A 41447-nucleotide genomic window follows, 5' to 3' on the forward strand; every position below is an offset into this window, starting at 1 on the left:
GCGATACCCGCGACCCGCCGTCATCCCGGCGAACGCCGGGATCTCGATACGCGCCCACCGCTGGTTAAGCCTGTCGGAACCACCCGGCCACCCGGGGTCTCGACAAGCTCGACCAACGCGAGCCACCGCTGGTTGAGCTTGTCGAAACCCTTTGTCGGCGCGATGGCGTTGGAGGTCTCGACAAGCTCGACCAACGATCGTCGGCATGGCCTTGGTGGGAGATCCCGGATCAAGTCCGGGATGACGGCGCAGATCGGCAGACGAAGCGGGGCCGGACGCCGTCCGGGTTGCCCCGCGGGCGACGATTGGGCTACCTTCGAGGCGAAGATTGATTCTTCGTCAGGGTTGTTAGTCCGTAAGGACGCAAGGCCTGAGGCGTAAGCGCGCCTCAGGCCTTTTTTGTTGCCCTGATCCGGATAGGAGAGGAACACATGGCAGTGGACTTCGCGACCTTGGGCGACGACATCGTCGACGCCGTCGGAGGTCTGGGGAACATCAAGACGGCCCGGCATTGCGCGACCCGGCTGCGGCTGGAGCTGCGCGACGAGGACAAGGCCGCCACCGACAAGGTGAAGGGGCTCAAAGGTGTCCTGGCCGTGGTGCAGGCCGGCGGCCAGTACCAGGTGGTGATCGGCAACGATGTGCCCTTCGTCTACGCACGCATCGCCGAGCGCCTGGAGGGCGGCGGCGCCGTCGAGGAGGTCGAGGACAACTCGAACAAGAGCATCCTCAACAAATTCATCGACCTGGTCACCGGGCTGTTCCACCCGATCCTGTGGCCGCTGGCCGGCGCCGGCCTGTTCAAGGCGTTCGTCAGCATGTTCGCCACCTTCGGCTGGCTGAACACCGAGAGCACCGAGTACGTCGTTCTCAACGCTGCCTCGGACGCGCTGATCTACTTCCTGCCGCTGCTGCTGGCCATCTCGGCCGCGAAGCGGTTCAAGACCAACCAGTTCACCTCGATGGCGATCGCCGGTGCGCTGGTCTACCCGACCATCGTCGCGCTCACCTCAGCAGAGGGATCGTTGACCTTCTTCGGCATTCCGCTGGTGATCATGAGCTACACCAGCTCGGTCATCCCGATCATCGTCGGCGTCTGGGTGCAGGGCTACCTGGAGCGCTTCCTGCTGCGCACCCTGCCCGGCGCGATCCGCAACTTCACCACGCCACTGCTGTGCATGCTGATCATGGTGCCGCTGATCCTGCTGACCATCGGTCCGGCCACCACCATCCTCGCCAACGCCATCGCGGACGGCATCACCTGGCTGTTCCACGTCGCGCCCTGGCTGGCCGGCGCCCTGATGGGCGGCCTGTGGCAGGTCTTCGTGATCTTCGGCCTGCACTGGGGCTTCGTGCCGATCATGGTGCAGCAGTTGTCCACCGGCTACGCGATCATCACCGGTCCGCTGGCCGGCGCGGTACTGGCCCAGGCCGCCGCCACCTTCGCCGTCTGGATCCGCACCAAGGACCACGACACCAGGGAACTCGCCGGGCCGTCCGCCTTCTCGGGCTTCCTGTCCGGCATCACCGAGCCGGGCATCTACGGCGTGAACCTGCCCCGCAAGCTGCCGTTCTACTTCGGCATCGCGGGCGGTGCGATCGGTGGCGTCTTCGCCGGTATCGCGGGCGCCGGCACCACCACGTTCGTGTTCCCGTCGCTGATCGCACTTCCCGCCTATCTGTCCACGCCGAACCTGCCGCTGTTCTTCATCGGCCTGGCGCTGTCGATGGCGATCGGCTTCCTCGGCACGCTGTTCTGGGGTGTGAAGGATCCCGCTCCGGTGGCGGCGTCCGAGGCTGCTGAGGTTCCCGCCGAGGCCGCTGCGGCGTCCGCGCCGGCCACCGTCGGCACGGAGGTGATCGTCCGTTCACCGATGGACGGCACCCTGGTCGCCATCGGCGACGTCCCCGACCCGGTCTTCGCCAGTGGCGCGATGGGCGCGGGCATCGGTGTCGAGCCGACGTCCGGCACCGTCTATTCGCCGGTCACCGGCACCATCATCGTGACCATGGGTTCCGGCCATGCCTACGGCATCCGGACCGATGAGGGCGTCGAGGTGCTCGTCCACGTCGGTATCGACACCGTCAACATGAAGGGCGAGGGTTTCGAGCCGAAGGTGGCCCAGGGTGACCGGGTCAACGCCGGCGACGTGCTGGTCGAGGTCGACCTGGGCAAGATCACCCAGGCCGGATACTCGACCACCACGGTGGTGATCATCACCAACACCGCCACGCAGAAGGGTGTCGCCCCGGGTTCGATGGGCGCCGTCACCCACGACGACACCGCGCTGATCGTCACGGTCTGACCGCAAGCGACAAAGGACAGGAGAGAATCAAACCATGAGCACGACGTTTCCGGACGGCTTCCTCTGGGGTGGCGGCACCGCCGCCAACCAGCTGGAGGGCGCGTACGACGCCGACGGCAAGGGTCCCTCGATCCAGGACGTGATGCCGCGCGGCATCGCGGCCCCGCCGACCGACGAACCCACCCCTGACAACCTCAAACTGGTCGGCATCGACCACTACCACCGCTACGCCGAGGACATCGCGCTGTTCGCCGAGATGGGCTTCACGGTGTACCGGTTCTCGATCGCCTGGAGCCGGATCTTCCCCAACGGCGACGAGGAGACCCCGAACGAGGAGGGCCTGGCCTTCTACGACCGGCTGCTCGACGAGCTGGAGAAGCACGGCATCGAGCCGCTGGTGACGATCAGCCACTACGAGACCCCGCTGCACCTGGCCAAGACCTACAACGGCTGGGTCGATCGCCGGATGATCGGGTTCTACGAGCGCTACGCCCGCACCCTGTTCGAACGGTTCGGCAGCCGGGTGAAGTACTGGCTGACCTTCAACGAGATCAACTCGGTGCTGCACGCCCCGCTGATGTCCGGCGGCATCTGGACGCCGAAGGACCAGCTCAGCGAGGCCGACCTGTACCAGGCCATCCACCACGAACTGGTCGCGTCGGCGTCCGCGACGAAGATCGCCAAGGAGATCAACCCGGCCATCCAGGTCGGCTGCATGATCCTGGCCATGCCGATCTACCCGCTGACGCCCGACCCGGCCGATGTGCTGACGGTGATGCAGGCCGACCATGGCAACCTGGCGTTCAGCGACGTCCATGTTCGTGGGGCGTACCCGGGCTACTTCCTGCGCGCCCTGCGGGACAAGGGCATCGAGCTCGACATCACCGATGCCGACCGAGAGACCCTGACCAATACCGTCGACTTCGTCTCGTTCAGCTACTACATGAGCATCTGCGAGGCGGCGTCCGGCGGCGAGGTCGGCCAGGGCAACATCATGGGCGGCATCAAGAACCCGAAGCTGCCGGCGTCCGAATGGGGGTGGCAGATCGACCCGGTCGGCCTGCGGATCGTCCTCAACCAGTTCTGGGACCGGTGGGGCAAGCCGCTGTTCATCGTGGAGAACGGGCTCGGCGCGAAGGACGAACTGGTCGAGGTGGACGGCGTGCTGACCGTCGAGGACGACTACCGGATCGCCTATCTCAACGATCACCTGGTGCAGGTGCGTGAGGCGATCGCCGACGGCGTCGAGCTGATGGGCTACACCTGGTGGGGTCCGATCGACGTGGTCAGCGCGTCCACCGCGCAGATGTCGAAGCGCTACGGATTCGTCTATGTGGACCGCAACGACGACGGCAGCGGAACGCTGACGCGGTACCGCAAGAAGTCGTTCGGCTGGTACCGCGAGCTGATCGCCAGCAACGGTGCAACCCTGTCCTGACCAGGGCTGATACGAGGATTCGAAGGAGGTGGGCGCGATGAAGGTACTGCGGGTGTTCAACAACAACGTCGTGCTCACCCGTGACGAACTCGGACGCGAAGTGGTCGTCACCGGGCGGGGCGTGGGGTACCAGGCCCGGCCCGGTGACGCCATCGACGAGGCGCTGATCGCCCGCCGGTTCGTGCCGGCCGACAATCCCGATTCGGTGGCGAAGGTGATCGCCGACATCCCGATCGAACGGCTGGCACTGGTGGAGCGGCTGTTCACCGAGGCACTGCGCGAGCTGAACGCGGTGCTGCCGCCGCTGGCGATCGTCGCGGTGGCCGACCACATCCATCAGGCGATCGAACGGGTGCGGCGCGGTGAGGTGATGGAATACCCGCTGCGCGCCGAGGTGGCCCACCTGCACCCGGAGGAGCTTGAGGTCGCCGAGCACCTGCTGGCGAAGCTGAACCGTCAGATCGAGACTCCGCTGCCCAAGGGCGAGGCGATCGCGCTGGCGATGCACCTGTTCCACGCGGTGACCGGCAGCCCGAGCATGGAGCAGACCTTTCTGCAGTCCCGGTTGATCCGGCAGATCTTCGACATCATCGGGCAGGCCTACGGCGACGAGTTCGACCCCGATTCGATCGACGCCGCGCGTTTCGCCACCCACCTGCGGTACTTCTTCGCCCGTGCCCGGGCGGGCAAGCAGCTTTCCGGTGGCGCGCCGGCGGTCGCCGTCGTGGTCTCGGACAGCAACAGCCGGGCCTATCAACTGGCGCTGCGGATCAAAGCGGTGCTGGAACTGCGGCTGCAGCATCCGGTCACCACCGACGAGGTGGTCTACCTCACCATGCATGTGGCACGGCTCGAGACGGGCATGCGCACCCGGGCCTGAATTCTGTCGGCCGGTCTCGTCGACACCCTCGGTTGCCTCCGCTGATTGAGCTTGTCGAAATCCCTTGTCCCGTATGGGTCTCGACAGGCTCGACCGACGAGCGTTTTGATCCTGGACGTGCGGAGAGCCGGGTCGTGGACGCTCCTCCTGCGTCCTGACCCGGCTCGATCCGTCTTCACCGCTGTGAGCAGTTTCCCCCCGCCGTTTCCGCGTCCCCCCGAACGCGGTCCCGGTAGCTGCTGTGGCGGCTGGCCCCCCGACCTGAGAAGAACTCTGCCGGATCGTCCTCAACGGTTTGTAAAAGCAACCTCAAGGTGAGCCCAAGGTCCGGTCGGGATCGGGTCCACCCTCGGATACCGGTGGTCCCGGGCTTACCCGGGATCTCGTCCGGAGCGCTTGCTGGCTGTGGACCCCCCGGGAGATCCCGGCGTTCGCCGGGACGACGACAGCCATCTCGCCGGTCTCGCACGTCCGGTTCGCACGTCGGGGGACGGTTCTTCCGCGTTCGAGAATCGCACGCCGAAGAACCGTCCCCGGACATGCGAACCGAAAGGAACCGTCCCTGAACTGGAAGGGCACTGTTCCCGAGGCGGACGGGCTTGGCGGCGGCCGGCTGGATTGGAGCCGATGGGCGGTTTGCCGGGCGGCAGTGGCACGGGAGGGTGCCAGGCAGTTGAGGCGTGCGCCACGAGCGGGCGTCCGGACGTGCGGAGAGCCGGGTCGTGGACGCTCCTCCTGCGTCCTGACCCGGCTCGATCCGTCTTCACCGCTGTGAGCAGTTTCCCCCCGCCGTTTCCGCGTCCCCCCGAACGCGGTCCCGGTAGCTGCTGTGGCGGCTGGCCCCCCGACCTGAGAAGAACTCTGCCGGATCGTCCTCAACGGTTTGTAAAAGCAACCTCAAGGTGAGCCCAAGGTCCGGTCGGGATCGGCCCTGCCACCCGGCACAGGTCGTTCCAGGCTTGACCCCGGGATCTTCGTCCAGCGTGGTCAGTGAGTGCTGAGATCCCGGCGTTCGCCGGGATGACGACAACCCGTCAGCCGATCTCGCATGTCCGGGGACGGTTCTTCGGCGTGCGATTTTCGAATGTGGAAGAACCGTCCCCCGGCGTGCGATTTTCGAATCTGGAAGAACCGTCCCCGGGTGTGCGAGACCCCGGTCAGGGGGTGCCGAGTTCGAACTCGTCGGCATAGATCAGACGGTTTTCCCTTGTCGGGGTGCTGTTGGGATCGCCCAGGTTCTCGGGGTCGCCGACGAAGGTCTCCCATTCCTCGATCCGGACGCGGTGCGTGCCGGGGGTGGTAGGCCGGGTGAACGGCAGGCCCTCGGGGACGTCGAGCTCACCCGTCCAGACCAGGTTGGCCAGGGTGCCGGCGTAGCCGCGGACCACCAGATCGGTCTGGTCGACCGTCGTCCAGGCCAGGTCGGAGGTCTGGCCGGCGTCCCGGGTCTGCAGCTTGGCCCGCAGGACCCGGTTGGCGCCCACCAGCAGCGGGCTGTTCGCACCGCGCACCCCGCCGACCGCGGCCAAGCCGATCGGTGCGGTACCGACACCGGTGTCGTGCAGACCCACCGGTCCGCTGACCAGCACTCGCACCCGGCCCTCGGCCGTCCGGCTCACCGACGCCGTCCGCTCCGGCGGCACCTGGACGAAATCGCAGCGCACCGGCTTGGAGATGTGCCGTCCGGTCACGCTGTAGGGCTGGTAGCGCACCAGCGACAGCTGCACGAACGGCCAGAACCGGGCCGGAAAGCCGATGTCGGCGAACCACTTGTGCCGCTCCAGGCTGTACTGCGGCCGGTAGGGGATCACCATCACCTTGATGTTCGGATCGTCCGCGGACGGATAGATCTCCGGCTTCCCGGACGGCCCCGCGACCGAGTCGTAGTCGTCCAACCCGATCGCGCTGAGCAGATCGGTGACCTGGACGGCCTCCCGGTCGGCGACGTTGCTGCCGAACCAGAACGGATCGCCGCCCCACTGGCTGGTGAACGTGGTCGTCGGACGCTCGCCGACGGCCAGCACCACACCCAGCTGCTCGTCGGCACCGGTGGTGAACCAGGGCCGCTCCAGGTAGACCCGCACCCCGCTGCGGCGGACCCGGCGCCGGGCCATCGGCTGGTCAGGCTCGGCGCCCTCCTCCCAGCGGAACAGCGGGATCACCGAATGCACCAGCGGCGGGGCCGGCAGCGAGGTGTTCGGCACATGCAGCTCGATCTCGGCGCTGACCGTCGAGCGGCCGTCGTCGACCGGCAGCGCCGGATCGTCCGACGGCGCACTCGGTGCCAGTTCCTCGGGTGCGAAGTACTCCCGGAACCGGGTGGTCGCCCGGAGCCGGTAGCGCACCAGCCGATGCTTGGTGTCGCCGAACTCGTGCACCGCCCTGTGCGAGCGCACATGCCCGACCAGCTGGTCGTCGTAGGTCTGGTCCGGGTGCCCGCCGGCCAGGATCGCGATGTCCTCCCAGGGTTCGATCGCGGTGGTGGCAGCCACCTGCCGCTGGTTCGGCAACGTCTTCCACTGCGGGTCGGACAGGTCGTCGAGCACCTCGTCCCAGCGGGCGTCCACGATCAGCGAATCGGTGCTCGGGCCGTCCAGTTCGACACCGCCGAGCAGCATCACGTTGGTGGCGCTGGCCGCGCGGTAGATCCGGAAACCGATCGGTTCCGGCGCCCGGATCGGACGCGGCACCGCGTGCACCAGGGTGAGCGAGGTCGACGGGGTGAGCGCCCACAGCCAGCCGTTGACAGCCGCCTCGACGACGCCGGGCAGTTGGCGGACCGACTCGGGCAGCTGCAGCCAGGGGCCCAGCACGCCCAGGTCATCGGGGGTCAGCGTGGAGGAGACCCGGGTGCGCAATGCCGTGCCACGCGGCAGCGACAGGGTGATCAGGTGCGGCTCGACCCGCCCGGTCAGGTCGGCGGCGCCGTCCAGCACCAACCGGTAGCCGTCGGTCGACGGCCACGCGGACGGCGTATCCGCCGTGGCCAGGGCGCCCGGGTAGCGGGCGGTGAAGCCCTCCACGCCGAACGGCGGCACGATGGTGAACTCCTTGCCGGCGTCCGGGAACACGAAACCCAGCCCGCGCGCCAGCACGTCCGGCAGGTACGGGGTGTGCACCAGGTCGGTGTCGTGCACCACGTACTGTCCCGGCCCGGGCGCCTCACCGGCCGGCAGCGGCAGGGTTCTCAGCTCGGCGGGGGACGCCCCCGGCCCGTGCACGAGCTCCACGCCGTCCTGCGGGTCACGGATCGACGGATCGTCCAGCCGGGGCAGTTCCTGGTCGAACAGGGTGCCCGACTCACGGATCGCGGCGTGCAGCCACAGCGCGCGGACGCCGGCGTCGGCCGACCCGATCGCGGCGTCGAAGGCGCCGTGCTGCTCCGCCTCCAGTTGGCTGGTCTTGGGCGGCACCAGGTGTCTTTCGCAGGTCGCCCAGCGGCCCGGGTTGGCGTCCGCGTACTCCTGCGGGGTGCCCGTGCTCATCTTCAGGGTGGCCGGATCCTGGCTGACCCAGGAGCGGACCACCAACACCGCGTTGGACTCGCCCTCGGAGTACGGGCGGCGCGGCACCACCGCCGGCGGCGGCACCGGCTGCCAGCGCACGAACGGCAGTTCCGCCGAGATGGCGGCGGCTTCGGCGGTGGCGATCGGGTCGTTCAGCAGGTCGCGGTCGAGCGCCAGCCCCGAACGGATGACAGATGGGTTCAGCACGGCCGTCCCGGCCGGCGCCAACTCGTCGTCGGCGAGACCGGTGGCGAGCGCGCCGCGGACCTCGGCCAGTGGCGAGGCGACGGCGGCCTCGACCCGCTCGCCGCGAACCTCCTGCAGCCGTCCGACGATCTGCGGCAGCACCTCGGCCAGCCGTTGTCCCGCCGCCCCTTGTCCGGCTGTGATCGGCGGGGCGACCACAGCACCCTCGATCGGACGTTCCCGCAGCCGGCGCAGCGCTCCGCTGCGGAAGTCGCGCAGTCCGCTGAGATCGGCGCTGACTCGGACGGTAGGCTGAGCGTCGCCGTCACCGGGCGCACCCTCGTCCGGCAGGTCGGGGTCCGGCCGGGCCGGCCGCGCCCCGAACCGGTGCGGACGCGAGTTGCAGGCCAGGTCGACGCCCCAGACCCGGAAGCTGTACCGGCGTCCGAATCGCAGCCGGGGCAGCGTGCCCGGCGCCGCCGTCCGTTCGATCAGGATCGGCGTGGACGGATCGTCCGGCGGTTGCGGATCGGTGACCACCTTCTCCTCGCCGTCGGAATGCACCACCGGCAGGGCCGGACGGGGCGCCGACAGGCTCCAGCCGTCCCAGCCGAAGACCGCCTCGTGGACATGGATGGGCGAGTTGTCCTTGCCGGCGTGGGTGGGTGCCGACTCCTGCAGGAACGCCACGTCGTCGAAGGTCAGGTCGCGGCCGCCGATCACGTCGGCCTTCACCGTGACCTCGTGCAGCGAGCGCCACAAGCCGGTGACATCGTCGTGCACCTCGACCCGGACGCCCTGCATCACGTCCTCGGTGGTCATCAGCGGCGCGTTCGCCGCGGACTGGTTCGGCGGCTGGGCGCGGACGGTGTCGAGCACCGATCCCTGCCGCTCCATCGCGCCGGCGGTGGTCGCGCCGTTGTTCTTCCGGGCGACGGTGAAGCCGGTGGTGCGCAAAGCGGGGGGAGCGGCGTTGACCGGCGCGCCCTGCAGTGCGGCGGCCACGCTGCGCAGATACGACGACAGGTACTGCTCGGTCTTCAGCGCGGCGCCGTCCGGGTCGAGGTCGAGCAGATCGAACGAGTCGGCGTTGCCGACCGGCAGCCGTCCGTTGATCCATTGCGATTCGTTCTCGGCGCGGGTGACCAGCGCCCGGCCGACCCGACGGGTGGCGACCCGTACCACCTTGGTGGCGTCCTCGCGCTGCGGGATCAGGATGCGGCCGAGCAGCCACTGACTGCGCGCCAGCCGATCCGGGTCGGACTTCACATCGACCACCAAGCCGAGCTTGCGTTGCAGCGGCCCGTGGTCGTTGACCAGCGAGACCCGGGCGTGGAAGTCGGGAATCTGCTTCTCGGGCCCGGGCGGACCGGGATTGTCCGGCTCGGGGCGGTCGCGGTACTCGGTCTCCTCCTCGGGGTGGGAGTAGAAGCGCCGCGCCCGGTGCAGCTCCACCATGGTCTTCCCCATCGTGTCCCCGCCGGGGAAACCTGCCGCCAGATCCTGATTGCTGAAGTACTCCACGGGTGCGCCGACCTCGCGCAGCGGGATGCCTTCGCGGGTGGCGTGGTCCAGCGACTCGGTCATGCCCCGCTCGTAACGCGCGGCCAGGTCGAGCGGGTTGTAGCGTTGCCGCCCCACCTCGCCGCCGAACTGGGCGATGATGTCGGTGCCGTACCAGGGCAGCTGCTGCACGGTCGGCGGCTCGACACCGTTCACCAGGGTGGCCATCAGGTTCACCATCCGGGCGATGCCGGTGGTGGCGCCCGGGTGGAAGGTGCGCCAGGGCCGGTTGGTCCATTCGGGTGCCGTGAACGTCGTCACCGGTGTCTCAGCCGGGAAGACCTCCTCCCACAGGCCGTCCTCGATGGCGCCCAGCAGCGGCTCGCAAGCCAGCTCGCCGTCCTGGTCCTCGAGCACGAATCGGGCCTCGGCAAGGGCTTTCGTCCAGTGTTGGAACAGCTCGGTGACGGCCAAGGTGTCGCGCGGGTCGTCCACCTCGATATCGGGCGAGACGAAGAACGAGACGTGGAAATCGGCGCTCGGGCCGCACGAGTACGGCAGAGCGACGACGGTGAACTGTTCACGCATGATTCGGCTCCTCAGCGAAGGCCAGGCAGTAGTCGTCCCACAGCGGTGAGGTGAAGTCGGGTTGGACGCCCATCACCTCGGCGAAGCTCGGGTCGCCGTTGCTGCCGGCGAATTTGCGTTCGCACGAGACTTCGACCGACGCCGAGAAGCAGAACACCTTGACCTTGACGGTGATCACGGCCCGGCCGACCAGCTTGCCGCTGGGGAAGTCGTAGGTGAGCGAGAGGTAGAGCTCGATGGAGGCGCTGATCAGGCCCAGCACGTCCACCTCGCCGCGCAGCCGGAAGTAGGCGGTCAGCGAGCCTTTGTCGGCTTCCATGCGCAGGTAGATGCCGAGCGCGATCGACACCGAGCCGGACGCCACCCCCAGATTCACCGACAGATACGCCCCGGCCTCCAGCCCGAGCTCGAGCACCTCCAGGCCGCGCGGCGAAAGCCGGATGCCGAACCAGCCACCACCGCCCAGGCACATCACTGCCAGGTTGAACGGACGCTCCCGGGTGCAGAAGCCGAAGCCGACCGAGACGATGTCGCCCAGGAACGGCACCCGGACGTCGGCGGCCAGCGACATGTTCGACAGGCTGAACACGCCGATCGCCAGGTTCGGCAGCTCCAGGGTGAATCCGGCCACCACGCCGTCCGGGGCGACGTCGACGTAGGGCGGGTCGGAGAAGCCGTCCAGCGGGATCAGCTGCTTGATCCGTTCGACGAAGCTCAGGATGCCGACGAACTCGATGTTGCCGACGGCGGCGTCCACCTCGACCTTGCCGGAGCTACCCGCCTTGAACGACAGGTGGTCGAACGGCAGCTTCATCATCGGCTCGCCCGGCGGCAGGATCAGCCCGAAACCACGCAGCTCGGCGAGCACCTCCGCCTTGGGATGCGCACCGGCCTGGCCCTCCACGGCCAGGGTGAGGCCCTTCTTGGGCAGGGTCAGGATCGGGGCGTCCTTCGGCCAGGACTGCAGCGTGGGCTGCCACTTGAACGAGAACCGGGCGTCGGTGACGGCGGTCGCGATGCCCTGGACGAAATCGATCACCGACTGCACCATCTCGACGTCGGTGGCCGCGGTGCGCAGCGCGGTGACGAGCGCGGTGAGCCGGTTCTTCGCCAGCGGGGTCAGCTTGGCAGCCGCGACCTCGACCGCGGTCAGCGCGTTGGCCAGGTTGGTGAGCGCGGCAGCGAGTTTGCCCGGTGCCGCGGTGAGATCGCCGGGAGCGTCGATGATCGCCTGCAGCACGCCGTCGGCAGCGGTGATCACCGGGTTGACCAGGTCGGCCGCGCTGTTGGCGGCGTCGGTGGCCTTGGCGAGCACCTCGTTGGCCAGCCCGTCGCGACCCTGCGCGATCAGGCCCTTGGCGGTCTCCTTCGCCTGGGCGAGCGCGGCCTGGGTCTGCTCGGCGGAGTCTTCGACGGTCTGCTTGAGTTCCTTGAGGTCGGCCATCAGCGCCTCGACCTTGGCCAGCGACTCGGTGACCAGGGACGGCGCGTCGTCGAGATTGACGCCGGCGGCCTCCAGGATGTCGATCAGCGAGACGAAGCCGAACAGCTTGGGCAGCGCGTTCTTCAGGAACTCCTTCGGATTGAAACCGCCGGACGCCGTGGTGGCCAGGTCACCGACCGGACCCGCGCTGCGGGACAGCCCCTCGATCGGCAACGACGGCGCGATGAAGCCGCCGGCGCCGCCGCTGGAGGCACCGTCCTTGCCGAAGCCGAGCGTGGTCGGGGTGGTCAGCGCCGCCCACAGTTGCCCCGGGTTGCCGGCACCGAAGCCGTGCTGCAGCCAGGCGTCCGCGTAACCGAACTCCTGAGGGCCGGTCGGGTTCATCCGTTCGACGGCCGGAATGGTCGATCGGCCCTTCACGAAGGACGGCACCGCGGTGCCCACCTGCGGCGTCCCGGTGAAGGTCAGCCCGACGGTCGGCACCGAGGTGTCCTTGCCTCCTGGCTCGGACGGCACGAACGAGATGCTCTGGCCCAGGCCGTTGATCTCGGGGGTGCCGGCGTAGGCGTCCTTCGGATTCCCGTGCGGCCACGGTGCGTGGTAGTGCTCGGCGACCCAGACCAGCTGGGCCGGCAGCTTCACCTGGCGATCGTCGCGGTCGACGCAGTGCAGGACGAAGTGGAAGGGCTGATCGCCGACCTCGACCAGAAAGAACCAGTCCTGCTGAGCAGCCGGGTCCGGGGACAGCGTGGGCGTGATCGTCGGGGTGATCTCGACCCGTTTGAACGGCATGTCGAGCGCCGAATAGGTTTTCACCGGTTCGCCGACGACCAGGAATTTGCGCTGGTAGAGGCCGGCGCGCGGGTTGGTCTTGTCCTTGATCTTGCGTTCGGTGACCTTCACCATGGTCGCCCGATGGCCGAACGGGAACAGGTAGCCGGGGTAGGCGACCCGGACGTACTGGTCGCGTCCCATCGGTGCCTCGTGGTCCCAGGACAGGATGGACGCCATTCCGGGTTGCTGCTGCGACCAGGGCAGCGTCAACCATTGGCCGTGCAGGTCGAGCCAGGCTCCCAGGCTGGACAGGTACAGCCGGGTGGCCTCGAACGGTGTCGGGTCGGTGATCTTGCGGCGGTTCCGGGCCCAGGTCTCCGACGACTGCCGGACCAGCATGTGCCGGTCCTTGGAATCCAGCGACATCCGGAACGGCTGGTCGTCGTGCCCGAACTCGGTGGTCGACCAGTCCGGGAAGCGCTCCCTGTCGCGGGCCCAGAGGGCCCGCATGGTTTGCGGAACCTCGTCGACCTTGCCGTCGGCACGGCGGCCGAGCCGGGTGTGCCACAGTTCGATCGCGGTGTCGGAGGCGTCGGGCACGGGCTGGTTGGCGTGTGTCCAGCCGCTGTCGGCCGACGGCGAGATGGCCAGCCGATAGGGCGCCTCGATGGAGGTCTCGCCGAGACCCGCCGGACGGCTCAGCTTCTGCGGGTTGCGGAAGATCGGCGGCATCCGGTCGACGGGGATCCGCCAATCGGTGACCAGCTCCTTGATCGGAGTGCGCGGATCCGGGCCGCCGAGGGCTGCCCGGACCTGCGCCAGCGTCCGGGCCAGCTGAGCGACACCGGCGACCGTATTGGCAGGATGGATCTCGTCGGCCGCTGCCGGCGGCGCGGCCGCGGAGTTCAGCAGGCCACCCTCGATCAGCACCTTCAGCTTGCCCGGGTCGAGCAGGATCAGCGCACCGCCGGCGTACGGTTCGCCCGGGGTGGCCAGCGGGTGGACGGCCATCGGATGGGTCTCCAGGGCGTCGAGGAAGGCAGCGGTGCTGACCTCGATGGTCGTCCCGGCCGGAACCTGGACGACGACCCGGCTGGCGCGGGCGGGAATACCCCTGACGATCGGCGGCAGGGCGACGGCGGTGCCGGTGATCTTGGCCGGTGGCTGCTCGGGATGGTTTTCGTTCGGGACGGGCATGTCCTCGCCCGCTTCGCCGTCGTAGACGGCCTCCTCGCCGAGGTGCTGGAAGGGCAGGGTGAAGATCAGCAGACCGGGTCCTGGTTCGCGCGCGGTCAGCACGCCCGCGTCCAGGTCGAAGCCGCTGGTGCTGACGATCAGCGAGACCAGATCGGCCGACCGGATCACCTCGAAGCTGTGCTCGACCTCGATCTGCTGCGCCGGTGGGACGGCCAGGTCGCCCAGGTCGGGGAGGTGAATGGGTGTTCGCCAGATCGGGTCGAGCTTGTCGATCGGGATCCGGGGATCGAGGACCGGACGGGTGATGACCGGTGTGAGACCGCCGATAGGTAGGCGTTCGACGCGGCGCGGATCGAGCGGCCGCTCTCCGCCGACCGGGCGCTCCCGATCGGGGATCCGCTCGACGGGGATGCGCTCGATGGGTTGGTTCTCGATCGGCTGCCGCCCGATCGGCTGCCGCCCGATCGGCTGCCGCCCGATCGGGGTGCGCTCGATCGGGGTGCGCTCGACCGGGCGGGTGCCGCCGATGGGGTGATCAAGGCGTACCTTCCCGCCGCTCGGGGGAGGGGGCTGTTCCGGCTCAGCGGGCCGGCGCTTCGTCGCGGACGCGGCGATCTCTGCGGACGCGGCAGCGTCCACGCGCGTGGCCTTCGCCTTGCGCTTCAGGTTCTTGCCGGGCAGTTCGGTCGATCCGGACACGGTGACCTCCTCCGGAGTGCGGTCCAGCTGTCAGTCTTGACTGCTTTCCGGCCGCTAGCCACGGGAAGAATTGCGTAGTATCGCTCGGTCGTTCGGCCACTCCGGGAGACGTCAGGAGATGCCGGCTGCCGCCGCCTCGTCCGGGGTGTCGACGTCGGCGGCGATCTCCGGTGCGGGAATGTGCCGGACGTTCAGCCCCGCCATCAGACGACGCACCGAGAGTGACCGAGTGGCGCCGGCCGCGGCCAGCTGCGCGTCAAGTGCCGCCCGGCGATAGCGGGCAGCCAGATACTGCGGGTAGCTCTCCGCATCCACCAGGCAGACGCAGTCGACGGCGCCCTGTTGGTTTGCCGTTCGTTGGTCGAGCGTGTCGAGCCCCCGCTGCGGGTCTGCCGTCCGTTGGTCGAGCGTGTCGATACCTTTGCCGGCCGGTTTCGACTCCTGGTCGGTCGAGCTTGTCGAAGCCTCGGTTGCTGCTTCGGTTTCGACAAGCTCAACCAGCGGTGCGGCGTCCAACAGTGCCACGATTTCGCCCACATGCGGCAGGTCGCAGGCCAGCAGCAGCACCTCGTCGCCGGGCTCCGCGGGCGGGAGCGCTGCCATCCCGGCGGCAATGCCGGCCACCGGACCACCGAAGGGCGGATCCTCCAAAGTGCACGTCACGTGATCGGCACCGACGTCGTGAGGGAGGTCGGGAGTGACGGCGATGATGAGCTCGCGCTCCGCGCAGGCCTCCACGGCACGCGCCAGCAGGGAACGGCCGCGCAAGGTGAGGGCGCGCTTGTCCCGACCCATCCGGGCCGAGCGCCCGCCGCCCAGGATGATCGCGAATCGGCGCTGCATCGGGTCAGCGTAGACGGTCGACGACGACGGATTGGCGAACAAGGATCCGGATCGGGCTGGTCTGTTCCGGCCCGATCCGGATACCTATGCGGGCGCGGGGCGGACGGGCCGCTTTGCCGGGAGTGCCCCGCATGAGGGACCCCGGCGTTGGCCGGGATGACGACCGCTCCTGTCGGCCACCCCCGTCGCGGAGCGAGTTCTGTCGCCGGCACCGGTGTGCGTCATCCCGGGCTTGCCCCGGGATCTCCGTCGCAGCTCGCCAGCCGTAGCCGACCGCGTCAGCAGTCGAAGACCGACCAGCAGATGCCATTGCGCAGCCGCTGATCATCAAGCACCAGGTCGCGGATACCGTCCGGAAGCTGCTCACGCTGCCAGCGGCACTCCGCCCGTCCGAGCTCGTCGGCACGGTCCAACGGCGCGGCGGCCCGGACGGCCTTGATCGCATAGGCGGCCGCCCCCAACTCATGCGCGGCGACATGTGCGACCGCGCCCGCCTGGCCGGCGGCGTAGGCGGCGAATCGGGGCGCACCACGCAGGTCGCGGGCCGCACCCATCGCGTGCCCACCCGCCGCGCGGGACTGCATCATCGGCACCTCGCCGCGGGTCCAGGCCCGGATGTGTTCGATCGCCTGACGTGGCCTTGGGTCGTCCGACCGGACCGTTTCGAACAACGGCAGTACATGCTCGGCGCAATCGGCCGCCCACAACGCCAGCAGCCGATGATCGGGGTCGGTCAGGGTGCCGCCGCGGCGAATTGTGATGAAGCGCGGATCGCGAACCGTGGGCAGAATCATCGGCCGGCCACCGCGTCCGGGTCGACAGCCGAGCTTCCCTCGGCGGCCCGGCCATCGGCGCGCAGTAGGTCGTCCAGGCGACGCATCAACCGGGCGATCCGGCTCCGTCCGGCGGCGGCGGTGGGGTATCGGCTGAGCACGTCGATCAGTAGGGGTGTGGCCGATCGGCGTGATCGTTCCAGTCGAGCGTCAGCCAGCGCCGGGTCTCCGCCACCCGCCAACTCGCAGAGGTGTGCGGCAGTGGCGGAGGCGCGCAGGATGTGGCCCACCTGGGCCGCGTCGGCGATCGGATGCAGATAGGCGGCGGACGCGGCGTCGCCGGCGCTGCGGGCGGCAAGTCGCGCGATCTCGGACGGGGCAGATCGGGCGGCGCGGTGCGCGTCCAGTGCGGTCACCCGCTGCAGCTTCGTCCGGGCGGCACCCTCGGCGAAGCGGTGGGCGGCCTCGATCGCTGCGCAAGGACGTGGATCGTCAGGGACCGCCGCCTCGAACATCGGCAGGACATCGATGGCGTCCGCCAGGACGTAGCGCGCCACCTCTCGCAGTTCGTCCATGGCCAACTCGAAATCGCCGGAGACGATGCTTCTGTCCGATGTCATGTTCCTGAATCGTATCCTTGAAGATTTGGTAGAGGATTTATCGTCACGCTACGCAGGCGTGTCCTCACACAACCTCAACAGGAGGTCAGATGCGGCCGGTGGATCTGGCTCGGCGGCACCAGCTCTCGACGCAGGCCGTCCGCAACTACGAAGATGCCGGCATCCTTCCGGCGGCGCGACGAACCCGTACCGGACACCGGCAATACAGCGAGGTGCATCTGACCGGCTTGGCGGCCTATCTGGCGTTGGTCAGCGCGTACGGCCCGGCGCGGAGTCGTCAGATCATGCAGGCGATCACCGCCGGGCGACGCGATGCCGCGCTGGAACTTGTCGAGGCGGGCCAGCAGTTGCTGAGCCGCGACCGTGACACCTTGCGCAGTGCGGAGGCGGCACTGGCCGGCCTTGACGGACTCGATGAGGACGTCGCGATACCGGTCGTCGGCGCAGTGTTCAGCATCGGCGAACTGGCTCGCCGCCTCGGGCTCAATCCGGCCACCATGCGCGCCTGGGAGCGAGCCGGCGTGTTGACTCCCGGACGGGATCCGCGCAGCGGGCACCGCCGGTACGGAGCCTCGGACGTGCGGGATGCCGAGTTGGCGCACCTGCTCCGTCGTGGCGGACAACCGCTGGACGGCGTTGCCGTCGTCCTGGCGGAGTTGCGTGGTGCGGGGAGCCGAGGCGCTTTGGCGGCGACCGTCGAGGAATGGCGGCGCGACCTCCGGCTTCGCGGCATCGCGCAATTGCGGGCCGCCGGAAAGCTCGCCGACTACATCGACGCCTTGGACCAACCGGGCTGATTTCCCGGGCCCGCGAGGACTGCTACGGGCAGTTCGACCACTCGGCGGTGCCGTCGGTGAACAGCTGCCGCTTCCAGATCGGCAGGCGTTCCTTGATCCGGTCGACCAGGTCGGAGCAGGTGCTGAACGCCTGGGCGCGATGGGAGGCGGACACGGCCGCCACCAGGGCCAGGTCACCGATCGTCAACGTGCCGACTCGATGCTCGACGGCGATCGCGTGGACGCCGTCGCGTCCGGTGAACTCCGCGGCGACCTCGGCGAGCACGGCGTCCGCGCTCGGGTGGCCGACGTACTCGATGCCGGTGACGCTGCGGCCGTGATCGTGGTCGCGGACCACGCCGGTGAAGGTGACGGTGGCGCCGGCCCGGTCGTCGGTCACCAGTGCGGCGAGACCGACGACGTCCAACGGTTGATCGCGGACGGCGGTCGCCGCTACCCGGGCTGGTGAGGTGGTCATCCCGGCGATTCTATGCCCGGCCCCAGTGCGGATGCTGCGTAGCATCGCGGCATGACAGCTGGCTCCGGAAGCGCGCTCGGACGGTTCGTGGGCCGGCTGGCCGCGGTGGGTGCGCTGCTCGGCGCGGCGCTGATCGTCGTGCCGGCCTGGTACGTCCGAAGGGTCAGCGACGATCGGATGAAGAGCATCGACGACGTGCCCGCGCAGCCGGTGGCGCTGGTGCTGGGTGCCGAGGTGTATGCCGACGGGCAGCCGTCGCGGTACCTGCGGGCCCGGCTGGACGTGGCCCGTGAACTGTTCGACGCCGGCAAGGTCGAGGCGATTCTGGTCTCCGGTGACGGTACCCGGCACTACAACGAGACCGGCGGCATGCGCGACTACCTGATCGCCCACGGAGTGCCCGCGCGCCGCATCGCGGGCGACTACGCCGGCTTCGACACCTACGACTCGTGCGTGCGCGCCAGGAAGGTCTTCGGCGCGACCCGGGTGATCGTGGTGAGCCAGAGTTATCACCTGCCCCGCGCGCTGACCATCTGCCGGGCGATCGGCCTGGACGCCTGGGGCGTCGGTGACGACAGCGTCCGGAGCAACCAGGAGATGTGGTCCTACGGCACCCTGCGCGAACTCGGTGCCAACCTCAAGATGATGTGGGATCTGGTGAGTCGGCGCCGACCCGTCCTCGGACCCCACGACGACTCCCTCGACCGTGCGCTGCAGTCCTGAATCGGACGCCGCCGTCGTTGGTCGAGCTTGTCGAGACCCCTTTCCACCACTCGCTGGTGCCAGTCATGAGCGTTGCCGCCAGCCGACGAACACGGCTCGGCCACCGTCGGTCGAGCTTGTCGAGACCTCGCTGCCAGCCGACGAACACGGCTCAGCCTCCGTCGGTCGAGCTTGTCGAGACCTCTCTGACGGCGCGTCCTCGGTCTCGACAAGCTCGATCAGCGGTGGGGTCGATAAGCGGCTGAGTTCAGCGCCGATTCATGGTCTCCGGGTTGGAGCCGACCCGGTTGCCGGAGTCCACGCCGTCGATCGCGGTCATGTCATCGGCGGACAGTTCGAAGTCGAAGATGTCCGCGTTCTCGCGCAGCCGTTCGGGGCTGGAGGCCTTCGGGAAGACGATGATGCCGCGCTGAATGTGCCAGCGCAGGATCACCTGGGCGGGCGTCCGGCCGAGTCGTTCGGCAATGCCGACGATCACCGAGTCGTCCAGGTCGGCGCGGCGTCCGAGCGGGCTCCACGCCTCGGTGACGATGCCCAGGCTGGTGTTGAAGTCGACCAGTTCGAACTGCGCGAGGCTCGGGTGCACCTCGATCTGGTTCACCGCGGGGACGATGTTGCCGGCATCGAGCAGCCGCTCCAAGTGCTGTTGATGGAAGTTCGAGACACCGATCGAGCGGGTCAGCCCCTGCGCCTGCAGTTGCTCCATGCTCTGCCAGGCCTCCACGTAGGTGTCGAACTGCGGCGCCGGCCAGTGGATCAGGTACAGGTCGACCTGGTCCAGCCCCAGCTTCTCCAGCGACTCGGCCAGCGCGGCGGGGGCGTCCGTCTGCCGGTTGTTCCACAGCTTGGTGGTGACGAAGATCTCGTCGCGCGGAATACCGGACTCGGCGATCGCTTCGCCGACCTCGCGCTCGTTGCGGTAGATGGCGGCGGTGTCGATGTGCCGATAGCCGTTGGCCAGGGCGAACGCCACGTGCTCTTTGGTCTCCTCCGGCGGCATCAGGAAGACGCCGAGGCCGAACTGGGGAATGCGGTTGCCGTCGTTGAGGGTGATGGTGGGAACGCTCACGTTGCTCCTCGATCGGGTGTGTGCGGGTCGAGGCCGAGCCTATGCGGCGTCCAGGATCGCCATGCCTGCGACCGCCAGCCCGGACGCCAGCCAGCCGAGCGCGACCAGGGCCCGCCATTGCTCCGGACGGGTCAGCAGCTTCTGGGCTGCCATCACGATTGCGAGGGCCAGGGTCGCCCACCACGGGTGTCCGGCGAGCATCAGCACCACCATCGCCGGTCCGCTGACCAGCAGGCAGACGACGCCGTGCCGCAGTCCGTACTCGACCGCGGCCGCATCGGCGGAGGGCCCCGCGAAGCCGACCGGCATGGTGCGGCAGCAGCCGCGCAGCGCACGCCGCTTGATCGGGGTCAGCTCCCAGGCCCCGGCCGCCAGCACCAGGACCGTCAGCGCGGACGCCGGAACCGGCCCGGGCATCACCGCTAGCAGCATGCCCGGCCCCAGCCATGCCGCGAGATAGCCGAGGGTGAACAGCGCGAGGGTGCGCTGACGGCGAGCGCGCCGGGTGTTGAAACCGAGGTAGCGCAGATGCGGGACCGTGGTGGGCAGCATCATCGCGATCACCATCAGCAGCCAGCTGAGCAGCTGGGCATCGATCGGGTGCGGGTGGGCGGTGGTGCCGTCTGAGGTATGGTGGTGGCTGGATGGCAGCGCGCCCGCCGGCTCGAACCAGTCGAGGGCCAGGGCGAGTGCCACCCAGGCGGTTGCGGCGAGCAACATGGCCAGCCATTCGGGGTGTCGGTCCAGTCGGCTGCGGAAATGCTGACGCCAGGAGGGGGTCTCGACAAGCTCGACCAACGGTGGATCGGTGAGCTTGGCCGGTGGGAGTTCGGTGGGCGGTTGGGTCTCGACAGGCTCGACCGGCGGTGGATCGGTGAGCTTGGCCGGCAGTGGCTTGGCGGGCGGCTTGGTCTCGACAGGCCGGGCCGACGGCTCGGTGAGCTTGGTCGGCAGGACGGTCATTGGATCAGCAGCGCGATGGTGCCGATCACCACCTCGGGCTCGGGCGGGGCGTCCTCGGCGATGGGATTGACCGGGGCGAGGGTGGCGCGGAACTGCTCGGCGTCCCAACGGTCCTCGGCGTCCAGCCGCTGCACGACCGCGGTGATGTCGAACTGGTAGCTGAGTTCGTGCTCGGCGTCCGGCTGTTGTGATTCGAGCAGGCCGAACAGGGGCAGCGTGCCGACCAACACAGGTTCGCCGCTGGTGGGGTGCAGGAAGACGCCCCATTCGGCGCTGGGCAGCCGGTCGGCACGGATGTGTTCGACCGACACCAGGAACCGCTGGGCGGCCCGGGTGGTCGGCGCGTCGGTGGGGAAACTGACCTCGGTGGCGTCCTCGGTGAGTCGCACCGGTGTCTCGGCCGCCCCGACCCGTTGCGGTGGACGGCGATCGCGCGGTCGTTCCGGGCCGCGGTCGGGAGTGGGCATCTGTCCTCCTGCGCCCGCCGAGGCGGGGATCGAGGTGTCGGCGTAGCTGTAGCCGAGGTTGGCCAGGTTCAACACACTGCCGCAGGTCGGCTCGATGCGCAGGCCGGAGGCGTCCAGGAACTCGAAACTGCGGTCGACGAAACGGCTTCCGGCCGGGTCGAGACCGATGCCGGTGTTGCCGCGCCATACTTCCCACAGCCGGTCGAGGTTGGCGTGATGCAACCAGAAGATGGCGTCGCCGGCGGCCTGGTTGAAGTCGCTCATCTTGCCGGTCGGCCCGCCGACGAAGACGTGCACCGAGCCGTGCGGGGTGATCTCCAGCGGTCCGGGAATGGCGTTCGGGGCGCCGGCATGGTTGAAGCCGGTCTCGGTGCCGGCGAACGCGGGGTCGAACTGGCTCGAATAGGGAGTCGCGAAGAACCACCCGGCTGCTGTGGTCTGGGCGGGCTGCAGCCGGGCCAGCCGCGGTTCGGGCTCACCGCGGAACCGGACGGGTGAGTTCACGCCAAGGTCGCGGGCCGGGTCGAACAGTGGGTTCGGGGAACCGTCGTCAAGGGTCGGGGCGCGGAACGCGGGCGGCAGCGAGCTGGATTCGGGACGGTCGTAGTCCCAGTAGGGGAGTGCCCAGGTGGCCTTGGTCTCGTCGTCCACCTCGTCGGATTCGGCGATGATCGAGCGGCAGATCGCTTCGAACGCGTGGAGGTACATCCGATGCCAGGGCAGGAAGTACCAGCAGAAGTGCTGACAGGTGTTGCGCAGCCCGTCGTTCGGGTCGGGAAACATGCCGTGCACCTGGGTGTGGTGGCTCCACCAACGATGCTGCGGGCCGCTGTTGCGCTTCAACTCCCGGACGGCCACCGCATAGGCGGCGATGATCGGATGCGTCGGCGCGCCCTCGGGCTGCAGCGTGTAGACGTCCTGACGAACGAGGGCTTCGGCCTGAGGCGGTGTGAGCATGGCTCCTCCAGGGGGCGGTGTCCGTCCGATCCTGCCAAGGCTGCAGCGGCGGCGACAGGGGTAGTTCTGCCACCGGCCGAGGGCCTATCCGCGATTCGTCTGAAATCGACCCCAGAGTGGTGGCTGTGTCGAGAGTTCTCAGGCGGTACTGAGTTCATCGAGACCCCGACTCTGGGGTCGATATCAGAACACTTTTGGACTTGCCACGCCGGATGACCGGCGCGAGAGCCGGCCAGAATGGGTCGTGGCAGTCGCGAGATGACGGTGTGCCGAGCAGCCGGGCATCGACCGACGGGTGGCCCGTTTCGACAAGCCCCGCCCGGCGGCGGGAAGATGGATGACGTGCTTTCCCTGCCCGTGTTGCTGACCGAACGTTTCCAGGCCGTCACCGGGGTCGATCCGGAGCTCCGTCCGGCTACCAAGCCGCAGTTCGGGCACTTCCAGTCGAACGTGGCGCTGCGCCTGGCGAAGGCCGAAGGCAAGCCGCCGCGCGAGATCGCCCAACGGATCGTCGCCGAGGCCGACGTCGCCGACCTGTGCGAGCCGCTCGAGGTGGCCGGCCCGGGCTTCATCAACATTCGGCTGCGCTCCGATGTGCTGGCCGGGGTGGTGACCGGCATCCTGCGCGACCCGGACGGCGTCATCGAGCAGACCACCGACCCGCAGCGGGTGGTGATCGACTACTCGGCGCCCAACGTCGCCAAGCCGATGCACGTCGGCAACCTGCGTTCCACGATCATCGGGGACTGCTTCGCCCGGGTGCTGCGCGCCCAGGGCCACACGGTGATCGCGCAGAACCACATCGGCGACTGGGGCACCCAGTTCGGCATGCTGGTCGAGCAGATCCTGTTCGAGGGCATCGACGCCGACACCCTCGACCTGGCCTCCTCGGTGGCGCTCTACCGGCGTGCCCAGGAGCACTTCCGCTCCGACGAGGCTTTCGCGGACGCCGCCCGTCGCCGGGTGGTGGCGCTGCAGTCCGGTGACGGGCAGACCCGGGCGATCTGGCGGTCGCTGATCGAGGTCTCCAAGACCGGCTTCAACGCGGCCTACCGCCGGCTCGGGGTGCTGCTCACCGACGACGATCTGGCCGGCGAGTCGATCTACAACGACCTGCTTGCCGGTGTCGCCGACGACCTGGCCGCGGCAGGCATCGCCGTGGTCGACCAGGGCGCGTTGGTCGTTTTCGTGCCCGGCGACGACGCGCCGTTGATCGTCCGCAAGTCCGACGGCGGTTACGGCTATGCCGCCACCGACCTGGCTGCCGTCCGCTACCGGTTCGGCACGCTGGACGCCAACCGCTGCATCTACGTGGTCGGCTCGCCCCAGGCGCACCACTTCTCGCAGGTGTTCGCGGTGTCCCGGATGGCCGGTTGGGTGCCCGAGGGCGGCGTGCTGGAGCACGTCGGCTTCGGTTCGGTGCTCGGTCCGGACGGCAAGATGTTCAAGACCCGCGACGGCAAGACCGTCACCCTCGACACCCTGCTCGACCTGGCCGAGGACGTCGCCGCGCCGGAGATCGCGATGGCGGCGGTGAAGTACGCCGACCTGTCCACCTCGCTGCACAAGGACTACGTCTTCGACGCCGACCGGATGACAGCCACCACCGGCAACACCGGCCCCTACCTGCAGTACGCCCACGCCCGGGTGAGCGGCATCCTGCGCAAGGCCGAAGCGGAAGGCTGGGCCTCCGACGGCGTCACCGTCCTGGACGATCCGGCCGAGCAGACGCTGGCCCTGCTGCTGTCCCGTTTCGGTGAGGTGGTCGCCGAGGTCGCGACCGGACTGCAGCCGCACAAGCTGTGCACCTACCTGTTCGACACCGCCACCGCGCTGAGCACCTTCTACGAGCGCTGCCCGGTGCTGAAGAGCGAAGGTGAGGTGCGGACGTCCCGACTGGCGATCTGCGCTGCCACCCGGACGGTGCTCGCCAAGGGACTCGACCTGCTCGGGATTGTGGCGCCCGACCGGATGTAGACCTCTCCTCTGGAGGGTTGAGCTTGTCGAAACCCGGTCTCGATGGAGAAGGGGTCTCGACAAGCTCGACCAGCGGTGGGGGCGACAGGCTCTCGACCAACGGCCGGGCTCGCTCAACGAGGGTCTCGACAAGCTCGACCAACGGTGGGCTCGATCAGCGGTGAGGTTTCGGACGGGACTAGATCCCTGTACGTGGTGTGTAGGTCACCCGCTTGCCGGTGCCATCGGTGTAGCTGATGGAGCGCACCAGGCGATGTTTGGAGGAGTCGTAGGACACCTCTTGGTCGGCCAGGACGAAGTACCAGGCGGTGCCGTCCGCCATGGTGCCGACGGTCCAGCGCGCCTTCTCAGTCGGCGTGATGGTGACGGCCGAGGCGTCCGCGGGGAGCTTGCCGATCGAGGCGCGCCGTCCCGAAAGGGAGGTCCGCACATCGACCTTGTCGGGACGCCGCGCAGGCTGGGCTGCCCAGTAATCACCGGCCGCGTTGAACACGCCCCAGACGTCGTCCTGTGTGTCACGGAAGACGGTGAAAGTGGTGCCGTCGACGGCCAGATCGAGGCGGGGTAGTACCTCGTCGGGGGCGGTCCGCGCCAGGCCGTCCGACCCTATCCAGACGAGGCGGCCCGTCGCGTCCTTGGTGCCGGAGAGCCAGGTCGCGGTCAAAGTGAAGCCGGTCTGTGCGTCGGCCCAGTGCCGCACATCACCCCAGACGTGACCGACGGTCTGCACCGCGCGCACCACGTCGGGAATCAACCTGACCTCGAGGTGATCGTGCACCCGAACGGTGAAGAACTGGCTAGGCGGGGCGACGTAGCTGTGGTGAGTGGTTGCAGCGGGCCGACCCTCGACCTCGTCGGTCACGGTGATCAGCACTTGAGTAGCAGAGCTCTCGGCGCGGACCGTGACCGTATGGTGCGCCGCCGGATCGCCCCCCGTGAAGCCGAACACGCCGGTCGTTGTGCCCGACCGCACCATCGCGCTGGCCAGTGGCGCCGGCTGCACAGTGACCGGACGCGGAGCGAGTGCGAACCAGCCCAGTAGGCCGGCGGTGGTCACGGCCGCGCACGCCGCCACCAACTGGCGGATGCTTCGCTGCCGGTGACGACCCTCGACCAGGGCGATCACGTCCATCGCCCGGACGTTCGGGTCGGCCTCTTCGGCGAGTTCACGCAGGCCGTCACGCAGCCTGTCCTCGGCGATCCTCATGACAGGTCTCCTTCCCTCATTGGGGCGTATCGGGCGCGCATGCCGGCCAGTGCCCGCGAGCAGGCGGACTTGACCGCACCCACGCTGATGCCCAGGCATTCCGCGGTCTGCGCCTCGGTGTAGTCGTCGAAATAGCGCAACACGACGATGCTGCGCTGCCGTGGGGTGAGGGTGGCGAGCATCCGTGCCACCTCGTCGCGGTCGCTGACCCGATCATGGGGCCATTCGCCGGACGGCGGATCCGCCCATTCGGCCGGGACCGGACGGCGCCGGCGCCGGTGGTCGATGCTGAGGTTGACCAGCACCCGGCGGGCATAGCCGGTCGCATCCTCCAGCCGGACACGCTCCCAGGCGGCATAAGTCCTGGTCAACGCCTCTTGGACGAGTTCATCGGCGAGATCCTGACTGCCGGTCAGCAGGTACGCCGTCCGGCCCAGATAGGCCGACGACGACGTCACGAAGGCGGTGAACTCCGCCTCCCGGCGCGACCGTGCGCCCATCCCGACCATGCACTCTCCTCCATCGACTACCACTCTCTACGCAGGAGCGCGCCGAATGGTTGCTCGTCGGCGAGAAAGAAGAGAGAAAGAAGGAAGGAAGTGGCGGTCGTGGTCTGCGCCGGGTTGTCGCGCGCAGCCCGTCTTGCGCTCATCGCCACCGCAATCGGGTGATGCGGTTCAGATCGCTGCCCTCAGCCGGACAGCAACAGTCCGCGCTCGGTGCGCAGCAGCAACTGGATCAGGTGCGGCTCGGAGGGATGCCCGGGGCCGACCATCCGGTTGTGGTGCATGTGCACCAGGCTCGGCAGGATTCCGGCCACCGATCCGTCCAGGTCGCCGGTCCGCTCCGCCGCGGCGAGAGCCAGGCCGTACGGCGTGACCGACGTCCGCAACGTCTGGAGCGCGTCGGCCAGTGGCCCATGCGCCGGTTCGCCGCTCAGCAGGGCACGCAGCCGGGTCTTGCGTTCCCGGTAATCGGCCCCGGCGGCGCGGCCGACCTGCGGGTCGTCGACCAAGGCGGCCTGCGTCTCGTAGAAGGTCACCCGCTGGGCCCGGTCCAGCCCGAGCCCCGCCAGCATCACCGCGGTCGACGCGACCAGGGCATCGGTGAGCGGCTGGCCGGGCAGGCTGAGTAGCCGGCGGACGGCGACACTGTCGGCATGGAAGAGGTCCTCGCACAGCTCCAGCCCGCGCAGTCCGCCATAGCGCTCGAGTTCGCGGTCGTAGCTGTCCAGCGCGAGCCGCGAGATCCGGCCTGCTTCCAGCAGTTGACCGGCGAAATCGCTCACCTGGGGCAGCAGGTGCCGCAGCAGCAGATCGGGCTCGCCCTGCCAGCGGATCCGCAGATGCGGCTCGGGATCGCTGTACCGCAGGAAGAACCAGCGCCTGGCGAGCCCGGAATTCTCAGCCATCTCGATCAGGTCGACGAGGTGGGTGGTCAGCAATGGCGTGAGTTGCTCGTAGGGGGCGTAGAACTTGGCGAACAGCCAGTCGCCGCCGGGCAACCGGATCCGTTCGCGGACACTGACCGGGTGCGCAGTCGGATGGACGCCGCGGATCGGTTCCACGGCCTGGACGGGGAACGCGGCGGGCGTCCGAGCGGGATCGTTCGAGGGTTGGCGGACCAGCGAGATCACCAATTCGGTCAGGTAGTGGCCATCCGGGCCGGGCAGCCAGGCGTCCCCGATGTCCGGCAGCGCCTCCTCCAGCCGCAGCGTGCCGCCGGAGTTCTTGAACTCGCGCCGCAACTGCTCGCGGTCGTCGGCCTGGGTGAGATCCAGCAGCAGCCGGTTGTCGGCCACGGTGACGTAGACCCGGTCGGGCAACCCCCAGCGTCGGCGGGCCGTCTCGAGTGCGGACGTCACCGCGGCCTGTTCGGCGCCCTGCGACGGCGTCCAGCCGGGCGTGCTGAGTAGCCAACGGGCCGGGGCCAGCACCGTTCGTCCGACCTGGACGCGGGGGAGCACCGGCAGCGACTGCGCCGGCCCCCAATCGAAGGCCGAGAACTCGGCGGGTAGATGCTGGCCGACGGCGTCCAGGAACTGGCACACCGGTGGCGCGCCGTGGTGGTTCAGCATGTGCCGCGCGGTCGGACGGAGCCGCACCCCCAGGCTGGCCGACCGCAGGTAGAGTCGCGCGCCGTCGTGGCCGACCAGCAGATCGGACAGTCCCAGCTGATGTTCGGCGCTGCCGCGTCCGCTGACCACGATCTCGTGCTGGGCGACCGTCGGCCGGAGCACCACATTCGCGGATCGGGGCGTGGCCGGCAGATACACCACCTCGGCGGCAACCGTGTCGGGCTCGGCTGCGGTCTCCGCGCGGTCCAGCCAGTCGTAGAAGGCGTCGCCGGCGGAACCGAACAGGTCGGCGAACCGGCCCAGCCAGCGTCCGGCCGAACCGGCGCCCAGATTCGGGCCGAGCACCAGGGTGAACGCGCCGGCATCCACCGCGGCGGCGTCCGTGGCCAGCAGGAACGCCGACACATCCAGCGACAGTGGGGCATCGGCCGCGTTGCCGGGGGAGAGCTGCCGTCCGGTCGCCCCGGCCGGCCAGCCGCTGAGGGCGGCGACGATGTCGGTGTCCAAGATGACGTTGCGCCGCTCGTCCCGCAGCGCCTCCAGAGCCAGGCCCATCAGCGCCTCGGAGCGCCGCGCCTGGGTGCCCGGCTCAAGACCGGACGCCGCACCATGGGTGTGTGGCATCGCGCCGAGTCCGCGGACCGGATCGAACACCTCGGCCAGCGGCACCTCGTGGTCCGCCCCCCACCGAGCGAGAAATCGCCGTCCGTAGCCGGCCAGGTCGCCGCCCACCGACGGACCGGGGCCCACTCGCAGCAGCACCTCGACGGCCTGGGCACACTCGCGGCCCACCTCCGCGGACAGGCCGCGTCCGTCGAGTCCACGAGCGAGATCGGTCTGGAAAGTCTCGGGGTGGTCATGCAGGACGCGCGCTCGCTCGGTGACTTGGGCGAACACACCGGACGGGGCGTCCGGCCGTCCGGACGCCCCGCGATCACCGATCATCGATCCGCGGGGTTGACCGTCGGCGGCGGCGATGGCGGCGGTCAGCTCGGCGGCGGACTCGGCCAGCGACGCATCGGCCCGGCCGATCAGTGCTCGGGCGTCGGCGCCGGAGGTCGCCGCCTCCCCGGTGAGGGCGGGTGCCAGGTCGCTGTGCAACAGGCCCGCCCGGATCAGCTGCTCCAGCAGGCCGGCCACCTGGTCGGGGGTTCCGCCGGAGCCGGCGCCCACCCGTTCGACCAACTCGTCGTAGGCGATCCATGATTCGGCCGCCGCGATCGCCAGGCGGGCCGGCTCAGTGGCCCTGACGGAGCCCCCGGTCTGGGTCAGCAACCGGTCGCCCACCTCGGTGATCAGCGGGTCGGCCCGCCAACGCAGCCGGGAACGGACGTCCGGGCGGTGCTCGGCGGCGGCCAGCATGCCGCGCAGCCAGCCCATGTCGGGCCGGGTTCTGGTGCGGTCGCCAGCGGCGAGGCGCAAGTCGGTCCCGGGCGCCCAATCGGCCAGCGACACCGCCGCGAACGCCCCGTACGGGGTGGGCCGGGTGGTCATCCGGATCAGGTAGCGGGCCAGGCTGGTGCGGGTCCGGGCCGCCTCCTTGGGATCGGGGTCGGAGCGCCGCGCCTTCTCCAGCAGGGTCGGGCTGCCGATGGCCAGTGCCCGGACGACGCGGGGGTCGTCCAACGCCTCGGACGGCTCGCGCACCCACGGCAGTCGCTCGATCGGAAGCAGCGGCGTCCGGACCGTGACCCAGGGCACGACCCGGTACAGGGCGGTGCTTGCGGGCGCCGCCGTGGGGACCGGGCCGGATCGGTTCAGCAGTTGGTCCTCGCCGTTGGCACGCGGATCGGACGGGCCGAACGGCGGATCCTCGTGATACGCCAGTCCCTCCGGCGGACCGAAGGAACCGTCCCCGCGGTTCAGGACAGCGCGAACATCCGGTCCCATGTCGGCTCCACGTCGCTCGAGGCACTCAGCAGTGCCAGGCTGACCCCGGCCGCCCCGTCCAGGACGCCGGGCTGATCGACCTTGTTGTCGCCGGGTTCCATGTTGGCGATGCCCATCGGACGGTCCGGTTCGGCGGCGTCCAGGATCTGCCGGGTCAGCGCGGACGCCGCCTCGGCGAAGAGCGGCAAACCGGTGTCGTGGTGGAACCGCAGGGTGATCTGCAGCAGCCCGGCCACTCCGTGGCAGAAGGTGGGGGAGTCGATGCCGCGCCGCTCGACCGGACGCCGGTACACGGCGGCCATCGCCTCGATCGCCAGGTTGCGCAGGTCGGAACGATCCAGCGTCCGGCCGGCCAGGAACAGCGCCCGAGCGGCACCCGGGGTTCCGTAGCACCAGGCGTCCCGGCCGACATCGTGCACGGGCAACTCGGCCAGGCCGCCCGGGCCGTGCACCAGCGGCACCACCGTCTCCCAGCCGGGCCCGTCATCGCCCAGGGTGACGTGAGCGGCCAGCCACCCGGCCAGCTGGGTCGTCGCCTCCACGGCGTCCTGGGCGCCGAGACCGCAGTCCACGGCCAGCGCCAGCGCGGCGAGCGGCCCGGGGATGCCGTGGGCCAGGCCGAGGTTGATGTTGCCGGCCGGGTAGTAGGCCCGCTGCTCATCGTCGAACAGGCATTCCGGCGGGGTGTACCAGCCGGGGGGCGATCCGGCGTCCAGAGCCAGCGCGGTCAACGCCCGGACGACGAACGGCGCCACCGGACGCGCGGACCGGCCGGCGTGCGGCAGCGCGCACAGCAGGACTCCGGCCAGTCCCGAGATCTGGTCGAAGGTGCTCACCGGCATGCCGCGCCGGCCCCGGATCCCGGCCGCCGTGGTCAGCGCGTCGTGGGCGATGACGCCGTCCAGTGCAGCGAGCGGTTGGGTCAGGTCGGGGTCGTCCAGCCGGCGCCCGACGAAGGCGATCCCGGACGAGCCGCTGACCGACCCCATCGGCGGACGGTAGCCGTACCGCAACGCCGCCGCGGTGGACGCCGCCCAGCTGCGAGCCCGGATGGCCCAGTCTGCACCGGTGTCCACCTCGGCGAGCGCGCCGCACAACAGCGCCTGACCAAGATCACCCTGGGCGATCGAGGTAGGTGCCCAGTGCAGTGCCCGTGGGAAATTCGTCTGCTGGTCGCACAACTGATTGGCGGTGGCCACGCCGTCCGGATCGGTGCATCGTTCCGCCAGCAGCAGCGCCGCGTCACGGGCCCGGGAGGCCAGCTCGGCCGGCAGCGGTGAGCGCCATGCCGCTTCCGGCGTGAGTCGATAGTGCTGGATCAGCCGGTGGGTGCGCACCGGTGCCGTGCCTGCGGGGACGGCGCCGCCCTCGTCGCCGTCCGACATCGGTCCATCCTTCATGACACCGCACCTTCGTCGCGGCGCGGCTTCATCGCGCCGTCGCGCTCGTCCACACGCGTGCCCACCGCCGGCTCACCCGACCTGGCACTTCAGCGTGGGACAGATCCTCTGGCTGAGACATCCGGCATCCACGGTGACCGGACAGTTCCAGTTGCACGCGGTGATCCTGCAGGTGAGGCACGTCGCGTTGCCGACGGTGTGCCAACAAGCCGCGTTGAGGCAGGTTTCGCAGGTGCCGAGATCGCCAGTGACCGGGATGACGCAGCCCGGCTGATGACAGGTTTGACAGGTGGCCTGATCGCAGGTTTGACAGGTGGCCTGACCACAGGTCTGACAGGTGGCTTGGTTGTTGCAGGTCTGGCAGGTCGTGCCGAAGCAGGTCAGGCAGGTTCCGTTGCCGCAGGTCTGGCATTGGGTGAACCAGCAGGTGGGCGTGTTCGTCGGTAGGCAGCGGGGGCCGCAGGTGCCGTCGACGGTCGGTAGCTGGCACCCGAGCGGCGTCTCCGGAAGGGTCAGAGTCAGGTCCGTGACGGTGTCGGTGGGGTCGGTCTGATCCGGGAGGAATCCCCCCTGCAGCCCTGCCCGGGCGTCGATGTTGAATGCGTCGGACGCCGCGGCTGGCCGCGAGTGGACGTAGGCCACCTGGGCGTCCCGGTTCAGGGCCACCCGGGTGGCATCCAGTCCGACGAAGGGCGGCTGGTCCGGCGAGACCGACTCGACGGTCAGCACGTCCTCGGTGCGGAACTCGACGTAGTAGTCCAGCGAGGTGTTGAGGTAGAGCCGGCGGTAGCCGTCCCGGTCGCTGTCGCCGAGCAGACCGGAGAGTTCGAAGGAGGCCGGAGCAGGCGTCCCCGGGTCGTTGATCCGGGAGGCCACGAACGGGTCGGGAGGACGGCCTTCGATGCCGCTGTCGTTGTCGGCCATGGGGCTCTCCTCTCGGTTTCCTGGTGAGGGTTCAGGCGCGGACGATGCACCAGGCCGGGTCGCTGACCGGGCAGCCACAGGTGCTGAACTGGCAGGTGTTGCAGGTATCGCAGGTGACCCAACACGTCTGCGCGCAGGTGTTCACACAGGTGTCGGAGCAGGTGCTGGCACAGGTGGCGTCGCAGGTGCCCCGGCAGCTCACGCAGGTGCCCAGACAGGTGTCCCAGCACGTCGAGCAGGTGTCATCGCAGGTGCCGAGACAGCTGGCGCAAGTGGCAGTCTCCACGCAGCCGGGGTCGCAGGTAAGTCGCTGACAGGTCTGGCAGGTGCCGGGCATGGTGGCGCACCGCGGTCCCTGGCAGGTCTGGCAGGTGCCGCCGATACAGCTGACGCAGGTGCCCTGATCGCAGGTGGCGCAGGTGGCCTGGTTGCAGGTGGCACAGGTGCGGCCGCCCTGGGTGGGCCATTGCCCGAAGGTTCCGCCGCCGGGGTTGCCTCGGCCGCCCTGGCAAGGGTCGAAATCGGACTGGCCGAAGTGCACCGTGACACCGATGCACTGGGCCTCCCAGGTTTCCACGAACGGTGGCAGGACGATCGCGTCCGACACCTCCAGGGCGAATGCGTCGCTCGACGGGACCGCGCGCCGCACCCAGTCAAGGGTGGCACCGCCGTTCAGGGTGACCCGGGTGGCGTCCAGGCCCGGGAAGGGAACATCGCCCGGGGCAACGTCGTCGACGGCGACCACGTCGTCGGTGCGAAACTCGACGAAGTAGTCCAGTTGGGTGGTCAGATACAGGCGGCGGCAGCCGGCACGATCGCTGTCTCCGAGCAGCCCGGCCAGGGTGACGACATCGCGGCGCGGACCGCCGGCGACCGTCCGATTGCGGACGAACGGATCCTCGGGGCGGTTCACCAGGTCGCCTGGATCAACCATGGTCGGTCCTCCTGTTCAGAAGCAGCGACAGGTGTTGCAGTGGGTTTGCAGCACCGTCGGGCAGCGGCCGACGGTTTCGCAGAGGCCAGGATTGCGGGTGACCTGACATGCCGGCCCGCAGGTCGCGCCGCAGCCGGTAGGACAGGTGGCACAGGTGCCGGCGCAGGTCGCCGCACAGGTGTTGGCACACGTGGCCGCGCAGGTGTTGCCGCAGGTGACGTTCTGGGTCGGACAGTCACAGGTACGGCAGGTGTCTGCGCGGCGGCAGGTCTGGCAGGTGCCGCGGCAGGTATCGCAGGTTCGGCAGGTGGTGCCCTGGGTCTCCCGGCAGGTCAGCGGCTTGCACACTGTCCATCCGCTCGGGCAGTCGTTCGCGGTGGGGCATCCGATGTCGGTCGGGCAGCCGCCCCAGGACGGGCCTGGACACTCGGCCTCCCAGGTCTCGGCCTGTTGCATCAGCGGCCGTGCCTGCGACGTGAGTGGCTGGACGGCGAACGGATCGCCGCTCACTGTTGCGGTCCGGACGTAGTCGAGCTGAGCGTCGCGGACGATGGTGAGCCGGGTGGCGTCCAGGCCCTGGAATGGTGGCTGGTCGGGGCCGACGTCCTCGACGGTCAGGACGTCCTCGGCGCGCACCTCCACCCAGTAGTCGAGCCGGGTGTTCAGGTACAGCCTGCGCCGGCCCGGACGATCGCTGTCGCCCAGCAGGCCGACCAGGGTGAGCGCCGGCGGCGGGCCGGCTTTCGGATCACTGATGCGTGCGGCGACGAAGGGGTCGGGCGGGCGCTTGGCGATGTCGTCGTTCTCGGCCATGATGGGACCTCGATCCGAGCCAGGGGTGGCTTCGATTTATCGTGCCTCCTGGTCCGAGGATCCGGCCATGCGCAGAATTGCGCAAGCCTGCACCAGATCACCCCCGGTGTTCGTCACCCCGGCCGGCGTGCTCGTCATTCCCGGTGCGCGTCATCACGGCTGGCACTGTTCGTCACCCGGCTGGCGGCGTGCTCGTCACCCCGGTGTTCGTCATCCCGGCGAACGCCGGGATCTCCGCGGCCGGCGGCTCAGAGCCCCATCGGGTGCCAGACCGTCTTGATCTCCAGGAAACGGGTCATCCGGTCGAGTTCCGGTGTGGCGGCCAGGTCCTCAACACCCCGACGGCGTACCCGTTTCAGGTTGTCGGCGGCGGCGATCTCCAGGTCGCGGGCCAGGTCGGCGTCCGTCACCCCGGTCAGGTCGAGGCCGTTGACGTCCATGTGGGACGCCAGCCACGGGCCGATCTCGGCGGCGTCCCCGGTCAGGATGTTCACCACCCCGCCCGGCACGTCGGACGTCGCCAGCACCTCGGCGAAGGTGATCGCCACCAGCGGCGCGGGCTGCGAGGCGACCACCACACAGGTGTTGCCGAGCGCGATCAGCGGCGCCACCACCGACACCAGCCCGAGCAGCGGGGACTGCGGCGCGAGCACCGCGACCACCCCGGTCGGTTCCGGCGTCGACAGGTTGAAGTACGGCCCGGCAACGGGGTTCGCGGCACCGTCCACCTGGGCGATCTTGTCCGTCCAGCCGGCGTACCAGACCAGCCGGTCGATCGCGGCGTCCACCTCGGTGCGGGCTTCGGCCGGCTTGGCTCCGACAGCGGCGACGATCTCGGCCTCGAACTGAGCCCGCCGCGACTCCAGCACCTCGGCGATCCGGTAGACCACCTGGCCGCGGTTGTACGCCGTCCGCGACGACCAGCCGCCGAACGCGGAACGGGCCGCCTTCACCGCGTCCCGGGCGTCCTTGCGCGAGGCTTTGGCCGCATTCGCCAGCAGGGCACCGGAGGCGTCGTTGACCAAATAGGTGCGGCCTGATTCCGAGCGTGGGAAGGCGCCGCCGATGTACAGCTTGTAGGTCTTGCGGACGTCGGTGCGGCTCACTGCAGGTACCCTTCCAGCCCGTGCCGGCCGCCCTCGCGGCCGTACCCCGACTCCTTGTAGCCGCCGAACGGGCTGGCCGGGTCGAAGCGGTTGAACGTATTGCTCCACACCACGCCGGCACGCAGCTGCGAAGCCATCCACAGGATCCGGGAGCCCTTCTCGGTCCAGATGCCCGCGGACAACCCGAACGGGGTGTTGTTGGCCTTCTCGACCGCCTCCTTCGGGGTGCGGAAGGTGAGCACCGACAACACCGGACCGAAGATCTCCTCGCGGGCGATCCGGTGCGCCTGGGAGACTCCGGTGAAGATCGTCGGTGCGAACCAGAACCCCTTGTCGGGCAGCGCGCAGGCCGGCGACCAGCGGCCCCCCCCTCGGCCTCGCCGATGTCGGAGAGCCGCCGGATCTTGGCCAGCTGCTCGGCCGAGTTGATCGCCCCGATGTCGGTGTTCTTGTCCAGCGGATCGCCCAGCCGCAGGGTGGCCATCCGGGCCTTCAGCTTGGCCAGCACCTCCTCAGCCACCGACTCCTGCACCAGCAGCCGAGAGCCGGCGCAGCAGACGTGGCCCTGGTTGAAGAAGATGCCGTTGACGATGCCCTCGACGGCCTGGTCGATCGGGGCGTCGTCGAAGACGATGTTGGCCGCCTTGCCGCCCAACTCCAGGGTGACCCGCTTGTCGGTACCGGCCACGGTGCGGGCGATCGACTTGCCGACCTCGGTGGATCCGGTGAACGCCACCTTGTCGATGTCGTGGTGGGCGATCAGGGCGCGTCCGGTCTCACCGGCCCCGGTGATGATGTTGACCACGCCCGGCGGCAGGTCGGCCTGCTGGCAGATCTCGGCGAACAGCAGCGCGGTCAGCGGGGTGGTCTCGGCGGGCTTGAGCACCACGGTGTTGCCGCAGGCCAGCGCCGGGGCGATCTTCCAGGACAGCATCAGCAGCGGGAAGTTCCACGGGATCACCTGCCCGGCCACCCCGAGCGGCTGCGGGTTGGGCCCGAAGCCGGCGTATTCCAGCTTGTCGGCCCAGCCTGCGTAGTAGAAGAAGTGGGCGGCCGCGGTGGGCACGTCGACGTCCCGGGACTCCTTGATCGGCTTGCCGTTGTCGATGGACTCCAACACCGCGAACTCGCGGGACCGTTCGGCCAGCAGCCGGGCGATCCGGAACAGGTATTTGCCGCGTTCGGCGCCGGACATCCGCGACCACGGACCGAAGGCCTTCCGGGCGGCTGCGACCGCGGCGTCCACGTCGGCCTCGGACGCCTCGCTCACCTCGGCCAACACCTCCTCGGTGGCCGGATTGACGGTGCTGAAGCCGTTGCCGCGGCCGTCGACGAAATCGCCGCCGATGAACAGCCCGTAGGCGGGTTTGATGTCGACGATCGAGCGCGATTCCGGCGCCGGGGCGTAGTCGAAGCTGATGCTCATGGGTGTCCCTGGGTCAGTCGAGAGTGAAGTAGTCGGGGCCGGAGTAGCGTCCGGTGGCCATCTTGGTGCGCTGCATCAGCAGGTCGTTCAGCAGCGTGGACGCCCCGAACCGGAACCAGTCCGGGCTCAGCCAGTCCGGCCCGGCGATCTCGTTCACCATCACCAGATACTTGATCGCGTCCTTGGAGCTGCGGATGCCGCCGGCCGGTTTCACCCCGACCTGACGTCCGGTGGCCAGCCGGAAGTCGCGGACGGCCTCCACCATCACCAGCGTCACCGGCAGGGTGGCCGCCGGCTGGATCTTTCCGGTCGAGGTCTTGATGAAGTGGGCGCCGGCCAGCATCGCCAGCCAGGACGCCCGGCGCACGTTGTCATAGGTCTGCAGCTCGCCGGTCTCGAAGATCACCTTCAGGTGTGCGCTGCCGCAGGCCTCGCGGACGGCGGCGATGTCCTCGAACACCTCCAGGTAGCGGCCGGACAGGAACGCGCCCCGGTCGATCACCATGTCGATCTCGTCGGCGCCGGCCGCTGCTGCCTCGGTGACGTCGGCCAGCCGGACGCGACGTGACGCCCGTCCGGACGGGAACGCGGTCGCCACCGCGGCCACCTTCACCTCGGAGCCCTGCAGCGCGTCCTTGGCGATGCCGACCATGTCGCCGTAGACACAGATCGCCGCGGTGTGCGGGCAGGACGGATCGGCCGGGTCGGGACGCATCGCCTTGCTGCACAGCGCCCGCACCTTGCCCGGGGTGTCCATGCCCTCCAGGGTGGTCAGGTCGACCATGCCGATGGCCAGATCGAGTGCCCACTGCTTCGCGGTGGTCTTGATCGACCGGCTGCCCAGGGACGCCGCCCGCTGGTCGGCGCCGACCTGATCGACGCCGGGCAGGCCGTGCAGGAAACGGCGCAGTGCCGCGTCCGAGGCCGTGACGTCGGCCAGGTTCGACTGCAGTGTCGTACTCACCCAGGCAGCATAGTGACCGGCTCAGACGGTTGTTCATCCGAGTCGTTCCGGGACGACGGCCTAAGTGGCATGACGGCCTGAGGGGACGGACCGGTGGGAATCAGCTCGCTTCCGCCGCCGCCAGCCAAGCGGCGCCCACAATCCCGGCCCGGTTCTGCAACTGAGCCGGGACGATCGGCGTCCGCAGCTTCAGTTGGGGCAGGAATTTGTCGGCCTTCTTGCTGATGCCGCCGCCGACCACCATCAGGTCGGGGGAGAACAAGAACTCAACCGTCTCGTAGTAGCGCTGCAGCCGCGGCACGTACTCGCTCCACTTCAGGCCCTCGCGCTCGCGCACGCTGGCCGCCGCCCGCTTCTCGGCGTCGTAGCCGTCGATCTCCAAGTGGCCGAGCTCGGAGTTCGGCACCAGCACACCGCGGTGGATGATCGCCGATCCGATGCCGGTGCCCAGCGTGGTGACGATGACCAGCCCGGGATGGCCCTTGGCTGCGCCGAAGCCGACCTCGGCGACACCGGCGGCGTCGGCATCGTTGACCAGCACGATGTCGCGTCCCAAGGCGTCCTCGAAGATCTGCTCGGCCGGGCAGTTCACCCAGGACTCGTGAATGTTCGCCGCCGAAATGGTGACGCCGTGTTGGACGATCGCCGGAATGGTGATGCCGATCGGTCCGTCGCCGAGTTGATCGGCGAAGTTCTCCACGATCTCGCCAACGATGGCCGCCACATTCGCCGGGGTCGATTCGGACGGCGTATCGATGCGCAACCGCTCTGTCGCGAAGTCACCGGCCGTCAGATCGACCAGGGCACCCTTGATGCCCGAGCCCCCGATGTCGATGCCGAGCGCAAAATTCGAAGTCATGACGGAACCCTAGAGGTTCCCCAGGTAGCCCTGTCGAGAGGACCGGCGCCGCCTGAGCAATCTCTTGGACACCTACCGTGAGCACAGGCTCACGCCCGTTCTCCGGTGACCAAGAGAACCGTCCCCACGGCCACTAGGGACGGTTCTTTCGGTCACCGGGGGCGGTTCTTCTGGTGACCTGAGGAGTCGTACCCCTCAGCGGATGAGCCACCCGGTTGGGCGAGCAGGGCGGGGTTTGCCAGACTGTGACCGTGAGTTCATGGTTGGTGACCGGCGGTGCCGGATATATCGGTGCCCACGTGGTGCGCGCCTTTGCTGCGGTCGGCATTACCCCGGTCGTCTATGACGACCTTTCCTCGGGCTTCGCCGGCTTCGTTCCCGACGGCGTGCCGTTCGTGCAGGGCGATGTCCTCGACGTCGAGACCCTGACCGAGACGCTGTCCGCGCACGATTGCGCGGGTGTGGTGCACGTCGCGGGCTTCAAGTACGCCGGGGTGTCGGTGAACCGGCCGTTGCACACCTACAACCAGAACGTCACCGGAATCGCCAAGGTGCTCGACGCGATGCACCGCGCCGGCGTGAACAAGATGGTGTTCTCGTCCAGCGCCGCCGTCTATGGCACGCCCGAAACCGAACTCGTCACCGAGGCGTCGCCCACCCGTCCGGAATCGCCCTACGGGGAGTCGAAACTGATCGGCGAGTGGCTGATCGCGGACGTGGCCCGCGCCTGGCCGGAGTTCGCCGGGGTCAGCTTGCGCTACTTCAACGTGGTCGGCTCGGCCAGCAACGAGGTCTACGACGCCAGCCCGCACAACCTGTTCCCGATCGTCCTCGAGGCGCTCATCGAAGGCCGGACGCCGAAGGTCAACGGCACCGACTACCCGACGCCGGACGGCAGCTGTGTGCGCGACTACGTCCACGTCGGCGACCTGGCGGTCTCGCATGTGGCGGCCGCCCAGGCACTGGAGGCGAAGCGCCCGCTGCGTCCGGCGTACAACCTGGGCAGCGGCGACGGACTCAGCGTGCTGCAGATCATGGACGCCATGCGCCGCGTCACCGGCATCGAGTTCACCCCTGAGGTGGGCCCGCGGCGTCCGGGCGACCCGGCCCGGATCGTCGCCGACGGCCAAGCCGCCGCCGCCGACCTGGACTGGCAGATGCGGCACACCGTGGACGACATGGTGCGCAGCGCCTGGGACGCCCGCCGCGCCCACTGACCACCCAAGCTCTCGTCGGTCGAGTTCGTCGAACAATCGGGGACGGTTCTTTTTCATTCGAAATTCGCACGCCGGGGGACAGACCTTGCCGCGAGAGAACCGTCCCCCAACGTTCGAACCACACCCCATTGCCGCGAGAGAACCGTCCCTTCGACGTGCGATTTTCGCATCCGGAAGAACCGTCCCCCAATGTTCGAAGCACCTCGGTGGTCGAGGTGGCTTCGATGGGGTCAGGCTTCGGGTGGCGTCCTCAGCAGGGTGCCCAGTCGCGCCGTCCGAGCTCGCGAGGTTTCCTCGAGCAGCAGGGTGCGGGCGAGGTCGGACGAGATGTTCCGGGCCGCGCTGGTGGCCAGGATCTGGGTGGTGTGGAAGCCGACGGTGGCCAGACCGAGCCGCCGCCTAATCGGACCCTGCTCGACCGCCAGGGACTGGACGCGGGCGTGCGGCACGATCATCTGCACCCGGGTGAACCAGCCGGCGCGGGTGAGCAGCACCGAGTCGTCGTAGCCCCAACCCACCCAGCGATGGCTGAACGGCTGCAGCCAGCGCGCCCGCTCGGGGGACGGCCGGACGTCGATGTCGTCGAGCCGCAGTCCCGGCCAGATGGTGCCGAGCACCAGTTCGACCTCGGCCTGGGTGCCGATCGGCAGCAGGATGCTGGTGGTGCCGGCCCGGTCCTCGTCGTGGGCCAGCCCGTGATTGCCCAGCACGGCCATGTCCACCCGGTACAGACCGAGCCGGCGCCACCACAGCGGCTGCGCGATCCGCAACGACTGAATGCGGTGGCGAGGCACCGACTGGCTGGTCAGGCTGGTCAGTCCGCGGGTGACCTTCAGACCCGGTCCGCTGCGCAGGAACGCGTAGTTCCACTGCCCGATGACCCGGTGCAGGATGAAGCTCCACAGGCCGCCGAGCGCCGGCAGCAGCACGCCGATCAACAGCCAGGGACTGATCGCCACCGCCTCGCGGCCGCGTTCGTCGAGGGCGAGCGCAATGCCGATCAGCAGCAGCGGCACCGTGACCAGCAGCAACTCGTGGGACAGCACCGCGCCCAGCACCAGACGCTGGGGCGGCACCCGCACCAACACCTCATCGGCCGCGCCGTGGTCGGTGAAGACACCGGTCTGGACGTGCTGGGCCAGCTCCACCGGACGGATGCCGTGAGCGCGGGCCAGTAGGTAGTCGCGCACCGCCGCCGCGCGGGTGCGCGAGAGATAGCGCAGCTTGTGTCCGCCCTCGGCGCCGACATCGATGGAGATCTCGGCCAGCCCGAGCAGCCGGGCGGCGAACGGCTCGGTGATGTCGACCGACTGAATGCGGTCGAATCGGATGCGTTGCGAGGTCTTGGTGAAGACCCCGGTCTCGATCCGCAACTCGCCGTGGTCGACGATGAAAGAGGTGGCCCGCCAGTCCAGGTAGGCGAAGCCGATCAGCACGAGCACGATCACCGCGCCGGCGGCGGTGAGCCAGGTGAGCGGTGGCAGCCGGAAGCCGTCGCCGTTGTTGAGCAACTCTCGGCCGACCGCCCAGGCCACCGCGACGACAAGCACCCAGGCGCGCACCAGCGGAGTCAGCGGGTGCGGCTTCTCGACCAGCTTGCCCTGGGTGCCGCTGGACGGCACCGAAACAGTGGGACTGTGGGCGCCGAACTCGGCAGCCCCGCGCACACCGCCGTCCGGGTCGGGTCGCCATCGCGACAGCCGAGGATCGGGGACGCCGGAGAACCGGCTCGGCGGAATGCTCACAGGCCGTCCTGGTCGCCGATACCGATCGCGGTCAACCGGTCGCGCAACTGCTCGGCCTCATCCCGCGGCAGCCCCGGGATCTTGGCGCCCGATTGCAGGCTCGCTGTCACCAATTCGACGCTGGCAAGGCCCAATGATCTGGTCAGAGGTCCGCTCTCCACCTTGACGGCCTGCATCCGGCCATAGGGAATGACCGTGAGCTCCCGGAACCACAGCCCATGGGTCAGATACAGATCCTCGTCGCGCTCGACATAACCCCAGGCCCGCACCCACCGAGCCAGCCGGAACCACTGCCACCCCGCCCAGATCAGGCCGACCAGGATCACCGCCGACCCCCAGCGCCAGTCGAGGAACAACCAGACCGGCACGGTGGCCACCCCGGTCATCACGGCCGTCGTCAGCAGCATCCGGACGCGCACCACCGTGGTGTAGGCGGGCGAGATCCGCAGCCATTCGTGCGCGGGCGGGGCGAACAGAGTGTCGTCCATGCAGTTCAGCTTAGGGATTCGCTAGTCAAGGCTTCTCCATCGTCATCGCGGGCTTGATCCGGGATCCCTCCCCACCTGAGATCCCGGGTCGAGGCCCGGATGACGTGAATGATCAGCGCCTTCTCAGGGAACAGCTGAATCTCGGCCGTCTCAGGGAACAGCTGAATCTCGGCCGTCTCAGGGAACAGCTGAATCTCGTCGGTCGAGCTTGTCGAGACCCCGCCGGCGAA

The 41447-nt window shown here is 69.2% G+C and carries 30 protein-coding genes and 1 pseudogene; 7 read left to right on the forward strand and 24 right to left on the reverse strand.

Annotated features, from left to right (window positions below):
* The first annotated feature begins 431 nt into the window (after positions 1–431).
* Genes Q0066_RS07315 through Q0066_RS07325 form a run of 3 tightly spaced genes read left to right on the forward strand, consistent with a single transcriptional unit; the run spans position 432 to position 4624 of the window.
* Positions 432–2306 carry a beta-glucoside-specific PTS transporter subunit IIABC gene (locus tag Q0066_RS07315; RefSeq protein ID WP_298131585.1) on the forward strand — a complete coding sequence of 625 codons (1875 nt, stop codon included), beginning with the start codon at positions 432–434 and terminating at the stop codon, positions 2304–2306.
* Positions 2307–2340: 34 nt separating this feature from the next.
* Positions 2341–3744, forward strand: a complete 1404-nt coding sequence (locus tag Q0066_RS07320) for a glycoside hydrolase family 1 protein (RefSeq protein WP_298131587.1) — start codon at positions 2341–2343, stop codon at positions 3742–3744.
* 37 nt (positions 3745–3781) lie between these two features.
* Positions 3782–4624 (forward strand): PRD domain-containing protein, encoded by an 843-nt coding sequence (locus tag Q0066_RS07325; RefSeq protein WP_298131588.1) that lies wholly within the window; start codon positions 3782–3784, stop codon positions 4622–4624.
* A 1157-nt stretch (positions 4625–5781) separates the two neighbouring features.
* Here the strand turns inward: Q0066_RS07325 and Q0066_RS07330 are convergent.
* The 5 genes from Q0066_RS07330 to Q0066_RS07350 form a co-directional block, all read right to left on the reverse strand.
* Positions 5782–10407: a hypothetical protein gene (locus Q0066_RS07330; RefSeq protein WP_298131590.1), complete on the reverse strand. Its 4626-nt coding sequence runs from the start codon at positions 10405–10407 to the stop codon at positions 5782–5784.
* The gene (locus tag Q0066_RS07335) at positions 10400–14521 is read right to left on the reverse strand and encodes a hypothetical protein (protein ID WP_298131592.1); all 4122 of its coding nucleotides are present in this window, start codon (positions 14519–14521) and stop codon (positions 10400–10402) included. Before Q0066_RS07335 ends, Q0066_RS07330 begins: the two co-directional genes overlap by 8 nt.
* A gap of 111 nt (positions 14522–14632) precedes the next feature.
* Positions 14633–15364: an NTP transferase domain-containing protein gene (locus tag Q0066_RS07340; protein WP_298131594.1), complete on the reverse strand. Its 732-nt coding sequence runs from the start codon at positions 15362–15364 to the stop codon at positions 14633–14635.
* Between the two features lie 278 nt (positions 15365–15642).
* The gene (locus tag Q0066_RS07345; RefSeq protein ID WP_298131595.1) at positions 15643–16158 is read right to left on the reverse strand and encodes a putative immunity protein; all 516 of its coding nucleotides are present in this window, start codon (positions 16156–16158) and stop codon (positions 15643–15645) included.
* Positions 16155–16757, reverse strand: coding sequence for a putative immunity protein (locus tag Q0066_RS07350; protein WP_298131597.1), 603 nt, complete (start codon positions 16755–16757; stop codon positions 16155–16157). The genes Q0066_RS07345 and Q0066_RS07350 overlap by 4 nt, the downstream gene beginning before the upstream one ends.
* A gap of 89 nt (positions 16758–16846) precedes the next feature.
* Here Q0066_RS07350 and Q0066_RS07355 point away from each other — a divergent pair, with 89 nt between their 5' ends.
* Positions 16847–17554: a MerR family transcriptional regulator gene (locus Q0066_RS07355; RefSeq protein ID WP_298131598.1), complete on the forward strand. Its 708-nt coding sequence runs from the start codon at positions 16847–16849 to the stop codon at positions 17552–17554.
* A 22-nt stretch (positions 17555–17576) separates the two neighbouring features.
* On the opposite strand, the gene Q0066_RS07360 is transcribed toward Q0066_RS07355, so the two are convergent.
* Positions 17577–18011 carry a molybdenum cofactor biosynthesis protein MoaE gene (locus Q0066_RS07360; RefSeq protein WP_298131599.1) on the reverse strand — a complete coding sequence of 145 codons (435 nt, stop codon included), beginning with the start codon at positions 18009–18011 and terminating at the stop codon, positions 17577–17579.
* A 51-nt stretch (positions 18012–18062) separates the two neighbouring features.
* Between Q0066_RS07360 and Q0066_RS07365 the strand changes: the two genes are divergently transcribed.
* Positions 18063–18734: an ElyC/SanA/YdcF family protein gene (locus Q0066_RS07365; RefSeq protein ID WP_298131600.1), complete on the forward strand. Its 672-nt coding sequence runs from the start codon at positions 18063–18065 to the stop codon at positions 18732–18734.
* Positions 18735–18981: 247 nt separating this feature from the next.
* Here the strand turns inward: Q0066_RS07365 and Q0066_RS07370 are convergent, their stop codons facing one another.
* Genes Q0066_RS07370 through Q0066_RS07380 form a run of 3 tightly spaced genes read right to left on the reverse strand, consistent with a single transcriptional unit; the run spans position 18982 to position 22190 of the window.
* Complete coding sequence (locus tag Q0066_RS07370; RefSeq protein WP_298131601.1) at positions 18982–19803, reverse strand: aldo/keto reductase; 822 nt, start codon at positions 19801–19803, stop codon at positions 18982–18984.
* Positions 19804–19842: 39 nt separating this feature from the next.
* Positions 19843–20766: a DUF2182 domain-containing protein gene (locus Q0066_RS07375; protein WP_298131602.1), complete on the reverse strand. Its 924-nt coding sequence runs from the start codon at positions 20764–20766 to the stop codon at positions 19843–19845.
* Positions 20763–22190, reverse strand: a complete 1428-nt coding sequence (locus tag Q0066_RS07380; RefSeq protein WP_298131604.1) for a tyrosinase family protein — start codon at positions 22188–22190, stop codon at positions 20763–20765. Before Q0066_RS07380 ends, Q0066_RS07375 begins: the two co-directional genes overlap by 4 nt.
* 333 nt (positions 22191–22523) lie before the next feature.
* Between Q0066_RS07380 and argS the strand changes: the two genes are divergently transcribed.
* Positions 22524–24167, forward strand: coding sequence for an arginine--tRNA ligase (gene argS / locus Q0066_RS07385; protein ID WP_298131606.1), 1644 nt, complete (start codon positions 22524–22526; stop codon positions 24165–24167).
* 178 nt (positions 24168–24345) lie between these two features.
* On the opposite strand, the gene Q0066_RS07390 is transcribed toward argS, so the two are convergent.
* From Q0066_RS07390 to ppgK, 12 genes and pseudogenes are all read right to left on the reverse strand, one after another.
* The gene (locus Q0066_RS07390; protein ID WP_298131608.1) at positions 24346–25374 is read right to left on the reverse strand and encodes a hypothetical protein; all 1029 of its coding nucleotides are present in this window, start codon (positions 25372–25374) and stop codon (positions 24346–24348) included.
* A complete protein-coding gene (locus Q0066_RS07395; RefSeq protein WP_298131609.1) occupies positions 25371–25883 on the reverse strand; it encodes a SigE family RNA polymerase sigma factor in 513 nt (170 codons plus the stop codon). The genes Q0066_RS07390 and Q0066_RS07395 overlap by 4 nt, the downstream gene beginning before the upstream one ends.
* A gap of 182 nt (positions 25884–26065) precedes the next feature.
* Positions 26066–29341, reverse strand: a complete 3276-nt coding sequence (locus Q0066_RS07400) for a lantibiotic dehydratase (protein ID WP_298131611.1) — start codon at positions 29339–29341, stop codon at positions 26066–26068.
* Positions 29314–30741: a lanthionine synthetase C family protein gene (locus Q0066_RS07405; protein WP_298131613.1), complete on the reverse strand. Its 1428-nt coding sequence runs from the start codon at positions 30739–30741 to the stop codon at positions 29314–29316. The genes Q0066_RS07400 and Q0066_RS07405 overlap by 28 nt, the downstream gene beginning before the upstream one ends.
* Before the next feature lie 72 nt (positions 30742–30813).
* Positions 30814–31665 carry a hypothetical protein gene (locus Q0066_RS07410; protein ID WP_298131615.1) on the reverse strand — a complete coding sequence of 284 codons (852 nt, stop codon included), beginning with the start codon at positions 31663–31665 and terminating at the stop codon, positions 30814–30816.
* Positions 31666–31696: 31 nt separating this feature from the next.
* A complete protein-coding gene (locus Q0066_RS07415; protein ID WP_298131617.1) occupies positions 31697–32599 on the reverse strand; it encodes a hypothetical protein in 903 nt (300 codons plus the stop codon).
* Positions 32600–32614: 15 nt separating this feature from the next.
* On the reverse strand, positions 32615–33412 hold the full coding sequence (locus tag Q0066_RS07420) for a hypothetical protein (protein ID WP_298131619.1): 798 nt from the start codon (positions 33410–33412) through the stop codon (positions 32615–32617).
* Between the two features lie 248 nt (positions 33413–33660).
* The gene (locus tag Q0066_RS07425; RefSeq protein ID WP_298131621.1) at positions 33661–34518 is read right to left on the reverse strand and encodes an aldehyde dehydrogenase family protein; all 858 of its coding nucleotides are present in this window, start codon (positions 34516–34518) and stop codon (positions 33661–33663) included.
* Positions 34515–34859, reverse strand: coding sequence for an aldehyde dehydrogenase family protein (locus tag Q0066_RS07430; protein ID WP_366521505.1), 345 nt, complete (start codon positions 34857–34859; stop codon positions 34515–34517). Before Q0066_RS07430 ends, Q0066_RS07425 begins: the two co-directional genes overlap by 4 nt.
* Positions 34860–34942: 83 nt before the next feature.
* A pseudogene (locus Q0066_RS07435) lies at positions 34943–35944 on the reverse strand (aldehyde dehydrogenase family protein); the annotation flags it as partial.
* Positions 35945–35957: 13 nt separating this feature from the next.
* The gene (deoC, locus tag Q0066_RS07440) at positions 35958–36908 is read right to left on the reverse strand and encodes a deoxyribose-phosphate aldolase (protein WP_298131623.1); all 951 of its coding nucleotides are present in this window, start codon (positions 36906–36908) and stop codon (positions 35958–35960) included.
* Positions 36909–37008: 100 nt separating this feature from the next.
* A complete protein-coding gene (ppgK, locus tag Q0066_RS07445; RefSeq protein WP_298131625.1) occupies positions 37009–37767 on the reverse strand; it encodes a polyphosphate--glucose phosphotransferase in 759 nt (252 codons plus the stop codon).
* Between the two features lie 251 nt (positions 37768–38018).
* On the opposite strand from ppgK, the gene galE reads away from it, so the two are divergent.
* Positions 38019–38984, forward strand: coding sequence for a UDP-glucose 4-epimerase GalE (gene galE / locus Q0066_RS07450; protein WP_298131627.1), 966 nt, complete (start codon positions 38019–38021; stop codon positions 38982–38984).
* A 230-nt stretch (positions 38985–39214) separates the two neighbouring features.
* Here galE and Q0066_RS07455 read toward each other — a convergent pair whose 3' ends face one another.
* The 3 genes from Q0066_RS07455 to Q0066_RS07465 form a co-directional block, all read right to left on the reverse strand.
* Complete coding sequence (locus tag Q0066_RS07455; RefSeq protein WP_298131629.1) at positions 39215–40729, reverse strand: PH domain-containing protein; 1515 nt, start codon at positions 40727–40729, stop codon at positions 39215–39217.
* The gene (locus Q0066_RS07460; RefSeq protein ID WP_298131631.1) at positions 40726–41217 is read right to left on the reverse strand and encodes a PH domain-containing protein; all 492 of its coding nucleotides are present in this window, start codon (positions 41215–41217) and stop codon (positions 40726–40728) included. Before Q0066_RS07460 ends, Q0066_RS07455 begins: the two co-directional genes overlap by 4 nt.
* 5 nt (positions 41218–41222) lie before the next feature.
* Positions 41223–41447, reverse strand: a 225-nt coding sequence (locus Q0066_RS07465; protein WP_298131632.1) for a hypothetical protein, incomplete at its 5' end; no start/stop codon positions are given.

It is taken from the genome of Micropruina sp. (assembly GCF_027492755.1).
Classification (GTDB): Bacteria; Actinomycetota; Actinomycetes; order Propionibacteriales; family Propionibacteriaceae; genus Micropruina.

Coding starts and splice junctions, on each gene's coding strand:
- Q0066_RS07390 (WP_298131608.1), bottom strand. CDS start 25,374: ATGAGGATCGCCGAGGACAGGCTGCGTGACGGCCTGCGTGAACTCGCC.
- Q0066_RS07380 (WP_298131604.1), bottom strand. CDS start 22,190: ATGCTCACACCGCCTCAGGCCGAAGCCCTCGTTCGTCAGGACGTCTAC.
- Q0066_RS07355 (WP_298131598.1), top strand. CDS start 16,847: ATGCGGCCGGTGGATCTGGCTCGGCGGCACCAGCTCTCGACGCAGGCC.
- Q0066_RS07405 (WP_298131613.1), bottom strand. CDS start 30,741: ATGAAGGATGGACCGATGTCGGACGGCGACGAGGGCGGCGCCGTCCCC.
- ppgK (WP_298131625.1), bottom strand. CDS start 37,767: ATGACTTCGAATTTTGCGCTCGGCATCGACATCGGGGGCTCGGGCATC.
- Q0066_RS07400 (WP_298131611.1), bottom strand. CDS start 29,341: ATGGGACCGGATGTTCGCGCTGTCCTGAACCGCGGGGACGGTTCCTTC.
- argS (WP_298131606.1), top strand. CDS start 22,524: ATGGATGACGTGCTTTCCCTGCCCGTGTTGCTGACCGAACGTTTCCAG.
- Q0066_RS07460 (WP_298131631.1), bottom strand. CDS start 41,217: ATGGACGACACTCTGTTCGCCCCGCCCGCGCACGAATGGCTGCGGATC.
- Q0066_RS07350 (WP_298131597.1), bottom strand. CDS start 16,757: ATGACATCGGACAGAAGCATCGTCTCCGGCGATTTCGAGTTGGCCATG.
- Q0066_RS07325 (WP_298131588.1), top strand. CDS start 3,782: ATGAAGGTACTGCGGGTGTTCAACAACAACGTCGTGCTCACCCGTGAC.
- Q0066_RS07410 (WP_298131615.1), bottom strand. CDS start 31,665: ATGGCCGACAACGACAGCGGCATCGAAGGCCGTCCTCCCGACCCGTTC.
- Q0066_RS07375 (WP_298131602.1), bottom strand. CDS start 20,766: ATGACCGTCCTGCCGACCAAGCTCACCGAGCCGTCGGCCCGGCCTGTC.
- Q0066_RS07395 (WP_298131609.1), bottom strand. CDS start 25,883: ATGGTCGGGATGGGCGCACGGTCGCGCCGGGAGGCGGAGTTCACCGCC.
- Q0066_RS07420 (WP_298131619.1), bottom strand. CDS start 33,412: ATGGCCGAGAACGACGACATCGCCAAGCGCCCGCCCGACCCCTTCGTC.
- Q0066_RS07365 (WP_298131600.1), top strand. CDS start 18,063: ATGACAGCTGGCTCCGGAAGCGCGCTCGGACGGTTCGTGGGCCGGCTG.
- Q0066_RS07345 (WP_298131595.1), bottom strand. CDS start 16,158: ATGATTCTGCCCACGGTTCGCGATCCGCGCTTCATCACAATTCGCCGC.
- Q0066_RS07320 (WP_298131587.1), top strand. CDS start 2,341: ATGAGCACGACGTTTCCGGACGGCTTCCTCTGGGGTGGCGGCACCGCC.
- Q0066_RS07340 (WP_298131594.1), bottom strand. CDS start 15,364: ATGCAGCGCCGATTCGCGATCATCCTGGGCGGCGGGCGCTCGGCCCGG.
- Q0066_RS07315 (WP_298131585.1), top strand. CDS start 432: ATGGCAGTGGACTTCGCGACCTTGGGCGACGACATCGTCGACGCCGTC.
- Q0066_RS07415 (WP_298131617.1), bottom strand. CDS start 32,599: ATGGTTGATCCAGGCGACCTGGTGAACCGCCCCGAGGATCCGTTCGTC.
- Q0066_RS07360 (WP_298131599.1), bottom strand. CDS start 18,011: ATGACCACCTCACCAGCCCGGGTAGCGGCGACCGCCGTCCGCGATCAA.
- Q0066_RS07330 (WP_298131590.1), bottom strand. CDS start 10,407: ATGCGTGAACAGTTCACCGTCGTCGCTCTGCCGTACTCGTGCGGCCCG.